General features: G+C 63.6%; 63 protein-coding genes and 1 tRNA gene (2 of these 64 running past the window's edge). 41 read left to right on the forward strand and 23 right to left on the reverse strand.

All coding sequences use genetic code 11. The annotated features are described in order from the left end of the window. Positions 1 to 1,356, reverse strand: the 5' portion of a protein-coding gene (locus tag DSM104635_RS06930) for a M1 family metallopeptidase (RefSeq protein ID WP_158765507.1). Its footprint begins 1,263 nt before the window's first position; only the first 1,356 of its 2,619 coding nucleotides appear in the window; the start codon lies at positions 1,354 to 1,356; its stop codon lies off the left edge, out of view. Positions 1,357 to 1,470: 114 nt separating this feature from the next. On the opposite strand from DSM104635_RS06930, the gene DSM104635_RS06935 reads away from it, so the two are divergent. The 10 genes from DSM104635_RS06935 (at position 1,471) to DSM104635_RS20075 (ending at position 7,884) form a co-directional block, all read left to right on the forward strand. Beyond that, on the forward strand, positions 1,471 to 1,707 hold the full coding sequence (locus tag DSM104635_RS06935; protein ID WP_158765508.1) for a hypothetical protein: 237 nt from the start codon (positions 1,471 to 1,473) through the stop codon (positions 1,705 to 1,707). Positions 1,708 to 1,913: 206 nt separating this feature from the next. Further along, a complete protein-coding gene (locus DSM104635_RS06940) occupies positions 1,914 to 2,084 on the forward strand; it encodes a hypothetical protein (RefSeq protein ID WP_158765509.1) in 171 nt (56 codons plus the stop codon). 545 nt (positions 2,085 to 2,629) lie between these two features. Beyond that, positions 2,630 to 3,013, forward strand: coding sequence for a response regulator (locus DSM104635_RS06945; protein ID WP_228445919.1), 384 nt, complete (start codon positions 2,630 to 2,632; stop codon positions 3,011 to 3,013). A gap of 253 nt (positions 3,014 to 3,266) precedes the next feature. After that, the gene (locus DSM104635_RS06950; RefSeq protein ID WP_158765511.1) at positions 3,267 to 3,731 is read left to right on the forward strand and encodes a hypothetical protein; all 465 of its coding nucleotides are present in this window, start codon (positions 3,267 to 3,269) and stop codon (positions 3,729 to 3,731) included. A gap of 41 nt (positions 3,732 to 3,772) precedes the next feature. Then, a complete protein-coding gene (locus tag DSM104635_RS06955) occupies positions 3,773 to 4,693 on the forward strand; it encodes a histone deacetylase family protein (RefSeq protein WP_158765512.1) in 921 nt (306 codons plus the stop codon). Between the two features lie 44 nt (positions 4,694 to 4,737). Beyond that, positions 4,738 to 5,355 carry a histidine phosphatase family protein gene (locus DSM104635_RS06960; RefSeq protein ID WP_228445921.1) on the forward strand — a complete coding sequence of 206 codons (618 nt, stop codon included), beginning with the start codon at positions 4,738 to 4,740 and terminating at the stop codon, positions 5,353 to 5,355. A 106-nt stretch (positions 5,356 to 5,461) separates the two neighbouring features. Beyond that, the gene (locus DSM104635_RS06965; RefSeq protein ID WP_158765513.1) at positions 5,462 to 5,710 is read left to right on the forward strand and encodes an exodeoxyribonuclease VII small subunit; all 249 of its coding nucleotides are present in this window, start codon (positions 5,462 to 5,464) and stop codon (positions 5,708 to 5,710) included. 15 nt (positions 5,711 to 5,725) lie between these two features. Further along, complete coding sequence (locus tag DSM104635_RS06970; protein WP_158765514.1) at positions 5,726 to 6,094, forward strand: tRNA-binding protein; 369 nt, start codon at positions 5,726 to 5,728, stop codon at positions 6,092 to 6,094. Between the two features lie 238 nt (positions 6,095 to 6,332). Next, a complete protein-coding gene (locus DSM104635_RS06975; RefSeq protein WP_158765515.1) occupies positions 6,333 to 7,457 on the forward strand; it encodes a lysozyme in 1,125 nt (374 codons plus the stop codon). 106 nt (positions 7,458 to 7,563) lie between these two features. Then, positions 7,564 to 7,884, forward strand: a complete 321-nt coding sequence (locus tag DSM104635_RS20075) for a DUF3008 family protein (RefSeq protein WP_158765516.1) — start codon at positions 7,564 to 7,566, stop codon at positions 7,882 to 7,884. A 299-nt stretch (positions 7,885 to 8,183) separates the two neighbouring features. Here DSM104635_RS20075 and DSM104635_RS06985 read toward each other — a convergent pair whose 3' ends face one another. From DSM104635_RS06985 to DSM104635_RS07000, 4 genes are read right to left on the reverse strand one after another with little or no spacing between them, the layout of a single operon-like run. Continuing rightward, positions 8,184 to 8,771: a hypothetical protein gene (locus tag DSM104635_RS06985; RefSeq protein WP_158765517.1), complete on the reverse strand. Its 588-nt coding sequence runs from the start codon at positions 8,769 to 8,771 to the stop codon at positions 8,184 to 8,186. Further along, positions 8,768 to 9,286, reverse strand: coding sequence for a hypothetical protein (locus tag DSM104635_RS06990; protein ID WP_158765518.1), 519 nt, complete (start codon positions 9,284 to 9,286; stop codon positions 8,768 to 8,770). Before DSM104635_RS06990 ends, DSM104635_RS06985 begins: the two co-directional genes overlap by 4 nt. Continuing rightward, positions 9,283 to 9,846 (reverse strand): hypothetical protein, encoded by a 564-nt coding sequence (locus DSM104635_RS06995; RefSeq protein WP_158765519.1) that lies wholly within the window; start codon positions 9,844 to 9,846, stop codon positions 9,283 to 9,285. The genes DSM104635_RS06990 and DSM104635_RS06995 overlap by 4 nt, the downstream gene beginning before the upstream one ends. Before the next feature lie 54 nt (positions 9,847 to 9,900). Then, on the reverse strand, positions 9,901 to 11,697 hold the full coding sequence (locus tag DSM104635_RS07000) for a patatin-like phospholipase family protein (RefSeq protein WP_158765520.1): 1,797 nt from the start codon (positions 11,695 to 11,697) through the stop codon (positions 9,901 to 9,903). Between the two features lie 106 nt (positions 11,698 to 11,803). On the opposite strand from DSM104635_RS07000, the gene DSM104635_RS07005 reads away from it, so the two are divergent. From DSM104635_RS07005 to DSM104635_RS07055, 10 genes are all read left to right on the forward strand, one after another. Next, on the forward strand, positions 11,804 to 13,036 hold the full coding sequence (locus tag DSM104635_RS07005) for a toll/interleukin-1 receptor domain-containing protein (RefSeq protein ID WP_158765521.1): 1,233 nt from the start codon (positions 11,804 to 11,806) through the stop codon (positions 13,034 to 13,036). Continuing rightward, positions 13,033 to 13,830, forward strand: coding sequence for an enoyl-CoA hydratase-related protein (locus DSM104635_RS07010; RefSeq protein WP_158765522.1), 798 nt, complete (start codon positions 13,033 to 13,035; stop codon positions 13,828 to 13,830). The genes DSM104635_RS07005 and DSM104635_RS07010 overlap by 4 nt, the downstream gene beginning before the upstream one ends. 14 nt (positions 13,831 to 13,844) lie before the next feature. Continuing rightward, positions 13,845 to 14,204: a hypothetical protein gene (locus DSM104635_RS07015; RefSeq protein WP_158765523.1), complete on the forward strand. Its 360-nt coding sequence runs from the start codon at positions 13,845 to 13,847 to the stop codon at positions 14,202 to 14,204. Positions 14,205 to 14,235: 31 nt separating this feature from the next. Beyond that, positions 14,236 to 15,522, forward strand: a complete 1,287-nt coding sequence (locus DSM104635_RS07020) for a DUF3667 domain-containing protein (protein ID WP_158765524.1) — start codon at positions 14,236 to 14,238, stop codon at positions 15,520 to 15,522. Beyond that, a complete protein-coding gene (locus tag DSM104635_RS07025) occupies positions 15,519 to 15,914 on the forward strand; it encodes a hypothetical protein (RefSeq protein ID WP_158765525.1) in 396 nt (131 codons plus the stop codon). The genes DSM104635_RS07020 and DSM104635_RS07025 overlap by 4 nt, the downstream gene beginning before the upstream one ends. After that, positions 15,911 to 16,858, forward strand: coding sequence for a sterol desaturase family protein (locus DSM104635_RS07030; protein ID WP_228445923.1), 948 nt, complete (start codon positions 15,911 to 15,913; stop codon positions 16,856 to 16,858). The genes DSM104635_RS07025 and DSM104635_RS07030 overlap by 4 nt, the downstream gene beginning before the upstream one ends. Next, positions 16,859 to 17,506: an FMN-binding negative transcriptional regulator gene (locus tag DSM104635_RS07035; RefSeq protein WP_158765527.1), complete on the forward strand. Its 648-nt coding sequence runs from the start codon at positions 16,859 to 16,861 to the stop codon at positions 17,504 to 17,506. 504 nt (positions 17,507 to 18,010) lie between these two features. Continuing rightward, on the forward strand, positions 18,011 to 18,463 hold the full coding sequence (locus DSM104635_RS07045) for a DUF1489 family protein (RefSeq protein ID WP_158765529.1): 453 nt from the start codon (positions 18,011 to 18,013) through the stop codon (positions 18,461 to 18,463). 40 nt (positions 18,464 to 18,503) lie between these two features. Next, complete coding sequence (locus tag DSM104635_RS07050; RefSeq protein ID WP_158765530.1) at positions 18,504 to 18,752, forward strand: type II toxin-antitoxin system ParD family antitoxin; 249 nt, start codon at positions 18,504 to 18,506, stop codon at positions 18,750 to 18,752. After that, positions 18,752 to 19,051 carry a type II toxin-antitoxin system RelE/ParE family toxin gene (locus DSM104635_RS07055; protein ID WP_158765531.1) on the forward strand — a complete coding sequence of 100 codons (300 nt, stop codon included), beginning with the start codon at positions 18,752 to 18,754 and terminating at the stop codon, positions 19,049 to 19,051. Before DSM104635_RS07050 ends, DSM104635_RS07055 begins: the two co-directional genes overlap by 1 nt. Here the strand turns inward: DSM104635_RS07055 and DSM104635_RS07060 are convergent. Both DSM104635_RS07060 and DSM104635_RS07065 read right to left on the reverse strand, forming a co-directional pair. Further along, entirely contained in the window at positions 19,037 to 20,215 is a 1,179-nt protein-coding gene (locus DSM104635_RS07060; RefSeq protein WP_228445925.1) for a class V aminotransferase, read from the reverse strand. The two genes, DSM104635_RS07055 and DSM104635_RS07060, sit on opposite strands and share 15 nt — an antisense overlap. Further along, positions 20,212 to 21,000 carry a tryptophan 2,3-dioxygenase gene (locus DSM104635_RS07065; RefSeq protein WP_158765532.1) on the reverse strand — a complete coding sequence of 263 codons (789 nt, stop codon included), beginning with the start codon at positions 20,998 to 21,000 and terminating at the stop codon, positions 20,212 to 20,214. Before DSM104635_RS07065 ends, DSM104635_RS07060 begins: the two co-directional genes overlap by 4 nt. 173 nt (positions 21,001 to 21,173) lie before the next feature. Between DSM104635_RS07065 and DSM104635_RS19780 the strand changes: the two genes are divergently transcribed. Both DSM104635_RS19780 and DSM104635_RS07075 read left to right on the forward strand, forming a co-directional pair. Then, a complete protein-coding gene (locus DSM104635_RS19780) occupies positions 21,174 to 22,253 on the forward strand; it encodes a GyrI-like domain-containing protein (protein ID WP_228445927.1) in 1,080 nt (359 codons plus the stop codon). A gap of 102 nt (positions 22,254 to 22,355) precedes the next feature. Further along, positions 22,356 to 23,033, forward strand: a complete 678-nt coding sequence (locus DSM104635_RS07075) for a nitroreductase (RefSeq protein WP_158765533.1) — start codon at positions 22,356 to 22,358, stop codon at positions 23,031 to 23,033. 43 nt (positions 23,034 to 23,076) lie between these two features. Here DSM104635_RS07075 and DSM104635_RS07080 read toward each other — a convergent pair whose 3' ends face one another. The 3 genes from DSM104635_RS07080 to panC form a co-directional block, all read right to left on the reverse strand. Further along, complete coding sequence (locus DSM104635_RS07080; protein WP_158765534.1) at positions 23,077 to 23,355, reverse strand: hypothetical protein; 279 nt, start codon at positions 23,353 to 23,355, stop codon at positions 23,077 to 23,079. Between the two features lie 179 nt (positions 23,356 to 23,534). Continuing rightward, positions 23,535 to 25,082, reverse strand: a complete 1,548-nt coding sequence (locus DSM104635_RS07085) for an acyl-CoA carboxylase subunit beta (protein WP_158765535.1) — start codon at positions 25,080 to 25,082, stop codon at positions 23,535 to 23,537. Between the two features lie 42 nt (positions 25,083 to 25,124). Next, on the reverse strand, positions 25,125 to 25,973 hold the full coding sequence (panC, locus tag DSM104635_RS07090; RefSeq protein ID WP_158765536.1) for a pantoate--beta-alanine ligase: 849 nt from the start codon (positions 25,971 to 25,973) through the stop codon (positions 25,125 to 25,127). Positions 25,974 to 26,115: 142 nt separating this feature from the next. Here panC and DSM104635_RS07095 point away from each other — a divergent pair, with 142 nt between their 5' ends. Next, complete coding sequence (locus DSM104635_RS07095) at positions 26,116 to 26,985, forward strand: division plane positioning ATPase MipZ (protein WP_158765537.1); 870 nt, start codon at positions 26,116 to 26,118, stop codon at positions 26,983 to 26,985. Positions 26,986 to 27,033: 48 nt separating this feature from the next. After that, the gene (locus DSM104635_RS07100; protein ID WP_158765538.1) at positions 27,034 to 27,462 is read left to right on the forward strand and encodes a DnaJ domain-containing protein; all 429 of its coding nucleotides are present in this window, start codon (positions 27,034 to 27,036) and stop codon (positions 27,460 to 27,462) included. Between the two features lie 4 nt (positions 27,463 to 27,466). Here DSM104635_RS07100 and DSM104635_RS07105 read toward each other — a convergent pair whose 3' ends face one another. Further along, positions 27,467 to 28,525 carry a D-alanyl-D-alanine carboxypeptidase family protein gene (locus tag DSM104635_RS07105; protein ID WP_158765539.1) on the reverse strand — a complete coding sequence of 353 codons (1,059 nt, stop codon included), beginning with the start codon at positions 28,523 to 28,525 and terminating at the stop codon, positions 27,467 to 27,469. A 346-nt stretch (positions 28,526 to 28,871) separates the two neighbouring features. Between DSM104635_RS07105 and DSM104635_RS07110 the strand changes: the two genes are divergently transcribed. The 4 genes from DSM104635_RS07110 to DSM104635_RS07125 all read left to right on the forward strand — a co-directional run bounded on the left by DSM104635_RS07110 (position 28,872) and on the right by DSM104635_RS07125 (position 32,798). After that, complete coding sequence (locus DSM104635_RS07110) at positions 28,872 to 29,330, forward strand: phasin family protein (RefSeq protein WP_158765540.1); 459 nt, start codon at positions 28,872 to 28,874, stop codon at positions 29,328 to 29,330. A gap of 244 nt (positions 29,331 to 29,574) precedes the next feature. Beyond that, entirely contained in the window at positions 29,575 to 29,913 is a 339-nt protein-coding gene (gene clpS / locus DSM104635_RS07115; RefSeq protein ID WP_158765541.1) for an ATP-dependent Clp protease adapter ClpS, read from the forward strand. 1 nt (position 29,914) lies between these two features. Further along, positions 29,915 to 32,236: an ATP-dependent Clp protease ATP-binding subunit ClpA gene (gene clpA, locus DSM104635_RS07120; protein WP_158765542.1), complete on the forward strand. Its 2,322-nt coding sequence runs from the start codon at positions 29,915 to 29,917 to the stop codon at positions 32,234 to 32,236. Between the two features lie 127 nt (positions 32,237 to 32,363). Further along, entirely contained in the window at positions 32,364 to 32,798 is a 435-nt protein-coding gene (locus DSM104635_RS07125) for a cupin domain-containing protein (RefSeq protein ID WP_158765543.1), read from the forward strand. Between the two features lie 98 nt (positions 32,799 to 32,896). Here the strand turns inward: DSM104635_RS07125 and DSM104635_RS07130 are convergent, their stop codons facing one another. Continuing rightward, positions 32,897 to 33,331, reverse strand: coding sequence for an HIT family protein (locus DSM104635_RS07130; RefSeq protein WP_158765544.1), 435 nt, complete (start codon positions 33,329 to 33,331; stop codon positions 32,897 to 32,899). Between the two features lie 107 nt (positions 33,332 to 33,438). Continuing rightward, positions 33,439 to 34,584 (reverse strand): hypothetical protein, encoded by a 1,146-nt coding sequence (locus DSM104635_RS07135; RefSeq protein ID WP_158765545.1) that lies wholly within the window; start codon positions 34,582 to 34,584, stop codon positions 33,439 to 33,441. 155 nt (positions 34,585 to 34,739) lie between these two features. Between DSM104635_RS07135 and DSM104635_RS07140 the strand changes: the two genes are divergently transcribed. Then, entirely contained in the window at positions 34,740 to 35,474 is a 735-nt protein-coding gene (locus DSM104635_RS07140) for a FecR family protein (protein WP_158765546.1), read from the forward strand. A gap of 19 nt (positions 35,475 to 35,493) precedes the next feature. On the opposite strand, the gene DSM104635_RS07145 is transcribed toward DSM104635_RS07140, so the two are convergent. Beyond that, the gene (locus DSM104635_RS07145) at positions 35,494 to 37,701 is read right to left on the reverse strand and encodes a CHASE2 domain-containing protein (RefSeq protein WP_158765547.1); all 2,208 of its coding nucleotides are present in this window, start codon (positions 37,699 to 37,701) and stop codon (positions 35,494 to 35,496) included. Positions 37,702 to 37,912: 211 nt separating this feature from the next. Here DSM104635_RS07145 and DSM104635_RS07150 point away from each other — a divergent pair, with 211 nt between their 5' ends. After that, positions 37,913 to 38,407, forward strand: a complete 495-nt coding sequence (locus DSM104635_RS07150; RefSeq protein WP_158765548.1) for a hypothetical protein — start codon at positions 37,913 to 37,915, stop codon at positions 38,405 to 38,407. Between the two features lie 65 nt (positions 38,408 to 38,472). Here DSM104635_RS07150 and DSM104635_RS07155 read toward each other — a convergent pair whose 3' ends face one another. Then, the gene (locus tag DSM104635_RS07155; protein ID WP_158765549.1) at positions 38,473 to 39,276 is read right to left on the reverse strand and encodes an SDR family NAD(P)-dependent oxidoreductase; all 804 of its coding nucleotides are present in this window, start codon (positions 39,274 to 39,276) and stop codon (positions 38,473 to 38,475) included. 85 nt (positions 39,277 to 39,361) lie between these two features. Here DSM104635_RS07155 and DSM104635_RS07160 point away from each other — a divergent pair, with 85 nt between their 5' ends. Next, entirely contained in the window at positions 39,362 to 40,033 is a 672-nt protein-coding gene (locus tag DSM104635_RS07160; protein ID WP_158765550.1) for an NUDIX hydrolase, read from the forward strand. 64 nt (positions 40,034 to 40,097) lie between these two features. Then, on the forward strand, positions 40,098 to 40,265 hold the full coding sequence (gene rpmG / locus DSM104635_RS07165) for a 50S ribosomal protein L33 (protein WP_158765551.1): 168 nt from the start codon (positions 40,098 to 40,100) through the stop codon (positions 40,263 to 40,265). A 24-nt stretch (positions 40,266 to 40,289) separates the two neighbouring features. Here rpmG and DSM104635_RS07170 read toward each other — a convergent pair whose 3' ends face one another. Next, positions 40,290 to 40,706: a PaaI family thioesterase gene (locus tag DSM104635_RS07170; RefSeq protein WP_158765552.1), complete on the reverse strand. Its 417-nt coding sequence runs from the start codon at positions 40,704 to 40,706 to the stop codon at positions 40,290 to 40,292. 33 nt (positions 40,707 to 40,739) lie between these two features. On the opposite strand from DSM104635_RS07170, the gene DSM104635_RS07175 reads away from it, so the two are divergent. Continuing rightward, on the forward strand, positions 40,740 to 41,507 hold the full coding sequence (locus tag DSM104635_RS07175; RefSeq protein ID WP_158765553.1) for a competence/damage-inducible protein A: 768 nt from the start codon (positions 40,740 to 40,742) through the stop codon (positions 41,505 to 41,507). Here the strand turns inward: DSM104635_RS07175 and DSM104635_RS07180 are convergent. The 4 genes from DSM104635_RS07180 to DSM104635_RS07195 form a co-directional block, all read right to left on the reverse strand. Next, the gene (locus DSM104635_RS07180) at positions 41,504 to 42,166 is read right to left on the reverse strand and encodes a DUF1345 domain-containing protein (RefSeq protein ID WP_158765554.1); all 663 of its coding nucleotides are present in this window, start codon (positions 42,164 to 42,166) and stop codon (positions 41,504 to 41,506) included. The genes DSM104635_RS07175 and DSM104635_RS07180 overlap by 4 nt on opposite strands. Beyond that, on the reverse strand, positions 42,159 to 42,839 hold the full coding sequence (locus DSM104635_RS07185) for a GNAT family N-acetyltransferase (protein WP_158765555.1): 681 nt from the start codon (positions 42,837 to 42,839) through the stop codon (positions 42,159 to 42,161). The genes DSM104635_RS07180 and DSM104635_RS07185 overlap by 8 nt, the downstream gene beginning before the upstream one ends. Positions 42,840 to 42,852: 13 nt before the next feature. Continuing rightward, positions 42,853 to 42,940 (reverse strand) — tRNA-Leu (locus tag DSM104635_RS07190). A gap of 40 nt (positions 42,941 to 42,980) precedes the next feature. Continuing rightward, positions 42,981 to 44,021, reverse strand: a complete 1,041-nt coding sequence (locus DSM104635_RS07195) for an alcohol dehydrogenase (RefSeq protein WP_158765556.1) — start codon at positions 44,019 to 44,021, stop codon at positions 42,981 to 42,983. A gap of 80 nt (positions 44,022 to 44,101) precedes the next feature. Here DSM104635_RS07195 and DSM104635_RS07200 point away from each other — a divergent pair, with 80 nt between their 5' ends. From DSM104635_RS07200 to DSM104635_RS07210, 3 genes are read left to right on the forward strand one after another with little or no spacing between them, the layout of a single operon-like run. Next, positions 44,102 to 44,731: a trimeric intracellular cation channel family protein gene (locus tag DSM104635_RS07200; RefSeq protein WP_158765557.1), complete on the forward strand. Its 630-nt coding sequence runs from the start codon at positions 44,102 to 44,104 to the stop codon at positions 44,729 to 44,731. Then, positions 44,724 to 45,638, forward strand: a complete 915-nt coding sequence (locus DSM104635_RS07205; protein WP_228445929.1) for a hydroxymethylglutaryl-CoA lyase — start codon at positions 44,724 to 44,726, stop codon at positions 45,636 to 45,638. The genes DSM104635_RS07200 and DSM104635_RS07205 overlap by 8 nt, the downstream gene beginning before the upstream one ends. 15 nt (positions 45,639 to 45,653) lie before the next feature. Further along, positions 45,654 to 46,304, forward strand: a complete 651-nt coding sequence (locus tag DSM104635_RS07210; protein ID WP_158765559.1) for a DUF998 domain-containing protein — start codon at positions 45,654 to 45,656, stop codon at positions 46,302 to 46,304. Between the two features lie 88 nt (positions 46,305 to 46,392). On the opposite strand, the gene queF is transcribed toward DSM104635_RS07210, so the two are convergent. Further along, positions 46,393 to 46,854, reverse strand: a complete 462-nt coding sequence (gene queF, locus DSM104635_RS07215; protein ID WP_158765560.1) for a preQ(1) synthase — start codon at positions 46,852 to 46,854, stop codon at positions 46,393 to 46,395. Between the two features lie 62 nt (positions 46,855 to 46,916). On the opposite strand from queF, the gene DSM104635_RS07220 reads away from it, so the two are divergent. From DSM104635_RS07220 to DSM104635_RS07230, 3 genes are all read left to right on the forward strand, one after another. Next, entirely contained in the window at positions 46,917 to 47,711 is a 795-nt protein-coding gene (locus DSM104635_RS07220; protein ID WP_158765561.1) for an SDR family NAD(P)-dependent oxidoreductase, read from the forward strand. A gap of 175 nt (positions 47,712 to 47,886) precedes the next feature. Continuing rightward, a complete protein-coding gene (locus DSM104635_RS07225; protein WP_158765562.1) occupies positions 47,887 to 48,606 on the forward strand; it encodes a TorF family putative porin in 720 nt (239 codons plus the stop codon). Positions 48,607 to 48,813: 207 nt separating this feature from the next. Next, on the forward strand, positions 48,814 to 49,533 hold the full coding sequence (locus tag DSM104635_RS07230) for a TorF family putative porin (protein ID WP_158765563.1): 720 nt from the start codon (positions 48,814 to 48,816) through the stop codon (positions 49,531 to 49,533). 57 nt (positions 49,534 to 49,590) lie between these two features. Here the strand turns inward: DSM104635_RS07230 and DSM104635_RS07235 are convergent, their stop codons facing one another. Next, on the reverse strand, positions 49,591 to 50,220 hold the full coding sequence (locus DSM104635_RS07235) for a nitroreductase family protein (RefSeq protein ID WP_158765564.1): 630 nt from the start codon (positions 50,218 to 50,220) through the stop codon (positions 49,591 to 49,593). A 45-nt stretch (positions 50,221 to 50,265) separates the two neighbouring features. Here DSM104635_RS07235 and DSM104635_RS07240 point away from each other — a divergent pair, with 45 nt between their 5' ends. Both DSM104635_RS07240 and cysE read left to right on the forward strand, forming a co-directional pair. Beyond that, positions 50,266 to 50,865, forward strand: coding sequence for an NUDIX domain-containing protein (locus DSM104635_RS07240; protein ID WP_158765565.1), 600 nt, complete (start codon positions 50,266 to 50,268; stop codon positions 50,863 to 50,865). Positions 50,866 to 50,867: 2 nt separating this feature from the next. After that, on the forward strand, positions 50,868 to 51,695 hold the full coding sequence (gene cysE, locus DSM104635_RS07245; RefSeq protein WP_158765566.1) for a serine O-acetyltransferase: 828 nt from the start codon (positions 50,868 to 50,870) through the stop codon (positions 51,693 to 51,695). On the opposite strand, the gene hfaD is transcribed toward cysE, so the two are convergent. Continuing rightward, positions 51,692 to 52,760, reverse strand: partial view of a holdfast anchor protein HfaD gene (gene hfaD, locus DSM104635_RS07250; protein WP_158765567.1) — the 3' portion only. Its footprint extends 125 nt past the window's final position; the window shows 1,069 of its 1,194 coding nt (coding positions 126–1,194); its start codon lies off the right edge, out of view; it ends in the stop codon at positions 51,692 to 51,694. The two genes, cysE and hfaD, sit on opposite strands and share 4 nt — an antisense overlap.

Raw genomic sequence — 52,760 nt, forward strand, 5'->3', positions numbered from 1 at the left:
CGCTTGCACGGCGGTCCAGAGATCTTGCGTCCGTGCGTTGCCGTAGAGGTGCGCATTCAGATAATCGCGCACGCCCTGGCGGAAGCCTTCCTCGCCCACATACGCTTCGAGCATGCGGAGCACCGCGAGGCCTTTGTCGTAGGTGATGTCGTCGAATGCCAGGTTCGCGTCGTCGATAGTGTTTACCGTCTGCACGATCGGGTGCGTGCCTTCGCGCGCATCGAGCGCCGCCGCGTCGGCCGAGCCGTCCGCGAGTTGCGAGAGCCAGGGCTGCCAATCCGGATGTCGCGCCGCGACGGCTTTCGCCGCCATCCACGACGCGAACCCTTCATTCAGCCACAGATCGTCCCACCAATTCATGGTGACGAGGTTGCCGAACCATTGGTGCGCGATTTCGTGCGCCACGATGCTGAAGACGCGTTGACGGTCGGTTTCATTGGAGCGCGCTTCGTCGAGCAGGAGGAACTGGTCGAAATAGAGAATCGCGCCCCAGTTCTCCATCGCGCCGAAACCGCCGGCGCCTGGCACGCCGATCATATCGAGCTTCGGCAACGGATAACGAATGCCGAAATACTCGTGATAGTAATTGATCGACTGCTCGGCCGCCTGCAGCGCGTATTGCGCGCGCGCCGTTTGACCGCGCCGCACCACGACGCCAACTTCCACGCCATCGACATCGCGCGTGATGCGCTCGAAGTCTCCAACCGCCAAGAACAATAGATAGCTCGGCATCGCCGGCGTATCCTGGAACGTCGTGCGCGAGAGCCCGCCCGAGAGCCGCTGCGTGCGCGCCACGGGCATGTTGCCCACCGCCATCTGATCGGTCGCGTGCGTCACCGTCAGCGCAAACACCGCGCGCCGGTTCGGCTGGTCCCACAGCGGCAGCATGCGCCGCGCGTCGGCGGGCTCAAATTGCGTCGCGATCATGCGGCGCGTCTGGCCGTTGTCGTCCTGGTACTGGACGCGAAAGAGGCCGTAGGGGTCGTCCAGGATGCGCGCATTATACTGAATGCGGAGCGTGTGACGGCCCCCGCGCAGCGCCCGGCGCGGCGTCAGCGTCAAGGTTTGCGCTTCGGCGTCGACCGAGGTCGCCACTTGTGAATTGTCGATCGTCGCCCGCGTCACGTTGAGGTCGATCGCGTTCATCGTCACCGCCGCCAACTCGGCGTCGCTGTTGATGGTGATGCGCACGTCGCCCGTGAAGGTCCCGGCCTCGACGTTTGGCACGAGCGCCAGCTCATACTTCAGCGGCGTCGGACCTCCCTCGAACCAGGAGCGCTGGCTTTGTTGCGCCGAGGAGGGCGCCACAAAGCTCACAAGCAGCATCGCGGCAAAGGCGAGGGAACGAGGTTTCATCTGTCGGTCCTTGGAAAATCGGTCAGCCGACTAACCGCCGCGCACGCGCCCCGGCAACGACTTTTCGCTGAAACAGCCCTCCCAAGCTGCGAAACGCCGTCCGATCGGTCAGCCATGTTCCTGCAGCGGAACAGCAAGCCGCCGCTTGCGCGGCCTAAGAGGTTCCGCAAGGTAATCGTCATGACGCGGGCAAAGCGGGAAACCACGGTCGAGGGACTGTGCGAACGGGCCGACCCGGCGAGTCCGGTCGAGCACCTGATCGTCTGCCCCGACTGCGGCCAGATTTTCGACTGCCGCGACGAGGGCCAGGTCCGCCACCACGCGCGGCAAGGTCACGATCCAAAGCTTTAAGTTGTGCGGTGCGGTATCGGACGAACGCCATGGACCGACTCGCACACTGGGCGTACGTTAGCGCACCGCGCTCGTTTGACTGCATCGGTGCGGCTGAGAGCCGTTGCCATTGTGCTCCCGCACATCCGCCGGGATTTGTGTCCGCTTTAGCAGCGCGTGTTTGCACAATGTTCGAGGAAGCCCCACCGAGAACGCTCCGTTGCTCAATGCACGAACTGAAGGCGCACGCGGTCGCGTTGGCCGAGACCGGCAAGTTCGATTCTTGGGACGCGGTGGCCGGCGCCGTCGAACGTGACAATTGTCCCGACGCGATCGTGCGCATCACCGGCAACATGGCGCTGCGCCGGCTGCTGACGGAAATCTGCGAAGCGCAGTAAGCGGTTTCGCGTGACGCTCGTCACGGCGGCACGCTCAGCGCCCGCCTACCTTCACCTCATCGCAGCGACACCGTTACGATTTGAGGATCAACCAGTGACCCGCACCGCACGCCTTTCCAGCCTCGTTCTCTCGACTCTGTTGTTTGCGCCGGCTGCCTTCGTCACAGCCATGCAAGCCGCGCAGATTATCGCGTAATGGTGCAAGGCGAAGTTCAGAAGAAATCCAATGACCAAGATTTACCTCCTCATCGCCGCGTGCGCGGTGTTCGCGCCGATGGCGCTGGCCGTCCTCAGCCGAGCCGCCCCAATCGTCCCTTAGCTCCCAAGCTGACGATTTCGGTGCGGTAACAGGAAGGGCGTCGCGGGTTGCTCCTCCGCGACGCCCTTCGCTTTTCCTTGGAAAATCCTTTGGTTACCGTGCGTTGAGCACCTTTCTCGGGATCAAATGTAAGAAACCGTACGTTTCCCGATCAGAGAGGAGGATTGCCATGGGCGCCTCGCTTGAATGGACGGCTCGCACGCGACGCCAAGAAGACCGGTTCCCCATGCGTGGCGCCGCCTTCGTTGTTGAGCCTGACGATGTCGCGCGCGCCGAAATGGCCGACGCGCTCCGAAACATGGGCTTCACCACCCACGAAACCGGCAGCGGCAGGGTGGCGGCATTCATCGCCGAGCAGATCCACGTCCAACTCGCACTGGTGAACTTGGCCTTGCCCGACGCCAAGGCCCTGAAGCTCATCCGCCGCTTACGCACGGTCTGGCCCGACGCCGCCATTATCGCCCTCGCGCCCGGCGCTGGTGTCGGCGCAGTCCTCGCCCATGTCGCCGGCGCCGACACGACGCTGACAACGCCGCACACTAACGCAGCGCTCGGCGCTGCCGTTAGCGAGGCCAGCGGCCACGATCGCACAGCGCCGCAACCGGCGTAATCCTCGCTTCGGAAAAACCGCGTCTGAACGGTTTCTGATTTTCACGTTCTCGGGTGTTCAGCGCCGCGAGCGCAGCCTCCTTTCGCATTGTCCTCGGGAGGGATTTTCGATGCGCACTCTGTCTCACTTCTTTGCTTGGTTGCTGAAGCCTTTCGGTCCCGGCCGGTCCTTTATGTTGTGAACCCGCGCGCAGAGACGATTGTCTCCTGCGCGTTTTTTGTGTCAGCTTGCCACCCGCTGTGTAGGAGCCCCCATGCTCAAGTACATATTCGCCGCCGCCGCTTTCACCGCCATGTGCGCAACACCAGCTGACGCCCAAACCGAGGCCGCGCCGTTGCTGCCGGTTGAGAGCATGACCTGCGATCAAATGAACGCCGAGATGATGACCGCCGGCATGCAGATGAACAGCCAGCTCGATACCGAAGGTCTCCTCGCCGAAAACCAAGCGATGCAGGAAGAGGCGGAACGCCGCCGGCGCGAGCAGGTGTCTGTGGGCTTCGGCGTGGGCCTAACGTGTGCGATCCCCGGTCTCGGCGCCGCTTGCACCGCGGCCTCGATGGCGCAAGCGTCACGCGCCGCTGAGGGCGTTGATGAACAGCACGCCCGTATGGATCGTCAGATCGGCCGCGTGAACGACTCGATGGCCGGACTCGACCAGAATCGTTTGATGGCGATGAGTGAGCGCCACCAACAGATGCAGTGCCCAACGCCCCAATAGTGCGCCTTGGCGTGGATGGGTCATCGCGCTAAATCACGCGCATGCTGTTTTTCACGCACCCGTCCATGCTCGGGCACGAAACGCCGCCCGGCCACGCCGAACACGCCGGCCGCCTGCAAGCCGTTCTGGATGCCTTTGAAGGCGCGGCGCTCGATCGCCGCGAAGCGCCGTTCGCGTCACGTGACGCCATCGCGCGTGTGCATCCTGGGCGCTACATTGATGCACTCGAACCCGCCTTCGCCGAAACGCAAGACGCGCGGGTGCGCTTGGATCCAGACACCTACATCTCCGCCGGTTCGCGCGAAGCGATCTACCGCGCCGCCGGCGCATGCGTTGCTGCGGTCGACGCCGTGATGCAAGGCGAAGGCGATCTCGCGTTCTGCGCCGTGCGCCCACCCGGCCACCACGCCGAGCCGATCACGCCGATGGGATTTTGCATCTTCAACAACGTCGCCATCGCCGCCATGCACGCGCTCGACGCGCACGGGCTAAGCAAAGTCGCTGTCGTCGATTTCGATGTGCACCACGGCAACGGCACACAAACCATCGCTGAAAAAGAACCGCGCCTGTTCTTCGCGTCCACGCACCAATCGCCGCTCTATCCCGGCACCGGCGCCGCCAACGAAACCGGCATCGCCCACAACGTCGTCAACGCACCGCTCCCTGCCGGCGCCGGTAGCCGGCAATGGCGCGCTGCAATGCAGCAGCACGTGCTCCCGGCGCTCGATTCATTCGCCCCCGAACTGATCCTCGTCTCCGCCGGTTTCGATGCGCACAAGGCCGATCCACTCGCGCAGATGGAACTGGAAACTGAGGATTTCGCCTGGGCGGGGCAAGAACTGCGGGCGCTGGCGTTACGACACTGCAAGGGTCGTCTTGTCTCGACTCTGGAGGGCGGATACGACTTGGCCGCGCTCGCCCACTCGGCCAAAGCCTATGTGGACGCGTTGCAGCGCGGATAGACCCGCTCAAGGGGAGGGGGCGTCCGGCCGCGCGAAAGGTCAGAATGACGACGACCATGGCGCCCGACGAGACGCTAGATCGCCGTTCAGCCGCGAAGATCGGTCAGATCGTAATCGCGCGCCACGGCCAGCCGCATGCCGACCGCAAAGTCCGCATCGACCGCGAAGGCTATCGCGCGTGGTGGAAAAATTACGACCTCGCGCGTCTGCATCCCGATGAGCGCCCGCCCGAAAAACTTGCAGAACACGCGCGCGCCAGCGACATCATTTTCGCGTCAACATTACCGCGCGCGATCCACACCGCCGAGATGGTCGCGGGCGGCCGCGAAATCATTACCGATCCGGTGTTCGTCGAAGCGCCGCTGCCGCCGCCAGCACTGATCGGCAAGCGCAGCCCGCGCGCCTGGGGCATCTGGTCCCGCGCCTCGTGGATGCTCGGCGGCCACGGCGAGGTCGAAAGCCACGCCGAAGCCAAGGTCCGCGCCGAGGCCGCTGTAGCCACCCTTACCGCACAGGCGCTGCGCGGCCAGAACGTGCTGCTCTGCGCCCACGGCTGGTTTAACCGCATGATGCGCCCGATCCTGAAACGCCAAGGCTGGCGGGAGGTTGAGGATGGGCGGGACAATTACTGGTCCTACCGCCGCTACGAAAAAGTGAAGTGACGGCAGTCGGCAATAGGCAGGCGGCAGTCGGGAATTCCCGGTTTTCTGCGTTCTGATTGCCGAGTGCCGATTGCCGACTGCCGTTCAACCCCATACTTTGTACGCTATGAGTCAAACCGTCGCCGCCGATCCCGCCACGCTCTCGTTCGAGGAGTCGCTGGCCGAACTGGAAAAAATCGTCGCGCACTTGGAGCGCGGCGATGTGCCGTTGGCGGACTCTATCCGTATCTACAAACGCGGCGCCGCCTTGAAAGCCCGTTGCGAGGGGCAGTTGAAAGACGCCCAACTCGAAGTCGATCAAATCGTGATGGGGCCGGACGGGCCTCGCACCGAGCCCGCAAAGATCGGGCAATAGGAGAGAGAAACGTCCATGGCCGACGATCCGCAAGCCAATGCGCGCCTGCCCATCATTTCCTTCGAGGATTTCCTCAAGGTCGACATCCGCCTCGGCACCATTGTCGACGTGAAGGTGTTCGAGGAAGCCAAGAAGGCGGCGTACCAGCTCTGGATTGATTTCGGCGATCCGCTGGGCGTCAAGAAGAGCTCCGCGCAAGTCGTGCAGAATTACGACCTCGGCGAACTGATCGGCCGCCGCGTCGCTGCCGTCGTGAACTTCGAACCGAAGCAGATCGGCAAGTTCATGTCGGAAGTGCTCTGCCTCGGCTTCCCCGACCGCAACGGCAACGTCGTACTCTTGAACATCGACCGCCCCGCACTCGAAGGCGGCCGCCTGTACTAGCGCTGGTTAACGCCTCGCTGCTTGATCTCAGCTTCTAAGCGTCCTGCGCTCTCGATTGATCGAGAGCAACGCTGACCCGGACACGCATCGCGTTGTCCGGCCGGGGGCGTGCCCTTCATCACTAACGCCAGTTCACTCTCAGCGCGCGTGCGTGGCGCCCGACTTGCCTGAAAGGGGAAGTCCGCCGCCCAACCAGCATCAAACCGGGACGGCGAACGTGATTAACGAAGGCACGCCCATGACGAACGCCATTTCAGCTCACGGTCTCGCGCTGATCCAAGCCCACGAGGGCTTCCGCGCCGAGCCTGCCCAAATGCCGGACGGAAATTGGGTGGTCGGCTACAACCACGTGCGCGTCGGCGAGCCGAGCGCGCCGCTTAACCAAGACGAAGCCGCCGATCTGCTCGCGATCGACGTCGCGCCAATCGAAAAACTGGTAAACGCGCGCGTCAACCAGCCGCTCAACCAATCTCAGTTCGACGCGCTCGCGTCGTTCGCGTTCTCGATCGGCGCCGAAGCGTTCGAGCAAAGCCAAGTGCTGCGCCGCGTTAACGCTGGCGATTACGTGGCCGCCGCCTGCGCCATGGACGCCTGGCGCAAGTCCGACGTCGCCGGCGAACTCGAAATCGTCGATGCCCTGGTGCGCCGCCGCGCCGCCGAGAAGGCGATGTTCCTGCAAGACATGCCACTCGAAGCATCGCCATCAGTGTTCATGCGTCCCCAACTCGATCACGCCGCCTCCATCCTCGGCGCGCCGATCAAATACGCTGCGGCGCCCGCCGTCGGCTCGATCCCGGTCGCCCAGCCCAAGTCTGACTCGGCGGCCGTCATCACCGAGATCCTGAAGTCTGAACCAGCCACCGAAACGCTGCTGCTGACCCAAGTCGTACCGGACGATGTGATGGAAGAGGAGGGCGAGATCGTCACCGCCCACGCCAAGCCGGTTGCTCGCACATTGCAGGAAGCCCGCGAAGCTGCGCGCCGCAGTCACGCCGAAACCATGGCGAACGAGCCGAAGCCGGGCTTCCAACTGTTCAAGCCGAAGAACGTCATCGCCGCCAACACCGCGCCCGCGCAAATCGATCGCCGCCTGCGTAAGATGCGCCAGCGCGCCGACCGCCATTGGCTGCCGCGCATCGACTTCTCCGGTCCGATGCAAAACCTCGGTCTCATCGCGCTCCTGGCGTTCGGCGTCCTGCTGCTCGCCGCCTCTGGTTCGCTCGCGCTCAACGCCAACGGCCAGATGATTGAATTTGCCGCCTCCGCCGCTGTCGGCGCGCCCGGCATCGCCGCGGTGCTGATGTCGGTGTTCGGCTTCCGCCGCGACGCGCAAGACGACGACGCCCAACACGCCAACGCCTGATCATTTCCCTTTGCTGGTGAACCTTAAGGGGCGGGAGCAATCCCGCCCCTTTTCTTTTTCGGAACGCGTCGACCGGACCCGCATTGTTCAATCCGGAGGATTGATCATGCCCGCCAAATCGAAAGCCCAACAGAAAGCCGCCGGCGCAGCACTCTCCGCCAAGCGCGGCGAAACCAAACGCTCCGAACTCATCGGCGCCTCGCGCCAGATGTACGATTCCATGAGTGAAAAGCAGCTCGACGAATTCGCCTCGACCAAGCGCAAAGGCAAACCCGACTACACCCCCGATAGCCCGATCCCGGCCAAGAAAGCCAAGCGCAAACGCGCCGCCAAGAAAGCCGCCGCCACCCGCGCCAAGAATGCCAAGAAGAAAAAGGCCGCGCCGAAGAAGGCTGCCAAAAAGAAAGCCGCCAAAAAGCGGCGCTAGAAACAACCGAGGGGCCGCAGCTTTCGCCGCGGCCCCTCCATTGTCAGTCCCCTATGGGCGACAGCTTAAGCGAGGATCAAACCCGTATTCGAGGTGATCCGCGCCGTTCGTGTTGCCCCTGAGTGACAATGAGACATGGATCACCTCCTTTTCTGACTGGCCGGCGACGTTCACCGGCTTCATGCTTGCGAAGATAGGGTGCGTCGCCGCCGATGAAAAGCGCCATGGCTAACGCGTGCTGCGTCTGGCGTATTGTTGCGACGAGTAGGGCACGCGAGGCGAAAATGTGGCGCCGCGAGTTACGGCCGCTCCGGCGTCAGCGAGCCGAGCAGCGTCGCCCGATCGCCGGCCATCGCGACGCACGCGTTGCTCTCGCCGCCGTCGGGATAGCAGAACAACGGACCCTGTGCGCCGCGCGCGCCTTCGTAGGTGTTGCGCGTCACGCCGCTCGCCGGCTGGAAGCCCGGCGGCTTCGCAGCGCCAGCGGGCCATGCCGGCAGCGTGTCAGCGGTCGCCGGATCGGCGGTGTTGGAGATCCACTCTTCGAGTTCGTTGCGCAGCCCGGTCTGATCGCCGTTCGGATTGAACGCGAGCGGCACTTGCGCGGTGGGATAGGATTGCGTGAACAGGACCGCGCCTTGTTGCGACGAAATGCGGATCGTCGCCGTCGCTTCGCGGCATGTCGCGCCGCGCGCTTCGCCTTCGACGACATAATACTGGCTGCCGACAGCAGACCAATCGCGTGACGATTCCGCAAAGCAGCCCGCGGATTCCGCGCCGCTCGGCGTCGTCGATGCGACGTCTTCGACCTTTGCTTCATTGGCCGCGGGCGGAGAACACGCCGCCGCGAGAACGAGCAGCGAGAGAGCCAGAGTCGTACGCTTCATAAATTCGTCTCCTCGACAGCACGGTCAATAAAATGCCCTGCGCCGCCTGCCGCTGGCTCCCAGAACACGCACGTCTGCCGTGCTGTTCCGGAAAAATGGCATAACATCGGCAGATCGCGGGCGCGGACGTCCTCATATGTGAGTTGATCGAGCATGGTCTGGCCAGGGACCAAATCGTCCCAAGCCGGCGCGGCCTGCGTCGTTTCCAGCACCGGCAGCACCCAGCGATCCAGGAATTGTTGCGTGTGTTCCGTGTCTTCGGGCGCAAACACGTCGCCAAACGCATGCCGCAGCGGTGCGCTCCACGACCAGATCGCGAAGCCCTCGGCGTCGCGCACGACATAAAGCCCGATCGCCTTGTCGCACGAGGACCCGATCGCCTGCGCCGTGATCGTATCCACAGCGTCCGAGCTGCCGAACGAAAACGCGTGCGTCGCTTCGAGATTGCACCCGGCCGGCGCCTGCGGCGAGCACGCCGCCAATGCGACGAACAATGCCGCGATCAGAACCCTCATGGTCCGTAAGCCACGATCATCGCCGGCGCGTTCGAGGCCGGATCGATGACGAGGCACTGTGTCGCTTCCACCGCCGCCGCGTAGCAGAACATCGGCAGATTACGCGCCCGCAGCATCTCGTAGGTCTCGCGGTCGAATGGCGTGTCGTACGCAAACGTCGTCGCGCTTTCAGTCAACGTCGCCACGCCTTCGAGCCATTCCGGCAGCGTGTTCGACGTCGTAGCCGAGACATTGGCCCAGCCCGCGAGGAACTCATCCATTTGCGCTTCGGTCACCGCGGGCGCGCCTTCAGGCGGGATCCCGCCGGCCGTCATGTCAAAATAGGTCGATGCAAACGCCCACAGCGGATCGCCGTCAGCATTGCGCGCCACGAACATCACCGCCGCTTGCGCGCAGCTTGGGCCTTCGGAGCGTGTCGTGATCGTGTCCGGCGCGTCGGCGTTGCTCCACGTCACCTCATGCATGGCGACGCGCTCGCATCCCGCGACGTTGGAACTTGTCTGACGTTCGCCGCACGCGCCGAGCGCAAGCAAAGCGAACGCAAATGCGAAATGCCGCATCGCGCCCTCCGAAAGTGGCGCGACCATAGCGGCGCGAAACGCGGACGCCAGCCTCTATTCGGCGATTTCGAGTGCGCCGCTCGCGGCCAGATCGCCGATGGCGTCGGTCGAAGGCGCATTGAACAGGCCGTGCGGACGTTGCAGCGCAGCGACGGCGGCTTCGTATCCCGCCGTCACGCACTCATCGAAGCGCTTCCAATCGCGCATATCGACGTCGGCCATCTCAGGCGCGATCAGCAGATCGGCGCCGGAGCGGCCTTCCCACGGATCAACGGCCAAAGTCGCTGCGCGCATCAGCAACGACGCGATCGGTGGTGCGCCTTGGAACCCGTGCGCGGCGACCCAACTGAAGAAGCCGGGCGGATTGCGGAAGTCTTCAATGTCGATGCCATCGCGCCGCGCTACATCGACTCCGATGATCGGGCCGCGATGCATGTCGCGAAGCACATCGACCGGAAAATTCAGCAACACCGCGCCATCGACCAGCAATTCGTGATCGCCCACCACCACGGGCGGAAGAATGCCAGGCAGCGATATTGACGCGCGCAGTGCTTTGCGCAGCGATCCAGCCCGATGCACGCGAATGGCGCCGGCGATGAGATTGGTGGATACCGCGAAGAACGGCGTGGTCAAATCCTCGATCAGCGTCTCGCCGAAATGCTCTTGCAGGCGGTCATCGACGCGGCGCCCGCGCACCATGCCGACGACGGGAATGACGTAATCGCCGAGCGGATTGGTTTCGACGAACGCTTTGCGGATGCGGTACTCGATCTCGTTGTCGTCCCACCCCATCGCGGCGCACGCGGCAATCACGCCGCCCATCGACGTGCCGCCAAGAATATCGAACGGAAGTCCCGCTTCGCGCAGCGCGCGGATGACGCCGATATGTGCGTAGGCGCGCGCGCCGCCACCGGAGAGCACAAGCCCAACCGATTTGCGCGCGATGATGCGCGCCAGCCGCGCCGCGTCTTCGTCTTCCAGTCCGCGCCAGTGAAACAGCCGCGCGGCTTCGGCCGCAACGCGCCACTCGTCGGTGGTCGCGGCCTTACGATCCATGCCGTGATGCAAGAGAATGACGTCGACCAAGCGGAATTGCCGCGCGGGTGAGGGATCCTCCGGCGGCAGCAGCGGCGTCGATGGCCGCGCATCGGCGCGCGCGAAATACCAGATGCGATCCGCCTGGCGGATGCAGGTGCGAAACCACCGCGTGTCGGCGATCGGCGAGATCAGGAACACGGCGTCGTTCTTCGCTTCGAGCGCATCGAACCATGCGCTGCTCGCGCCGTCGGCGCTGATAGAGCGCTCGTCCTCTTCGGTAATGATCGCCGCACGCGCGCCCAACCGCTTCAGCGCCGCTTGCAGCGTGCGCGCGCGCAGCATGATGTCGATCGTCGGCGAGGTGGAGATGAAGGCATAGACCTTCGGATCGGCGCGCGGGCTGACCTTGGTGTTGGCGCGGGCGCGCGTCAACATCAGCCGCGCCATGTGTTCCATCATCGCCGGATGGGCGTGCACGAGAAAGTCGAACGCATTCGGCGGCAGCCGCAGCACTTCGCTGTCGCGCATCGCAAACACAGACGACGAGTGCGGCTCGCGCGCGATCATCGCCATTTCGCCGACCGGCTCGCCAGGCCGGATGTAGCCCAACAATTGATGGCCGCCCCGGTCGACGGGCTTGAAGGCGGCCAGCGAACCCGAAACCAGGAAGTAAACGCCTTCCGGCGGCTCGCCCGCATTCATTAGCGACCAGCCGGCCGGGACCGAGAACCACTCCGTCATCGCGTCCATAGCCAGCAGGACGTCGTTCGGCGCGGCGTTTAGGAATTTGAACTCGGCGAGGCTCGGTTTCATGGATGTCCCGTAACCGAGGATAGGGCGCGTTTATTAAGGCGCAATGAGAGGAGGTGCGGCGGCGCGGCGGTTTTCAGGCCCCGGAGGCGTGCTAAGAGGGCCGCCCATGACTGTTTTCATCGCGCACGCCCCCGCCGACCAGGACGCCGCCGAAGCCCTCGAAAAATTCATAGAACGCCGCGGCCAGTTCGCCGAGCTCGACGACGGCCAGACCGCGATGCGCCCCGTGCAACCCAACGACGTGGTTGTACTGCTGATTTCACAGAAATTGGTGTTCGCACCGACGCGGCTTCGGCTTGAGCAGCGCGCGCTGGATGCCTGGGCTGAAGGCCGACTCGTCGCGGTAAAGCTGGATCATGGCATCGCGCCGGTCGGCTTGCGTGATCTCCCATTTATCGACGCCAGCTTCGAAGCGCAGCGCGAGTTCAAGTGGCAGGAAGTCGCGAACACGATCCGCGATCGCCTGAAAGCGCCGCCCGCCTCACGCACCCCGCCACCGAGCGGTGGACCCGCGCCGCCCTGGCGCGATCATTTGAAGAAGATCGACGCCGCACGCGAAACCGCTGAAGGGCGGAGTGACGCCGAAGTGGTGCGCAAGAAGGCTGCCGGTTCGTCACGCGTCGCGTTGCTGGTGTGCCTGATACTGATGTTGCCCGGCCTCGGCGCGTTGATTGCGAGCGGCGCGATCTGGCTAGTGAACCGCATCGGCCCGACGCCGGGCACGTTCGCCGATTTGCTTGCGGGCATCGATGCCCTCGGCGTCGCGTGGGGTCTGCCGTCCGGGATTACTGTGCCGATCTTCGGCGCGGCGATCGTGTTGATGGTTCTCGCGCCGATTGGCTACGTGCTCTCGCGCGGCGCAGCGCGGCGCAAGATGGATGAGTACGCCAAGGAACATCCCGAGATTTATGAGGACTACGAAGCGCCGGTGGCGCCGCCGACGACGGACGCTGTGTTCGTCTCCTACGCCCGCGCCAACGCCACGAGCGTGCTGCCGGTGATCGAGGGCGCAAAGGAGCAGGGGCGCACATTCTGGCTCGATCAGCAGAACATTGCCGGCGGTGAAGGCTGGGCCGGCGAAATCGTGCGCGCCATCAAAGCCGCCAAGGGCGTTTTAGTGATGTGCTCGAAGGCCGCGTTCGAGAGCGACCACGTCAAGCGCGAGATTTATCTGGCCGACCGCTATCGCAAAAAACTGGTGCCAGTGTTCATTGAGCAAGCCGAGCCGCCGGAAGATTTCGAATACTTCTTTGCCGGCGTGCAAATGACAAATTTGTTCGAGACGCCCGAGGCCGAGCGTCCAGAAGCCCTCGTCCGCGCCCTGGGAGCCGCGTCATGACCCTCGCACCTGATCCTGTTCTGCTCGATGTTTCGCCGGAAGGCGTCGCAATATTGACGCTCAATCAGCCCGAGAAACGCAACGCGTTCGATGAGCTGATGATCGCCAACCTCTCGGAGCAGTTCGAAACCCTGAAGGGCGCCGATCACGTCCGCGTCGTCTTCATCCGCGGCGCCGGGCCAACACTCTGCGCCGGCGCCGACATCGACTGGATGCGCCGCGGCGGTGAACGCACCGTTGCCGACAACGAGGCCGATGCGCTCGCGCTTGCGCGCATGCTTCGCCATCTCCACGAATTACCGCAACTCACCGTCGCCGTCGCGCACGGTGCGGCCATGGGCGGCGGCGCTGGCTTGCTCGCGGCCTGCGACATCGCCATCGCGGTGAAGGACACCAAGATCCGCTTCTCGGAAGTGTGCCTCGGCCTCACCCCCGCAACGATCGCGCCTTACGTGGTCGAAGCGGTCGGTCCGCGTTGGGCAAAAGCGCTGTTCGCAAGTGCGGAAAGTTTCGATGCCGAATGGGCGGAGAAGATCGGCCTCGTCCAATACACGGTAGAGGACGAAGCGGCCTTGAAGGGCATGATGGAACATGTGTCCGATTTAGCGCTGGCTGCCGCGCCTGGCGCCGTTGCTGATGCAAAAGCGCTGGTGCGTTTCGTGACAGGGCATAAGATCGACGACGCTTTGTCGAAGGAGACCGCCCGTCGCATCGCCGTTCGGCGCGCGTCCGCGGAAGGCAAAGAGGGCCTCGCCGCGTTTCTCGAGAAGCGCAAGCCGGAGTGGAACTCGTGAAGTTGAAGCGCGGCTTGAGCGGGTTTTGGGCCTTTCTCTACCAATCCAAGTTGGCCAAGGCGCACATGCCATTCTGGCGTGTTGTCGTAGAAGCCAAGCTCGACCGCCGCGCCCGGCAATGGCCGCGCCGTTACGATTCCGCGATCACAGCTGTCTTCGTCTGGGCCCGCACCATCGAGGAAGCCGAAGGCCTGGCTGCGCTCGCCATCGAAGAAGCGGGCATGGCCGCGCTCACGGCCGACGCCACCAAATGCCCGCCGGCCACAGCACCCCGAAAAACGCCGATGGCCGTGGCGCGCTCCGACTATGGCTATCTCTCGCGCGACGAGAGCGAACGCACCGGCGGCTCCTCCCGGCGCGACGCCCGGGCTTGATCGGGAACCCGCCGCGCGGGATAGCTGACTCATGAGTGGGGAATTGGAAGCTGCCGGCGCCATGGCGACGGCTGGTCTGGTCGCGGGCGCGATTGAGGGCCGCGAAGGGCAAAGCCCAGGCGAAGGCGCTTGCCTAAATTGCGGCGCGCAGCTCACCGGCGCCTATTGCAGCGCCTGCGGACAAGCCGCCCACGCGCACCGCAGCCTCATCCATGTGCTCGAGGAATTTCTCCACGGCATTTTCCACTTCGACACCAAAGTCTGGCGCACGCTGCCGATGGCGATCTTCCGCCCCGGCACGCTCACCCGGAATTACGTCTACGGCAAACGCGCGCGCTATCTCTCGCCGCTGGCGTTTTTCCTGCTGACAGTCTTCTTCATGTTCGCGGTGTTCGCCTTCGCCGGCGGCCCGCCGATGAACGTGACCGAATCCGGCACTGTTGCTGAAGCGCAGGCGGAACTGGCCGAAGCGCGCGAAGACTTGGCGACCGCCGAGCGCGAATTGCAGGAGGTGCTCGCGAACCCCGATCCGGATCAACCCGCCGGTCTGGAAGAGAGCCTGGCGCGCCAGGCAATCGGTTTGGCGCAAGCGGAAGTCGCGCGCGAGGCGCAGTCTTTGCGCCGCGCGCAGGCGCGTGAAGCGGCCGCGGCGCAAGGGGAGGATCAAGTTGTCGCGCCTGTCGCTGTGGGCGCGCCAGAGCCGGCGGCAAGCGCCGTTGCACCTCCAGCGCCAGCCGCGCCGGCCGAAGACGCCGCAACGCCGCCGCCCCTGCCTGGGTCGGTGCAAGTCGAGGTCGATTCCGTCGATAGCGATGGTGGCCCGCTCAATTGGCAGGACGCCGTGCGAGAAATGGCTGAGGCCGACGATTTCGTCGTGATCCAGGGCTGGGATTCGTTCAACCAGCGGATCCGCGACCAGCTGCGCAATCCAGACCTGGCCGCGTACAAAATCCAGGAAGCCGCCGCGAAGTTTTCCTTCCTGCTGGTGCCGATCTCGTTGCCGTTCTTGGCGCTGCTGTTTTTATGGAAACGCGGCGTGACGCTCTACGACCACGTTGTCTTCTCGCTCTACGAACTTTCGTTCGTGTCGCTGCTGTTTGTGCTGATGGTCAGCGTGGCGCGCGTCGATGCGTTGATGTGGCTTGTGCCGATGCTGGTGTTGTTCGGCGTGCCCGTGCACACCTTCTTTCACTTGAAGGGCGCCTACGCGTTGGGCTGGTTCTCGGCAATCTGGCGCACCTTCTTCATGATGATCTTTGCGACCATCGCGCTTTGCATCTTCCTCATCGCCATCGTCATCCTCGGACTAGCCGGATGATCTCGAAGCTGCCCATCCTCGCCGGCTCGGCGGCCGTCATCATATTGATGGTGAGTGTCGCGGCGGCGCTGGGGTTTCGGCCGAAGGCGCTCCTGGACGACGCGACGCTGGCGCGACTCGCGGCCAACGAAGGCGCCAGCATCGAAGCCTCCGTCATCGCGCCGGACGCCAAATCCGCGCTCGCCCGACTCAGCGGCGGCAAAATCATGGTCGCCCGCGCCATGGGCGGCGACGTCAGCGCCCGCATTGCCCCAGCGTCTGCCGTACATGCGCGGATCAACGGCGAGAAACTCAGCGTCCGGTTTGCGGATGTAGGCTATCCGCCGCTACATATGCGCGTGCAAACGCCGCCGGCATGGCTGGCGGACCTCGTATCAGGAGAGGGGCGGTGACAGCTCCGGAAGCGCCAAGCGGCATCCTCGCCGCGCTCGAAAGCTTCGACAAAGAACTCATCATCACGTTCGCCGTGCCCGGCTTCGTGTTGCTGATCCTGATCGAGATGGCCGTCGTGCGCATGACCCGCCACGGCCGCTACGACGTGAAGGATAGCGCCACCAGCCTGATGATGGGCTTCGGCAACCAGATCGTCGGCATCCTGTTTGGCTTCGCCGCGGTGTTGAGCCTGTTCTGGTTCTACCAGTTCCGCCTGTTCGATCTCGGCTGGACTTGGCCGGTGCTGGTCGCGTGCTTCTTCGCGGAAGACTTGGCGTACTACGCCTTCCACCGCATCGCGCACGAGCGCCGCTTCTTCTGGGCCAGCCACATCGTCCATCACTCGTCGCAGCACTACAATCTGACCACGGCGCTGCGCCAAACCTGGACTGGCGTGCTCGGCCTCAGCTTCATTTTCTGGCTGCCGCTGGTGCTGATCGGTTTTCCGCCCGGCATGGTGCTGATGTTCCAGGGCTTCAGCCTGGTCTATCAATTCTGGATTCACACCGAGACCATCGGCCGGATGGGCCCGCTCGAATGGGTGATGAACACGCCGTCGCATCACCGCGTCCATCACGCCATCAACGCAAAGTATCTCGATGCGAATTACGCCGGCGTGCTGATCATCTGGGACCGCCTGCTCGGCACCTTCGTGCCGGAAGATGCCGAGCAGCCGCGCTACGGCATCGTCAGCCAGCTCGGCACCTTCAATCCGTTCCGCGTCGCTTTCCATGAATGGGCCGGCATCTTCCGCGACGTGGCCGGCGCGAAGTCGCCGCGCGAAGTCCTGGGCTACATGTTCGGCCCGCCGGGCTGGAGCGCGGACGGTTCGCGCAAAACCAGCGCATCAATCAAGGCGGAATGGGCGGCGCGGCAGCAAGCGGCAGCTGTTCCGGCAGAATAGATGTACGTCCCGCACCATTTTGCGACGGATGAAGCTGACGCGCTAATCGCCCGTCTCGCGCGGCGCTGGGCCGGTGTTCTGATCACGGTGGATGCGGACGGCACGCCAACCGGCACGCACATGCCGATCCTGTGGGACGCCGAGCGCAAGATCGCCACCGGCCACATCGCGCGCCCCAATCCGCAATGGAAGCTTGGCGACGGGCGCGGATTGCTCGTGCTCAGCGGCGCCGAAGCGTACGTGACGCCGAGCTGGTATCCGTCAAAGCGCGAGAACGGCAAGACAGTGCCGACGTGGAACTACGAAGCCGTGCACCTGAGCGGCCGCGTCGAGTGGTTCGAAGATGCAATGCGGCTCGAAGCCGTTGTCCGCGATCTCTCGGCATTCCACGAACACGACCGCGCCGAGCCCTGGTCGATCGGCGAAGCGCCACGCGCTTATATCGACGCGCTGCTACGCGGCATCGTCGGCGTAACGCTGCATGTGGATCGCGTCGAAGCGAAGCGGAAGCTTTCGCAGAACAAGAGCGAGCCGGATTTCAACGGTGTCGAGCGCGGCTTGGCGGCGAGCGGCGATGCACTGGAAGGCGAAGTCGCCGCGCTGATGCGCGAGACGCGCGCCGTGAGCGACGATCCCGATGGGAATTGAGCCGCCGATTGTCGAGCGAGAACAGGGGTTGCGATACGGCATAACCCGCGCGCTTTGTGTCATCGCGTCGCTCTCTTGGTTCGCGCTGATCGCCGCTGTCTCGGTGTTGCTGTATGCGGTGTTCATTCGTAGCAACGGTGACATTGCGGACCAGGTGAACCGGCTCTTCACGCCGATTGTCTGGTTCGGCGCTGTCATGTGGGGGTCGCAAGGACTGCTTTGGTTGTGGCGGCGTTGCGACCGATGTCGGCGGCGGCTGTTTGAAGAAGGACGGCCCAACTGGGCGCGTTGGGCGCCAGGCCTGAGCGCGTTTGATCGGAACTGGCTCAAGCGAAACGCAAGCTGGATGAACGGAGCGCCGGAGCGCGATCATAGGGCAAAGACGCTGCTGGGATCGCATCGCATGAGGGCCATTGCCGACATGGCGTTCGGCGGGCGCCTGCGCTGCCAATGGTGCGGTCACGAGGATGGCGCGACTCCCGACTACGTTGTAACCGGCTCGGAATGACCATCCACATCGTAAAGCTCTGCGTCGGCGCGGAAAGCGTCGAAGATCTGGCCGAGTGGCAAATCGGCCAGCTGAAGCGTGCGCAGAAGGCCAAAGCCAAAAGCATTCATCCGAACCAGAAGAAGCACCCCGTGTGCGGCACGCGCATGTGGCCGAAGCGTCTAGAGGACGTGCTCGCGGGCGGCTCGCTTTATTGGGTGATCAAGGGCGTCGTCAGCGTTCGTCAAACCATCGTCGCCATCGATGACGTGATCGACAATCACGGCCAACGCTGCGGCCTCTATCTCGACGCCTACCTGCAACGCACCGTCCCGCAACCGCGCCGCGCGTTCCAAGGCTGGCGCTATCTCGATCCCAAGGACGCGCCGGCGGATCTAAGCGCCGCACAAGGCGGCGCGGATTTGCCAGAGCATCTGCGGCGGCAATTGGTGGAGTTGGGGGCTTGGTGAGTCACTAGGTGGGCGCCAGCAGAAGTGCTATGTTGTCAGCATGACGAAGCAAACCACCATCGAGTTGCCCGAACACCAGGCCTCGTTCGCCGAGGAGCGTGTGGCCGAGGGCGCTTATGGCTCTGTGAGCGAGGTGGTGCAGGCCGGTCTGCGCCTCTTGGAGGAACAGGAAGCAAAGCTGGCACAGCTTCGCGCGGCGCTCCTAGAGGGCGAGCAAAGCACAATAGTCGAAGGGTTTGACGCCGAGGCGCTGCTGTCGAAATTGCACGTCGGTCGCGCTTCGCGCTAATGGCGCGCTATACGATCCGCGAACGCGCGCAAGCGGATCTTATCGACATCTGGCGCTTCACGTCTCGGCGATGGGACCTGAATCAGGCCGATAGCTACTACCGCGAGATCATCTCGGCGCTGGAAGCCGTCGCGCAAGAGCCATCGCTCGGTCGGCCATGTGACGAAATTCGCCACGGCTATCGCCGACACAATGTGGGATCGCATGTGGTGTTTTATCGCCTTGAGAGCGGCATCCCTGACGTCATCCGCATTTTGCATGGACGCCGGGATTTTCGTCGCCACCTACCCAAAAGCTGACAGCGCGCGCTTCGCCCCCGCGCAGAACGCCGCGACATCGTCCTCGTCCTGATACAACCCAAACCCAACCCGCAGCACGTCATCGCGCGCATCGGTGATGAGATCAGCAGCCATGAGCGTGGCCTTCCACTCAGTCGCCTTGGGGTGACGGAGCGCGATGAAGCGGGCGTTGGGGCCGTGGGCGTTGGGTTCGAGCAGCTCGGCTTCGGCGAGCACGCCCGCATCGCCGGCGCGGATCGCCTCGATCATGGCTTGACGCAACGTGGCGCACCGCGCCGCGATCGCATCCGTCGTCAAGCCTTCGCGCGCCAGCATCGCGCGCACTGCGTTGAAGCGATAAAGCCCCGTCGGATCATACGTTGCGCCGAGAAATCGTCCACCATCCGGCGCGTAGCCCACTTCGCCTTGCTTAGCTTCGATCGCGCCAAAGTCCGCAAACCAACCCGTGTTCTGAGGGCGCAAACCAAACCCCGGCGGCGCGTGGATGAACGCCGCGCCTTCGCCGGCCATCGCGTACTTGTAGCCGCCGCCGAGCAGGAACACGCGATCCGCCACCGCGCCGAAATCCGACGGCAGCGCCATGAACGAGTGGTAGAGATCCACCATCGCCCACATGCCGTCCGGCGTCGCGCGATCAGCCAACTCCGACACGCCATCAAACCGCAAGCCGCTGCGAAACATCACCGCAGAAAGGAACGCCACGTCCGGCGTCTTCTCGCGCAGCGCCGCCAGATAGCGCTCCGTGAACGTCGCAAACGGTTCGCACGCTACGACGCGCCGCTTGATGCGGCCATCTTCCTCCCAGCGCGCGCTTTGACGGCGGAAAGAATGGAATTCGCCGTCGGTTGTCAGCACATCCAACGGCGCGCGTCCGCCTTTGGCTGAAAAGAGCCGCACCAAGAGTTCATGCGTGTTCGGCGCAAAGCCAATTGTACGCGGGTCGGGCAGGTTAAGTTCGCGCGCAATGTTCTCCTGCGCGCGCGGCATCACTTCGCCGAACACCTTGTCCCATTTCTTGTCGGCCAGTACCGCCGCGTCGGTCCACGCTTCCATGTGCCCGTCGAACGAAGCATCGGGCCAAAGATGGTGCGAGTGCGCGGCGAAATGGATGCGGCCCGGTGCGGCGTCGAGCGCGCGTTTGAACAGGTGCTTGTAACTTTTCACAGCTTGGTCCGGAGCGACCAGATCTCAGGGAAGGCGCGTCGCGTCAGCGTTTGCTGCAGGTAGCCTACGCCCTCGGTACCGCCCGAGCCGCGCTTGCGACCGATGATGCGCTCCACCGTCAGCACGTGCTTGTGCCGCCAAGTGAGAAACGCATCGTCGAGATCGATCAGCTTTTCCGCCAACTGATAGAGCGACCAGTGCTTTGCCGTGTCGCGATACACTTCCAACCACGCAGCCTCCACCGCCTCACTCGGCTCGTAAGGCGTATGCTTCGGCCGGTTGAGCACGCTCGCCGGAATCTCGAAGCTCTTCGACAGCTGCACCAGCGCATCATCATAAAGGCTCGGCGCATTCAACGCGTCCTCAAGCATCTTGCGATCAGCGCCGCCTTCATCGTGAAACTTCAGGAACGCATCGTCCTTGATGCCAAGCTTGTATTCCAGCACGCGAAACTGCGCCGATTGAAAGCCGGAGCTCGTTCCCAACAACGCGCGGAAGTTTAGATAATCCGCCGGCGTCATCGTTGCCAGGATGTCCCAGGTATGCGTCATCACGGCTTGGATGCGCGAGACGCGCGCCAAGTGTTTATATGCGGGTTCGAGATTGCTGCTGCGCACTTCGCTCTGCGCCGCGCCCAATTCGTGGATCGCCTGCTTCATCCAGAGCTCCATGGTCTGGTGCAGGATCACGAACAGCAGTTCGTCGTGCTGGTCGGTTTGCGGGCGTTGCGCCGCCAAAATCTCGTTCAGGCGCAGGTATTGGCCGTATGTGACGCTCTCGCTCATAGCTGGTCACGTTCCTCCGTTGAATCACGACCTTAGAGCAAGCCGCGACGCAGGGGAAAGCCGGGCTAAGCCATTGTGCGCGCTAGGTTCCCGCTTTTAGGGGTATGGACTGGGGCTAGGGTTTGCTAGGGAAGCCGCTGCCTGGGGGCAGAAGCCGAAGGAGGGAAATGGCGATGGGTGGTGCCGTACGGATCATTCTAATCGTTCTTGTGTTGGTCTTGGTCGCCGCGGGGGCCGGATATTTCCTGGTGCCGCCGGTGGCGAGCCGTTCTCAAACACTCACAGTTGAAGCGCCGCCGGCCACCGTGCTGGCGCGTTTGTCGTCGACGCCGGTTGGCTCGACTGTTGTTGAAGGCGTGACCGTTGCCGAAGCCGCTAGTGTCGAAGGCGACACGGTGACGGCGCCGGTGACGTATGCCGGTGGCCAAACTGGCCAAGTCGTTTATCGCGTGACGCCGGAAGGCGAAGGGTCGCGCGTTGAAGTGAAGCTCGAGCAAAATCTCGGCGCCAACCCGCTGGATCGCGTCGATGCGCTCACCGGCGGCGATGTCGCGCCGCTGATCGAAGCCGCGGCTGCTGGCGTCAGCACCGATCTCGGCGCGCTGCCGAGCGCAAGCTTCGAAGGCCTGCAGTACAACGTCGTGCAAATCGAAGCGCGGCCGTTCTTCTACATCCAGAACTGCGCGCCGACCGATGCGGAAGCGGTGACGGACGTGGTCGCGCAAAGCTTGCTCGCGCTCCGCCCGATCATGCAGCGTCAAAACCTGACGGCCACTGGTGACCCGATCGCGGTTGAGCCGCGCGTCGAGAACAACCAATATTGCTATCAGATCGGCTACCCGTACTCGGGCCGTCCGCCGCGCGTGCTTGCGGTTGGCACGGCGGGTCAAACGCCGGCCGGCCAAGCGCTCCGCGTCGTCTACAGCGGCACGGAAGATGACGTGCTGGCGCAAGTCTACAATCCGATGGACGCGCTGCTCGCAGCCGCCCACTTGGATGACCCGTCGACCACTGACGACGATTGGACCACCTACGAGGTCTATCACGACGATCCGACCCAAGCCGGCGGTTCGCGTAGTCGTGAAGTCTTCTATGTGGCGCAGGGCGACATCTCCGCGCTGACGCGCATCGCGCCGCCGACGGAAGTCGCTGTGCCTGCCAACGTTCCGGCTGCGGCGCCAGCCGCTGATCCGGCTGTGCCCGCACCAGCCGGCACGCCTGCACCGGCAACGCCCGCACCGGCCACGCCGTAACGCGAAGCGTCAGACCTGAAACGAAGGGCCGCCGGCGAAAGCCAGCGGCCCTTTTGTTATGGGTGGGACCGAGTTCATATCGGCATCGTGAGGGGACGACGCGTGCAGTTTGACGACGTGATCCTGGGGCGCCGGAGCATCCGCGGCTACAAGCCCGATCCCGTGCCCAAAGCGTTGATCGAAGAAATCATCGCCCTCGCGATGCGCGCGCCTTCGTCCATGAACACGCAGCCGTGGAATTTTTACGTCATCAGCGGTGAGCCGCTGAACCGCATCCGCACCGGCAACACCGAGCGCATGGTGACAGGCGTCCCGCAATCGCGCGAATTCCGCATCGGTCCTCCGTTCGCCAATCAGCACCGCGAGCGCCAGATTGGCGTTGCCAAACAATTGTTCGCCGCGATGGGCATCGCGCGCGATGATACCGAGAAGCGCCAGGATTGGGTGCTGCGCGGCTTTCGACAGTTCGATGCGCCGGTGTGCGTGATCGTGACATACGACCGCGTGCTCGACGGCAGCGACGATACGCCATTCGATTGCGGCGCCGTGACCAACGCGCTGGTGAACGCAGCCTGGTCACGCGGCCTCGGCGCCGTGATCAACAGCCAGGGCATCATGCAGTCGCCGGTCGTGCGCGAGCACGCAGGCATCGCCGACGATCAGGTCATCATGAAAAGCATCGCGCTGGGATGGCCCGATGAGAGCTTTCCGGCAAACTCGGTCGTGTCCGAACGCAAGCGCGTAGATGAGGCGACCGTGTTTGTCGGGTTCGAGAGCTAGTGTTCAACGGCGATCTGCCCATGGCTAACCAGGGAAAAGCACATCAAGTCGCCCAGCACGCGCCATTCTGCCGAGCTTGATGCTGACGACCCAGATCGTCGGTCAACGTGACCACACATTCGAATGCATCGCCGGTCTTGTCGGTATGTTTCTGGCCGCTGAAGATCACCTGGATTTCAGCACCCTTCAGCCAAGCGCTCGGCAACAATCGCGCGGTCAGCTGTGTTGCGAGCATCTGCCGGTAGTGCTCAATCATTTCGCTGAACTTTGAACTGGCGGGCGTGATCGTTGAGTTTTTCAAATCCACGCGGAGTTCAGACACGCCCGACTTGCGCGCATGCGAGTATAGTTTGCCTAAAGCCCAATAGCTTCCAATGTCGTTGTTGCGACTGACAAACGAGCCGACCAATCCAAAGGCCGCTCCGCGAAGGTCTCTCCGTCTGGGCATTATCGATCGGCATCGTAGCGCCGCGCTCGACCCGCTGCCATCGGTGAAATCCGCTATGGCCGCATCCCAAACGCACTCGGCCCAGTCTCCGCACCACGCTGCGCCAAGTTCGCCCACTCACACAGCAACGGCCGCGTGTCGCGCGGGTCGATAATCTCCTCCGCGTAAAAACTCTCCGCCGTGCGAAACGGCGAACGCAACGCCTCAGCCCAAGCGCGGATTTCCTTCAGCCGCTTCTCCGGCTCCGGATGCGCCTCAATCTCGCGCTTGTAAGCCGCCTCAATGCCGCCCTCCATCGGCAGCGAACCCCAATCGCCGCTCGGCCAGCAATAGCGATACTTAAGCCGCGTCGGATTCATCATCGCCGACCCCGCCAAGCCAAACGCCTGTCGCACCACGATCGAGCACCACGTCACGCGCGCCTGATACACAGCCGCCATCGCCTGCACGCCAAGCTTCACAACCGCGCTGCGCTCATGCTTCACGCCGACAGCAAAGCCCGGGCAGTCAACGAAGTGCACCACCGGCAAATGAAACGTCTGCGCCAGATCGACGTGCTTGATCAGCTTGCGGCAAACATCCGCCGTCCACGCACCACCAAGAAACATCGGATCGCCGGCGATCACCGCGACGCTCCAGCCATCGATGCGCGCAAAGCCTGTAATGAGCCCACGCCCCCATTGCCGCCCGGTTTCAAAGAATGAACCCGCATCGACGCAAGCATCCACGATGCGCCGCATCTTGTACGGCACCCGTCGATCGCGCGGCACCACATCGATCAACGTCGCATCGCGCCGATCAACCGGATCGTTCACCTGCACCCGCGGCGCTGCTTCATGCACTGAAGCCGGCAGGTAGGAGAGAAACTTGCGCGCCGCCGCAAACGCTTCCGCTTCGCTGCCGACAATGTCATCCACCACGCCGTTCTTGCCGTTGATCTCCGCGCCGCCCAAGCCTTCCTTGTCGACGTCCTCGCCAATCGCCTTCGCCACCGGCGGCCCCGCGACGAACACCTGGCTCAAGCCCTGAACCATCACGCTATAATGGCTCGCCGCCACACGCCCCGCGCCAAGCCCAGCGCACGGTCCAAGCGCCAACGACACCACCGGCACGCTCGCCATGTTCGCGACAACCCATTCCCATCCCGGCGTCTGCGGGATGTAAGTGCGCGGATCCTTCTCCAGCATCTTCACCGAACCGCCGCCGCCGGTGCCGTCGATCAAGCGCACCAGTGGCATGCGATATTCGTTGGCCATCTGCTCGGCGAACACGAGCTTCTGCCAAATCCCCGCATCCGCCGCGCCGCCGCGCACGGAGAAATCATCCGACTGAATCGCGACAGGCCGCCCATCGATCAGCCCACGGCCGACAACGAACGGCGTCGGCAAAAACTCCGTCATCTCATTGTCAGCGCCGTACGCCGCGCGGCCCGCAATTTTACCCGTCTCGTGGAAACTGCCGGCATCGAGCAGAACATCCACCCGGTCACGCGCGGTGAGCTTGCCGATCGCCTTCTGCCGCGCAACGCGCTCCTCGCCGCCCATCTGTTCGGCCAGCGCCTCGCGCTGCTTCAGTTCCTCGATGTCCTTCTTCCAGCTCATCCAGCGTCTCCCGCAGCCACGTTAGGCGGACGGAACGCGGACTTAAACCGCCATGTTGTCGATCAGCCGCGTCTTGCCGAGCCAGGCGGCGGCAAGGATGCGCGCGCTCGACGCATCGCTCACCGGCGCCAATGTCTCGGCGTGGCGGATGGCGACATAGTCGACGACAGTGAAGCCTGCTGCGGTGAGGTGGCGTGATGCTTCCGCTTCCGCGTCCGCGATCGGCGCGCCGTGGCGCACGGCCTTGATGGCGTCGTGCAGGATGAGATTGAGCCGGCCAGCGATGCGGCGTTCATCTTCGCTCAAGTACGCATTGCGCGATGACATGGCGAGGCCGTCGTGCTCGCGCACGGTGGGGCAGCCGAGGATCTCAACGGGAATGTCGAGATCGCGCGCGAGTTTCTTGATGACGAGCAGCTGCTGGTAGTCCTTCTCGCCGAACAGCGCGACGTCGGGCAGGCATTGCAGCAGCAGCTTCGTCACCACCGTGGCGACGCCGCCGAAGAAGTGCGGACGGAAATCGCCTTCGAGCGGCACCGAAACATCGGCGACGATAACGCTGGTGGCGAAGCCCTCCGGGTACATCACGCCGCGCTCGGGCGCGAACAGTAGATCGCAGCCCGCGCCCGCGAGCATCTGGGAGTCGCCGCCTTCGTCGCGGGGATAGCGCTCAAAATCTTCATGCGGCGCGAACTGGCGCGGGTTCACGAACAGGCTGGCGACGACGCGATCGCAGCGTTCCTTGGCGGCGCGCACGAGAGAGAGGTGTCCTTCGTGCAGCGCGCCCATGGTCGGAACGAGGCCAACGCGGAGCCCGGCTTTCCGCCAAGCGCGTACAGCGTCGCGTAGCGCGGTAACATCGCGAACAGCGGGAAGGATGGACTGGGCCATGACTCGCCATCCCTTGATGGCAGTTCCGCGTCAAGCCGCTTAAGCGCCCCTTAACCTCGATCAACGACGGTTCACATATGCGTCTTGGCGTTGCATCCCTGTTAAGGATTGCGACGCCCGCCAACCTGGGCGGGCGGAAGGCATGAGCCTCGCCTACGCCCCCGAACACACACCCGCGCCGCGCCAGGCGCATGTGATCGTCGTCGGCAACCAAAAGGGCGGGGCCGGCAAGTCGACTGTCGCGATGCATATTATCGTCGCGCTGATGCGCATGGGCCGGCGCACCGGCGTGCTGGACCTCGACGTCCGCCAGCGCTCGTTGACGCGCTACATCGAAAACCGCGGCCGCTGGATCGCCTCGCGCGGCGCGCAGCTGGCGTCGCCACAGATTTTGGAATTGCACGAAAGTCGCGATCGTTCGCTCGATGCGGCCGAAGCCTCCGACGAAAGCGGCTTTCACGCAGCTTTGCGGCGCTTGAGCGAAACCTGCGATTTCGTCGTGATCGACTCTCCCGGCGGCGACTCTTACTTGGCGCGCGTCGCGCATTCCTGGGCCGATACGCTGGTGACACCCCTCAACGACAGCTTCGTCGATTTCGATCTGCTCGGCGACATCGATCCAGACTGCGCCGACATCGTGCGCCCTTCGATCTATAGCGAATTGGTCTGGGAGAGCCGCAAGAAGAAGGCGCTCGCCGTGCGCACGCCGATCGACTGGGTCGTGCTGCGCAACCGGACCTCCGCGTCGAAGATCGAAGCCAAGAACAAGCAAAAGGTCGGTCAGGCGTTGAACACGCTGTCCAACCGGATCGGCTTCCGCATGGCCCCCGGTCTGAGCGAACGTGTGATCTACCGCGAACTCTTCCCGCAGGGCCTGACCCTGCTGGATCTCGACGCTGATGGCGGCGAGGGGGCGATGAAAATGGCTCACTTGGCTGCCCGCCAGGAACTCCGCGACCTCTTCATCACCCTAAAGTTGCCTGGCCTAGACGGCGAACCGCTGAAGTTCTGAGCCCGCCGTGCTAGGCGGGCGCGGGCGCTGAGCCCCTGGAGGCTTGGGTTGCTCCCGATTCTGCTGATCGTGGCGGCGGTGTTCGCTCTGCTGTTCTTTGTCCGCGTCGGCGGTTCCCAGCGCGTGGAACTCATGCGCCGGTGGCCGGCGGTGGCGTTCGCAGGTGCAGCAATCGTGGCGGCATCCCGTGGCGCCATCTGGCCGGCGATCGCGTTCGCCGCTCTTGCTGCTCTGGCCTGGACGTGGTGGCCGCGCATCGCACCGCGACTAAGACCGGAGGTGCCGAAAACAACAGCGCCGAACCCTGCAGATGCCGAAGCGCGCGTCATTCTGGGGGTTGGTCCAACTGCAACAAGTTCTGAAATTCGTGCAGCGTATCGCACCAAGATGGCCCGCGCGCATCCCGATACGGGTGGCTCAAATGCAGAAGCCGCGCGGCTGACGGCCGCGCGGGATCGACTGCTTCGCAAGCGCTAGGCGCTTACTCGGACTCTTCGGTGCTGTCTTCGCCTTCGTCGCCTTGGCCGATCGGCTCAAGCGGCGTACGCACCGGCGAGAGCGTTTCGACGACCATGCCCTGATAGGTCGCATAGGGCGAACCAGGCGATGAAGGAGCGCTGGCGGTGACCGCGCTGGGCGCGAGCTGGACGTCGAGCCGGCGGCTCGGCAGGCTGGCGAACGTAGCCGCGTTCGGATCTGCGCGGCGGGCGAATTCTTGGTAGGCGCCTTCGATCAGGTAAGCGACCTGCGCGTCACGGGCCGCGGCGGATTCACCGCCAAGCACGACCACGATCACGCGGCGGCCGTCGCGCTCGGCCATGGTGGCAAGGTTGAAGCCTGAGGCGCGGGTGTAGCCGGTCTTGATGCCGTCAACGCCTTCGATCTGGCCGAGGAGGCGGTTGTGATTGCGGCCCGAAGTCCGACGCCAAGCAAAGCTCGGCGTTTGGAATACATGGTAATGCTCAGGAAAATCACGCCAGAGCGCTTGCGACAGCGTAGCCATATCTCGCGCCGTGGTGCGGTGACGGGTGTCCGGCAGACCGCTGGCGTTCGCAAATCGGGTTTCGGTCAGGCCGAGTTCGCGGGCGCGCGCCGTCATGTTGGCGGCGAAGCGCGCCTCGGAGCCGCCGAGGCGCTCAGCCGTCAGCGTAGCGACATCGTTCGCGGACTGCACGACCAGCGCACGGATGGCCTGTTCGACGGTGATGGAGTCACAACCACGCCGGCGGCTGCAGGCGAGGCCAAGCCGAGAGGGCGGTTGACGGGAGGCGTTGCGCGATGCCGTCCAGCGGGTATCCATTGTGATGTCGCCGCGCTCGAGCGCTTCGAAGATCATGTAGAGCGTCATCATCTTGGTCAGGGACGCTGGATAGCGGCCCGCGTCGGCCTGGTCCTCGAGCAGCACCTCGTTGGTGCGCGCATCCATGACGATCGCCGAATAGCGATCCTGCGCCATGGCAGGCACAGCGGCCCCCAGGGCTACGGCGGCGGCCAGAGCACCGACCACAATCCGCACCTTAAACAAACCCGCTGACTTCATCGTCGTCCCGTCCCGCACAATCACGGACAATTTCAGGCAAATCGCGTGCCGCGCAGCTTACAGATTCATTAGACCCGGTTAAGCGACCGTAGCAGTGGTGAGGTAAACGCCCGCCTGATCGTCGTTACCGAGTCACTCGCTGCTATTACAGGCTGTGGACAACGTGGTTAACACCAGATGAATGGCGGACCATTTCACTGCGACAACCTGTCAATCGCTGCATGGTGCAGTGCAGCATAAATCTGATTGACTTCGCAGCTGCAGCATAACATATAGGGCATCAGATTCGCCGTCCGTGGCGGTCCAATACCAGTTTATGGGCCTCGCGGCCCTTAGGAGACCTAAAATGGCCACCGCCAAAACCGCCACGAAGGCCGCCAAGTCGGCCACCGAAGCTTTCGAGACCTTCACCTCGACGTCGAGCGAAACGGTCCGTGAAAACATGGAACGCGCCCAAGCCGCTCTGTCGGAAGCCTCGTCTTTCGGCAAGCAGAACGTCGAAGCTTGGGTTGCTTCGGCCGCCGTCGCCCAAAAGGGCTTCGAAACCATCTCCGCCCGCACCGTCGCTTTCCAAAAGGAAGCACTCGAGAAGAACGTCGCCGCCGCCAAGGCGCTGATGACCTCGAAGTCGGTGCAAGAGTTCGTCGAGAAGCAAAACGACTTCGCGAAGTCCTCGTTCGAGGCTTATGTCGCGGAACTCACGTCGGTTTCTGAACTCTTCCAAGGCGTCGCCAAGGAAGCCTTCGCGCCGATCAACGATCGCGTGAACGCTGTTGGCCAGCTGATCCAAACGGCTCAGCGCTAAGACTTTTCCACTTCGGGGCACGTCCCCGAGGGGCTGAAATAGGGACGGGCCTGGCTCAAACGAGCCGGGCCCGTTTCTTTTGCGCCAGGCGCCATTTCGGAGGGCGCGCCGCCATGGGCTGTGTTCGCCGTGCGCGCAAGCCCTTCCATCGGCGCTTCCGATCCATAAATTGTTCAACATCTGAGCGAAGGCTCATGGGTGGGCGAGTCGTCGCTCTTTGGTTTTTCGGGGTCAGCAAGCGTCGATGAGCGACGAAAACTGGAACGACGAGGGCGAGGGCGACGGTGGGGCCGATGGCCGTACCGGAACCAAGACGCTTACGCGGACCAAGAAGCCGTCCCTATATCGGGTGCTGATACTGAACGACGACTACACGCCCATGGAATTCGTGGTCTACGTTCTCGAGCGCTTCTTCAACAAGACCCGCGAAGAAGCCACGACGATCATGCTGCACGTCCACCAGAACGGCGTCGGCGTGTGTGGAATTTTCACGTACGAGGTCGCTGAGACGAAGGTCGCTCAGGTTCTCGATCTCGCGCGGCGGTCCGAGCACCCGCTGCAATGCACGATGGAAAAGGAATAAGATGGCGACTTTCTCCCGCACGCTCGAACACACGCTTCGCCGTGCGCTCTCGCTCGCGAACGAACATCAGCACGAGTTCGTCACGCTTGAGCATTTGCTGCTGTCGCTGATCGATGACGACGATGCGGCGGGCGTGATGCACGCCTGCAAGGTCGATCTCGACAAGCTGCGCACCAACCTCGACTCCTATCTCGAGACCGAGCTCGACAGCCTCGTGGTCCCAAACCGCGACCACGAAGAGCCGCGCCCGACCGCCGGCTTCCAACGCGTGCTGCAGCGCGCGATGCTGCACGTCGATTCAAGCGGCGGTCGCGAAGTGACCGGCGCCAACGTGCTCGTCGCCCTGTTCAGCGAACGCGAGAGCCACGCCGCCTACTTCCTGCAAGAGCAGGACATGACCCGCTACGACGCGGTGAACTTCATCGCCCACGGCCTGCCGAAGCGCGCGGGCGCCGCACAGCCGCGACCCGTGCGCGGCGCGCAAGAAGGCGAAGACGGCGAGCGCGTGGTGAAGCAGGGCTCTGAGGCGCTGGCCGCTTACTGCGTCAACCTCAACAAGAAGGCCAAGGAAGGCAAAATCGACCCACTCATTGGTCGCGAGCCGGAAGTGCTGCGCGCGATCCAGATTCTGTGCCGCCGCCAGAAGAACAACCCGTTGCTGGTCGGCGATCCGGGCGTGGGCAAGACGGCGATCGCCGAGGGCCTCGCGCGTAAGATCAACGAGAAGCAAGTGCCGGAAGTTCTGGCCGACGCCACCATCTTCTCGCTCGACATGGGGTCGCTGCTCGCCGGCACGCGCTATCGCGGCGACTTCGAAGAGCGCCTGAAGAGCGTGATGAAGGAGCTGGAGAACCACGCCAACGCGATCCTGTTCATCGACGAAATCCACACCGTGATTGGCGCAGGCGCGACCAGCGGCGGCGCGATGGATGCGTCGAACTTGCTGAAGCCGGCGCTGCAAAGCGGCCAGCTCCGCTGCATGGGCTCGACCACCTACAAGGAGTATCGCCAGCACTTCGAGAAGGATCGCGCTTTAGCGCGGCGTTTCCAGAAGATCGACGTCAACGAGCCGTCGATCCCGGATACGATCAAGATACTCCACGGTCTGAAGCCCTACTTCGAAGAATATCACAAGGTGAAGTACACCGACGAAGCCATCAAAGCCGCGGTGGAACTCTCCGCGCGCCACATGGGCGACCGCAAGCTGCCGGATAAAGCGATCGACGTGATCGACGAAACCGGCGCGTCGATGATGCTGATGCCCGCAAACCTGCGGAAGCAGATGATCGACGTCACCGAAATTGAAGAAGTCGTCTCGCGCATGGCGCGGATACCGGCGAAGTCGGTGTCGAAAGACGACAGCGAAATGCTCGCCTCACTCCCGGGCGATCTGAAGCGCGTGGTGTTCGGCCAGGACAGCGCCATCGAGCAGCTCACCGCCGCCATCAAGATGGCGCGCGCGGGTCTGCGGGAACCGCAAAAGCCGATCGGCTGCTACCTGTTCGCAGGCCCCACCGGCGTCGGTAAAACCGAAGTCGCACGCGCGCTCGCGAACATAATGGGCATCGAGCTGCTGCGCTTCGACATGTCCGAATACATGGAGCGCCACACGGTCAGCCGTCTCATCGGCGCGCCTCCGGGCTATGTCGGCTACGATCAGGGTGGCCTGCTGACCGACGGCGTCGATCAGCATCCGCACTCGGTGCTGTTGCTCGACGAAATCGAGAAGGCGCACCCGGACCTGTTCAACATCCTGCTCCAAGTGATGGACCACGGCTCGCTCACCGACGCGAACGGTAAGAAGGTCGATTTCAGGAACGTCATCCTGATCATGACCACCAACGCCGGCGCGGCGGATGCGGCCAAGCAAGGCATTGGTTTCGGCCGCGGCAAAAACGAACAAGAGAACGAAGAGGCGATCAAGCGTCTGTTCTCGCCGGAATTCCGCAATCGCCTCGATGCGTCGATCCACTTCAACGGCTTGCCGCCGGAAGTCGTCCGCAACGTCGTGCAGAAGTTCATCATCCAGCTCGAAGCGCAGTTGTCGGAACGCAACGTGCAGATCGAAATCACCGATCGCGCGGCCGATTGGATCGCGACGCGTGGTTACGACGAAAGCTTCGGCGCACGGCCCCTGGCGCGCCTGATTCAAGAGCACGTCAAGAAGCCGATGGCCGACGAACTCTTGTTCGGGAAGCTGAAGAACGGCGGCATCGTCAAGATCGACGTCGACCCTGCCGACAAGGACAAGCTCAAGTTCGCTTACAGCCAGGAGTCGCGCGGACTCCTGAGCAATTTCGGACGCAAACCGGAAAAGGCGTAGGCACTAGCGCGGCGACAAGCAGAAGCGGCGGCTCGCAAGGGCCGCCGTTTCTTTATGGAGCGCCGGCGTCCTCGCCGGCCAACACCAGCGCTGGCCGGCGAGACGCCGGCGCTCCATAGTGGCGTTCATGCTCCTGCGGCCTCAGATATTCGCCTCGATCTTCGCGCTCGCCGCCTGCGCCACCGCGTCAGCGCAAATCGCGCCGCTGCCCATGGCGCTCTGCGCTGGTTGGGAAGGCGAGCGCGTCTGCGAGCAATTGCACGAGGACGCACAGATCCGCGTTCTACGTTGCACGTTCCCGCCCGGCGTCGGCCACGACATGCACTACCACCCGCCGCACTTCGGCTACGTCGTCTCCGGCGAAAGCGTGATGCGGATCACGACGGCGGCTGGCGTGCGAGAAACGCCCGTGCGTACGGGCGGCTCGTTCTCCAACGACGCAGAAATCCAGCACGCCGCGCTAAATATCGGCGCGGAGACCACGACGTATCTGATCGTTGAGAAGAAATACGCCGACGTGCGCGCGCCGGAAGCCGTCGCGCCAGGATTATGCGCACACTAATATGGAGCGCCGGCGTCCTCGCCGGCATCGGCGTTTCGGATTGATGGATGCGTGAAGGTGGAAGCACCTTTGCCGGCGAGGACGCCGGCGCTCCATAGCTACAGCGCCGCGGCAATTTCCTTCGCGATCTTCTCCAACTCCGGAATATCCGCTCGGTTCGAGTGCCCGTGCCCCGCCAGCCGCACGCCCGCGTAGCGCGGGATGATGTGGAAGTGCAGGTGGAAGATGGTCTGGCCGGCGTCTTCGCCGTTGAACTGCGTGACCGTGACGCCGTCGGGCTTCAGCGTCTTCACCACGGCCTTGGTGATGCGCTGCACGTGCCACATTAATTGCCCGACTTTGCTTTCCGGCAACTCCAACAAGTTGCGCGCTCTGACGCCCTTCGGCACGACGAGCACGTGGCCGCGCGCTTGCGGGAAGATGTCCATGAACGCCATCACGGTGTCATCCTCATAGACCTTCACCGCCGGCACCTCACCGCGCAGAATCTTCGCGAACAGGTTGTTGTCGTCGTAAGTTCCGCTAAGGCTCATGGGGCAGGGCTCCTTCGGGCGAGATGTAGCGGCGCCAAAGCAAGCTGCAAAGAAGCTGCTGCGGTCTATGGGCTTCGTTTAGCCGAAGCAAAGCACGAGGGCCGGCGCTAAAATCGCGCCGCGAGTGACAATGTGACCTGCTCGGCATCGTAGCTGGAGACGAAGTCGGTCGAGTCGTTGTCGCGCGTGCGGTACTGCAGCCGAACATCGCAATCGCATGGCAGTACGCGCTGCAGCACGATGCTCGCTTGCGGTGAGACATAGCTGTCGGTGCGGTCAAAGCTGTCGAATTCGCGCTCGCGCACCAGGGCGCCTGCAGACAGTTGGACGTGATCGGTGAGCTGATAGTTGTAGTTCGCGTCCACGCCGTACTCAGTGAAGCTTCCCGGAGCAAAACCAAACACATCGCCGTCGACTGAGTTCCAACGGACGAACGGTTGGACGGTCAACTTATCGCGCTCAAGCAGCAATTGCGGCTTGGTCAAGCCCGCTTGCAACTCGACGAAAGAACCGTTGTCGTTCGCCGTGCCGAATACAAATGGGTCAACCTCTTCGTATTCGCGATAGCCTGCGCGCGCACGCGCCCAATAGGAAACGCCGGCGGCGCGGCCCTCTATCGTGAGCGCTGCATAGATCTCACTGAAGTAGAGCTCATCGCCCAACATTGCGGCGCCGATGCCGATGGAAGGCAGCGCCGCGATATGAGGCGCGACGTAGTAGATCGGACCAGTCTGGGCGCCGAGATAGCCGTAATTGAGCGCGTCGAGCTCGTCGTTGTCCTCAAGCGTTAGATTGAGGATGGAGCGCCAGCGCCGATCGCCGAGTGCGCGCTCGTCAGCGACCGTGAGCTTGGCGAAATAGGTGGTCGAGTCCGGAACAGGGAAGAAGAAGTCTTCATTGGAGTTGGCCGCATTGGTATCGTACCGGGCGCCGACCTCGACGCGCGTGACGGTGTAGCCAGGCTCGATGATGCGACGGAGGCGTTCGTAGCCGCGACGCGCAACTTCGTTCGACGGATCGTTGATGAGGATGCGTTCGTACGCAGCGAGAGCCAGACGCGGTTTGCCAGCCGCTTCAGCGGCGGCCGCGTAACTCAAATTGAGATCGACGTCTTGAGGATTGTCGAGAATGCGCTGGCCAAGCGTCTCGAGGTCGCCCGCCTGTTGGGCATGCGCGAAACCAACCGAGAGGGCAGTGACGCTCGCGGCAAGCATAAGCACCCGCAGGAGGCCCTGAGCTTTTCCCCGTACCATGCGCAAGTTCCCCGTCCGCCGTCCTGACGGCTCATGGCGCAGTTGAGCGGGTTCGGCCCCGGAGTTCAAGCTGACACGCCGAATGGCGTGTTCACAGTTGCCAGGCGCGACATGGGAGCGATACGGTCGGGTGATATCGCCAAGAGGATTCCACCATGCGGCATTCAGGTATGCTTTTCAGCGCGTTAAGCGCTGGCGCGCTGCTCTTTGGCGGGCCTGCGGCGGCGCAAACCGCGACCGGCGACATTGGCGCAGCCGTTGGGGTGCGTAACCAAGTTACCGGATTTCGCACTGGGCAGGAGCGGCCGCTCGCTGTTGGCAACCGCGTCTTCCAGAACGAGCGCATCAGCACGGGCGCGACTGGCGTCGCGCAACTCATGTTCACAGATCAGACAACCTTAAGTATCGGGCCGCGGTCGCAAGTGACCCTTGACCGCTACGTTTACGATCCGGGCCAGGGCGCGGGCGATGTCGCCGTGACGTTTACACGCGGCGCCGTCCGGTTCGTTAGCGGCACGCAGCGATCGCAAAGCTACCAGGTGCGCACGCCGGTGGCGACGATCGGCGTGCGCGGCACCATCGTCGATCTGCTGTTCGTCAACGGCCGCATGTTTGGCATCCTCGACGAAGGCGCACTCACGTTCACGCTGCCAAACGGACAGACGATCGATCTCGATCGTCCAGGCATGGCAGTCGAGTTTTTCTCAAACGGCACAGCGTCGCGTCCGTTCACCTGGCGCGGCAGCTACGAGAGCTCGCTCGGCGCGGCGACGTACCCGTTGTTCGGCAATCCGTTCTCCGAGTATCCGGGCTTTGAAGGCGCATACGACGCCGACGATCAAACCAATCGCACCGACGACATCTACTCGGCCTACCGCTATAACGACTGAGCGATGGACGAGAGCAGCGCTATTTGCGTTCGGGATCGTAAACGCCGGCCCAATCCGAGGGCGCCATATCTCCGGCGCGCTCCAGCCTGTGCTTGTAGTTGGCATAGAGCCCGGCGAAGCCAGCATGGGATGTCGTCTGCAGCTGCGTGAGTAGCGCGCGCGCTTCATCGAAGCGGCCTTGCCGGAAAGCGTCCAGAAAAGCTGTGTGCGCGGGGTCCGCCGCGCCTTGCTCCAGCGTCGCTGTGTACACGCGCGTGGCGCCTTCGCGCCCATGAAGGCGCACCAAATCTGCTTCGATGAGCCCAGCGTTGGCTGCGCCATTGCGCGTTTGCTCGCTGATCAAGAGCGTCAGGCCATACGCCTTGGTCAGGCTTTCCAATCGCGATGCGATATTCACGTTGTCGCCAATGGCCGAATAGTCGAAGCGCCGCTCGGAGCCCAGATTGCCAACGCAGCATTCGCCCGTATTGACGCCGATGCCGATGCGAACCTGTTCGAAGGGGCGGCCCGCCGCCTCCGCCTCGCTCTGCCAGACAGTGTTCAGGCCCTCCAGGCGTGACATGATTTGCATTGCAGCGCGGCACGCGCGCGCCGCGTGATCGGCTTGATCGAGCGGAGCGTTCCAGAAAGCCAGAATTGCATCGCCCATATACTTGTCGATTGTGCCGCCGTTTTCGATGACGATGTCGCTTAGCGGCGTGAGGAAGCTATTGATAAACGCCGTCAGCTGCTCGGCGCTCATGCGTTCAGCGATTTTTGAGAACCCACGGATATCGCAAACCAAGATGCTGAGTTCGCGAACTTCACCGCCAAGCTTTAGGCGCTCGGGGTGGGCAGTGAGCTGACGGATGACGCTCGGCGCCACGTACTGGCCGAACGCGCGTCGGATGTCGGCACGTTGGTGTTCGGTGCGCTGATAGAAATAGGTGGTCGCGCCCGCAGCGAAGACGAGCGCCGCCAGCGTTGGAAAGATGGGATCGAACAAGTAGTTCGATTGCACGAATAGAACGATGCCTAGCAACCAAATCGCCGCGACAAGTGCAAATCCAATGGCGGCGTTGATGGATGGCCCAAATCTCGGCGCTGCGATCGCAAGTACGACGATCGCCAGCATTGCGATCAACAGCTCGATGCCAGGCGCGAAATCAGGCCGTTGCAGGAAGTTGCCGGCCAAGATCTGTTCTAAGAGTTGGCGGTGCAATTGGACGCCGGGAATGCTTGCGTCGAGCGGCGTCGCGCGCAAATCCATGAGCCCCGGCGCGCTCGCGCCGACGAGGACGATAGCGCCTTCGAACTGACCTGGCTCGAATGACGAGTCCAAAACTTGCCATGCCGGCACGGCTTCGCGCTCGTCATAGGCGCGAAACCGCAGCCAAACTTGTCCCTCGGCGTCGGTCGGAATCGTAAGCGGTCCGACCTTGATGGCGTTGATGCCAGTGTGGGCGCCGAAAGCGGATGTGCCGCTCGCGTTGGCGGAGCGCACCACGTAGGTCGATGCGCCGAACGCAACACGCAAAGCTTCGAGCGCGAGCGACGGCGCAATCTCGTCGTTATGTCGGAGCAGGAGCGGAACCCGGCGCACGACTTGATCGCCGTCGGGCAGCCAGTTGATGAACCCCACGCCATCGGCCGCGTCGGAGAGCGCCGGCAAGCTCGTGGCGACGCCTGGCAGGTTGCGCAGATACGGACTGGGATCGTCACCGGCGACTGCAAATCCTGCGCGGAGTGGAAAAAGGACGCCATTGGCTTGATCATGGAGGCTCGCGGCCAGAACCGTGGGGAATTGATCAAGCGACGCAGCAAAGCGCGCGTCGTGACTTTCCGCATCGCCCAGTGCCCGTGCCAACGCAGCGCGGCGCGCCGCCGGCGCCGCAGCGAGCAATTGTTCGGGTGAAGTCCGGTCAGGTTCGGCGAACAGCACGTCGAACGCGATCGCCGCGGCGCCGGCGTCGCCTAGCCTCTGCGTGAGCTCAGCGATCGTTGCGCGTGACCAGGGCCATTGGCCAAGCCGGACAAGAGAACTCTCATCGATATGCACCACACGAATGGGCGCGTCGGGAAGCGCAGGCGCAGGTGCGATGCGTTGGTAAGCGTCAAACGCAAGGTTGCGCAGCGAACTCAGGATCGGCGGGCGCAAATAAAAGACGCCAGCGGCAATCACCGCGAAGATCAACACCACCGGCCAATAGAATTTGGGAAGGCGTTTTTCGGCTGTGGCTTTTGCCAAAGTCTAGACCCGGTGTGGCTTATTCTGCCGCACAGACCATTGCGCAGCGCGCAAGTCCAGTCTTTTGGGTGATGCGAGAGGGCCCAACGGGGATCAAAATAAGAGGATAGCCCGCACCTCTATCCAACACTTTCCCGCGCCAACCCCTTGTCGCCACTACGCTTCGCCAAAATCAATCCGACCGGCTTGCGTCGCGCTTAGCTTAGCGCCCATGCGTCTCAACGCCCCGCCCATCACCGAGCATCGCCTCCAGCGCTATCAGCGCTGGGTGCTGCTGTGGCTGAAATGGTTCGCGGCGTTCCTCCGCGAAGCCCGCGCCTTCGCGCCGTTCTCTGATCAAGCGGCGGCGATCGCGCACCAATGGCTCGACCGCATCGAGCGCATCCTCACCAGCATCGTCATGCTCCGCGCCGCGCCGCACGTGCGCGGCAACACCGCACCCAAACATTCAGCGCGCCGCCGCATAGAAACGCATATGCGGCGCGCCATCATCGGCTCAGCCATGCGCCGCGCGCTGCGATCGAAGGATCTAAACCAGCGCATCGCCGCGCTTTCAAAAGATGTCGATGCTCTAGTCGCGCGCTTGTTGAAGCGCCTGCCACGCGGCCTCACGCGACGGCGGCCGCACCGCGCCCGCCCGGAGCCACGGCAAATTGCACGCGCGATCGCCAGTGCCGAAGCCGCGCCGTCCGCCGACACGTCGTGAACGGCGTCGCTTCCATCGATCATCCACCATGGCGCGCCGCGAAAGCGGCGGCGCCGGCGCACGCACTAAGTCGCCGGCGACTGGATGTTGCGGACCATTTTCAGCAGCGTCGCGCGGGGGATGTATTTCACCATCCCGGCTTGGAACGCATTGCGGCCGCCTGTGACTTTGACGCGCTGATTCCGTTTCCACGCTTCATAACCCATGCGCGCGACAGGCATGGAGCCCATCACCTTGCTCACGTGCGCCAGGCGCGTTTTGCCGGTGCCCGCGCGTTCGCGGAATTTCGACACCGTCGGTCCAGGGCAAAGGCAGCTCACGTGCACGCCAGTGCCGCGCGCTTCTTCCCACATCGCTTCGGAGAAGGAGAGCACATAGGCCTTCGACGCATAATAGTTCGCCATCAGCGGCCCAGGCTGAAACGCCGCCGTGGAAGCGACATTGAGAATGCCGCCTTTGCCGTTCGCGATCATGCGATCCCAATAAATGTACGTGAGCTCAACCAGCGCCCGCACGTTGAGATCGATCATGCCAAGTTGCGTCGGCAAATCGGAGGAGGTGAGCGCGCCCGCATGGCCGTAGCCCGCATTGTTCACCACCACATCGACGTTGAGCCCACGCGCCGCGATCGATTGCGCCAGCGCCGAGCCGCCGCCGTACGCGCCGAGATCTTGCGCGATGACATGCGTTTTCACACCGTATTGGCCGGCAAGACGGTTGGCGACTTCCGCCAACGCGCCTTCGCTGCGCGCGGTGAGGATGAGGTCGTAGCCATCCTTGGCGAAGCATTCGGCCAGATCGACGCCGATGCCGGCGGATGCGCCGGTCACCAATGCGGTTTGGCCTTCGCCAGGTTTACGTCGCGCCATCTTGCCACTCCCTCTTTGCGCGCGACGATAGGCGGGTGCGGTTCCGGTTCCAAGCCAACGTGAAGGCCGTGCTAGGAGGGGGCGCATGAGCGCCAACGAGTTCAAACTCAACGCCGACGAAAAACCGTTCGACGCACCGGATGGGGCCAAGCCCAAGGCGTCCCGTCCGCGCGACGCCGCGACCCTGATCCTGGTCCGCGGCCGGCGCGAAGTGATGATGGGCCAGCGCGCCAAGGGTCACGTCTTCATGCCGGACAAATGGGTCTTCCCCGGCGGACGGGTCGATCCCGGCGACGCCCGCGCCAAAGCCGCGGTGGAACTCACCGCCGAGACCGAGACGCTGCTAAAGGCCGGGGGGCCAGTCCGCCGCCCGCCCCGCGCCTACGCCCTGGCGGCGGTTCGGGAGACGCGGGAGGAGGCCGGCCTGGTGCTAGGCGATGAGAAGGGCCCGGACCTTTCCAAGCTCCAATTCGTGGCCCGCGCCATCACGCCGCCCTACCGCCCCCGCCGGTTCGACGCCCGGTTTTTCATGGCCGACGCCGAGGCGGTCCTGGCCCACGATGAGCCCGCGGCTGGTGACGAAGAATTGCTGCACACCAAATGGTTTAGCCTGGACGAGGCCGAGGCCCTGGACCTGCCCTCGATCACCCGGTTCGTGCTTAAGGAGGTGCGCGCCAGGCTGGCCGGGGACACGGTCGAACCGCCGTTTTTGAGGTGGAGCCGGGGGGCGCACACGTTAGAGCGGCTAAAAAGTTGACTTTAGGTCCGGGGGTCCGTATTTCCCCCGCTCTTCAAACATCTGAGAAATCCGGTCCCGCGTCATGGCAAAGAAGACAACCATCAAGCTCCGTCTCAACTCGACGGCCGACACTGGTTTCTTCTACGTCACCAAGAAGAACCCGCGGACGAAGACTGAGAAGCTCAAGTTCCGCAAGTACGACCCGATTGCGAAAAAGCACGTCGAGTTCGTCGAAGGCAAAATCAAGTAAGCAGGCGCCTCGCGCCGCTTCTGCCTATTTCGGATACAAGATCATCTGCGTGCAGCGGAAAAGCGCGATCGTTTTTCCCGTCGCCTCCGCCGTGACCACCGCATCCCAAACCTGCGTCGTTCGCCCACCGTGCACAAGGCTGGCTTCAACGCTAACCCCGCCCTCGCGCGTGGTGCCGAGAAAATTCGACTTCAGCTCAATCGTCGTGAAGTTCAACGCCCCATCAGGCCGCGAAATGATGCAGCCATAGCCGCAAGCGCTATCGGCCAACGCGATGACGCTCGCGGCATGCAGAAACGTGTTCGGTGCAAGGTGATGCGTCTTCACCTCGAAGCGGCCTTTGACATAGCCGGGCCGCGCCTCGAGCCACTCCAAGCCAAGGTGATCCGGCAGGAAGCCTTTTTGCCGATCGGTCAGCTGGCCAACGTAGTCTTCACTCATCCGACACCTCGTGTTTCGTGCTAGTATGCGCGCATGACGCAACGCCAAGTCAAAGCCGCTGTTTTGCTAATCGGGGACGAACTGCTCTCCGGCCGCACGCAGGACGTGAACCTGCAAACCATCGCGAAATTCCTGGCGCCATTAGGCGTGCAAGTCGCCGAAGCGCGCGTGACCGCGGACATACCGGACGAGATCATCGCCAATGTGAACGAACTCCGCGCCAAATATGATTACGTCTTCACCACAGGCGGCATCGGCCCAACCCATGACGATAAGACCGCCGACGCCATGGCCGCCGCGTTCGGCGTCAGCATCGACGTGCGCGACGATGCGCGCGCGATTCTGGAGGCGCACTACAAGGGCATGAGCAATCTCAACGAAGCGCGCCTGCGCATGGCGCGGATCCCCGACGGCGCAACGCTGATCGCAAACCCCGTGTCGAAAGCGCCAGGATTTCAGATCGGCAACGTGTTCGTCATGGCGGGCGTACCGTCGATTACTCGTGGGATGCTGGAGGACGTGGGACATCGCCTCGAAGGCGGCATCGTGGTGCGCTCGCGGACGATCCGCGGCAAAGGCGTGCGCGAAGGCGCGATTGCGCAGGGCTTGGCGGAGCTGGAGGCGGCGACAAACGGTGTCGTCTCGTTCGGCTCGTATCCGTGGTTTGCGCCGCCGGACAGTTTCGGCGTCCATCTCGTGGCGCGTTCAGGCGACATTGCGGCGCTCGACAAGGCGGCAGCCGACCTGATGGCCATGATCCGCTCGTGCGGCGCCGATCCTGAAGAGGTCGTGGAGAGCTAACCGAACAGATCGCCGACTAGGCTCAACGTCAGCGCGAGAACCACCGTATTGAACACGAACGCAAGCACGCCATGCAACGTCACAACGCGACGGATCGGTTTGGCGGCGATCTGGATGTCGGCGGTTTGAGCGGCGACGCCGATGACCAGGGCGAAGTGGAAGAAATCGCCGAAGTCCGGCGCTTCGTCACCTGGAAAGATCAGGCCTTTGCGAATGCCGCCTTCGTCAGCAGGGCCAAAATATTCATGGGCGTAGTGCTTGGCGAAACTGGTGTGCACGAACAACCAGGAGATCGCGACGGTGAGGAAAACGAATCCGACATGCAGTCCGCGATCGTCGCCCGCGGCAGCGGATTGCAGTTCGACGACAATCGCCGTGAGGCTCGCAATGACGCCGGCCAGGGAAACGAAAAGAACAAAATAGCGTCCGTCATCCACGTCGGCTGCGTGGTCGATGATGGTCTGTGCGTTGATGCCGTGGGTCTGCACCAGCACGGTCAGGAGATAAACGAAGGCTGCCGCATCCCACGCAATCAGCGCCTGGTTGAGCGGCGACACGTCGGTATCGGCCAAGGCAAGGATGACGCCGGTGACGATGCCAACCACGAGGCCGAGCATCAGCGGCGTGTGACGGATCACGGCGCGTAATGTGTCACCCATTCGCTTTGCTCCACATGGCGTGCGTGACCTCGGTACGGAGTTCAAAGCCCAGATGTTTGTAGAGCGCGATGGCGGCCGTGTTGCTGGCGTAAGCGTGCAAGAAAGGCGTATCGCCCTCGCTCAGGATGCGATCACCAACGGCGCGCATCAAAGCCGCGCCATAGCCGCGCCCGCGATAATCCGGATGCGTACACACCGCGCTGATCTCAACGAACCCCGGCATCTGCATCCGCTCGCCAGCCATGGCGACGAGGCGGCCATTGTCGCGAATGCCAACAAAACGTCCGAGGGCGTGCGTTGCGGCGCGAAACGGCCCAGGCTTGGTGAGCGTGGCAAGCGCGATCATCTCGGGCGCGTCGGCGTCAGAGAGCGGTTCGATGGAGAAACGGCCGCCAGCGGTGAAGCCCTTCGTGGTCATCTGCACGCCGAGCGCGCTGAGCTTGAGTTGAATGCCCGGCGGCGGTGCGGGCGGCGCCACCTCGAGCAACGACATATCGTCGTCCGCGTAAGCCAAAGCCGCGAGTGCGGCTACAGCTTCCGGCGATGTGTCGCGCGTGCCAGCGAACGGGCCGATGTCCTCACGAAAGCGTCGCGCGTGTTCGCCACCAAGGCACAGCGCGGCTTGACGGCTCGTCAACGCGCTCCAGGCTGGGCAGTCGAGGGGATGCGCCATGTCTACCTAGATGTGGTGCGAGCGGCGGGAGTTGAACCCGCACCGCCTTTTGGGCGAACGGATTTTAAGTCCGCTGCGTCTACCAGTTTCGCCACGCTCGCGCCGGGCTTGCCTTACGGCGCGTCGCCGGACGGGGCAAGCTCAGGGCGTGAGTAATACGCGGCCCAGCACCTTGCCGGCGCGCAGATCGTTGATGGCGCTGTTGGCCTGGTCGAGCGGGCGTTCCTGCATCGGCGGGGCGGGCACAGCGCCTTGACGCAGCAGCCTGATCAACGCGCGCGCTTCGTCCAAACGGCCGACATAAGAGCCGATGATGGAAATCGGCCGAAGCGGCAGCGATGCGAGCGGCAACGTCGTGGCGCCGCCGAACAGCCCAACGATGACGTACTTGCCCCCGCGCCGAAGCGCCGCTGTGCCGAAGCCGAATGTCGCTGGCGCGCCAACGAAATCGATCGCCGCGCCAGTGCTGCCGTGCTTCGCCGCGACGGCTTTCCAAGCCGCCGGCGTCGGTTCGATCGCTTCGACCGCGCCATAGCCCAGCGCGGCTTCGCGTTTGGCCGGCTCAATGTCTGCGGCGATGATCTTGTTCGGCAGCACATTCTTCGAGAGCGCCATCGCCTGAAGCCCAACGCCGCCCATACCTATGAGCAACACAGGCTGATCCGGCGGCGTCGCTGCGATCTTTTTCAGCGCGGAATAAGCGGTGAGGCCGGAACACATCGCCAGCGCGCCGAGGCCGGGCGCCAGGTCGCCGATCGGGATCAGGGCGTCGGCAAACGGCACGTGGACGTACTCCGCCATGCCGCCCCATTGCGCGACGCCGAGCGCACGGCGCGGCAGTGCGATGCAAAGTTGTTGATCGCCAGTCTTGCAGGTGTCGCATTGATTGCAACCGAGCCATGGATAAACGGCGACGCGCGTGCCAATGACCGGTGCGCTCACGCCTTCACCGAGTTCGGCGACTTCGCCTTCGATTTCGTGACCAAGCACGGCGGGCATATCGACGACCACTGGCTGCTTCACCTCGCCGAAATCGAAATAGCCGTCGTGGATATGCAAATCGGAGTGGCACAGCCCCGCGCGCGTCACGCGCACGAGCGCTTCGCCGGGTCCGGGTTTCTTCGCGTCGAGATCCATCGGCGTCAGCGGCGCGCCGAAGGCGGTCATGGCTTGAGCTTTCATGCGCGGCACTATCAACCGCGTGCGCTGGATTTCAAGGCGGCGCACTGGATGTGACGTAGCGAAAGCGGCAAGGTGCGCCCGTGATCGCACCTGAGTCGCTTCCCACGTTGCCGCCCGTGCTCGACTATGCGGGCGTGACCGTGTTCGCGCTGACCGGCGCGCTGGCGGCGGCGCGGGATCGGCACGACATCATCACGTTCTGGTTCTTCGCGGTGGTGACCGGCGTCGGCGGCGGCACGCTGCGCGATCTGCTGATCGGCGCGCCCGTGTTCTGGGTGAATGACGCAACGTACCTGGGCATCGGCTTGGCGGCGGCGCTCGCGGTGTGGTTCCTGTCGCGCTATCTGGAGCGGGCGAAGACGCTGATCTGGCTCGATGCCGTGGGTTTGGCCGCGTACGCCGTGATCGGCGCGGCGAAAGCGCTGGCATTTGGCGTTGGGCCGTTGGTATCCGTGGCGATGGGCGTGCTGACCGCATGTTTTGGCGGCGTCATCCGCGACGTGCTGGCGGTGCAACCTTCGGCGCTGTTGAAGCGCGAAATCACGATATCGGCGGCGCTGCTGGCGGCGGGCGGGTTCGTCGCGCTGAACGCTATTGGGGTTCCCGCGCTGTGGGCAGGCGTATTGGGCGCGGTGGCGGGTTTTGGATTGCGCGCGGGCGCCATACATTATGGTTGGGCGCTGCCGGCGTTTGGAGCAAAGCGTGGCTGAGAAATTGGAGCTTGTCGAAGTCAGTCCGCGCGATGGGCTGCAGAACGAGCCGGGTATTGTCGATACTGCGAACAAGCTCGCCATCATCGCGCATATCGAGGCGGCTGGGTTCAAGCGGCTGGAGGCGGCGAGCTTCGTCAATCCGAAGAAAGTGCCGCAGATGGCCGACGGCGACGCCGTGTTCGAGCGCATCCGAGGCACGGACACCTACAACGACCGCAGCATCACCCACATCGCGCTGGCGCTGAATCTGCGGGGCGTGGAGCGTGCGTTGGCGGCGGGAGCGAAGGAGATCAACTACGTCTTCTGCGCCTCGGACGGCTTCTCCATCCGCAACAATGGCGGGACCGTCGAAGAGACGTTCAAGGTCTGGCCGGAAGTGGCGGCAACAGCAAAGGCCGGCGGCGCGCGCTTGAGCGCGACGATCTCGACGGCGTTCGGCTGTCCGTTCGATGGCGAAGTGCCGGTGCGGCGCGTCGTTGAAGTCGCGGAGCGCTGCGTGGCGCAGGAGATTTTCGAACTGGCCATCGCTGACACCATCGGCGTCGGCGCGCCGAGCGACGTGCATGAGCGCGTGCGCGCTGTGAAGGGTGCCGTCCCGGCGTCAATCCAATTGCGCGCGCATTTTCACAACACGCGCAACACGGCGCTGGCGAACGCGGTGGCGGCGGTGGAAGGTGGCGTGCGGGTGCTGGATGGCTCACTCGCCGGCATCGGCGGCTGCCCGTTCGCACCGGGTGCGGCTGGCAACGTGCCGACCGAAGATCTGCTCTACATGTTCAACCGCATGGGTTTCGACACCGGCGTCGATCTCGATCTGGCGATCGAGGCAGCGCAGTTCATTGGCGGCGTGCTCGGGCGCAAGACCCCGGGCATGGTAAGCCGCGCGCCAAAATGGCCGAGCTGAAACGGGGGGGACGCTTTGAGCGGAAAACTTGCAATGGCGTGCGGCGTGCTTGGCGCGCTGTGGCTGCTCGGGATGGTGATCATCGGCGGCGCGACCTATCCGGGATACGACCACGCTTCGCAATTCATCAGTGAGCTCGGCGCCAATGGCGCGCCGCAGGGCTGGCTGGTGAGCTACGCGGGCTTCCTGCCAGTCGGCGTGCTGACCTGCGCCTTCGCGGTGTTCGCGTGGATGGCGGCGCCGCGCTCGCTGCTGGCGACGCTCGGCTTTATCGGCGTGTTCCTGTTCGCGATTGGCTATGTCGGGGCGACGTTCTTTCGCTGTGATTTCGAATGCAGACCGGAAGAGCCAAGCCTCTCACAGATGCTGCACAACACGTTCGGGTTGATCGGTTATCTCTTCGCGCCGCTCACGCTGCTGCTGTTGGGGCTAGCGGCGCGCAAATGGCCGAACGGGGCGGGGCTCGCGATCTTCGCCTTCGTTGCGGCGACGGTGTTGCTGTGCGCTTGGCTCACGCTATCGCCGGACTCGCCCTATGTCGGCATCTCCCAGCGCGTTCTCGAAGCGAGCATGCTGAGCTGGGTCGTCGCGTGCGGCGTCTATCTCGGGCGTCACTCGCCACGAGAGTCGGATCTCTCCGACGCATTCGGCAACAGGCACACATAGGTGTCGATGGCGTAAGCCGGTTGCACCGAACCGGCGCCGCGCAGCGGTGATAACGAAAAGGCCGGCAGAACGAGATGCGCCAAGCGCATCAGCCGCGCGAGCGATAGGGCGCAATGCCTTGATCGGGCAGCCATAGACCTTCAAGCGCCGGCCCCGTCTGCCAGAATACGTCGATCGGCATGCCGCCCCGCGCATTCCAGTAACCCCCGATCCTGAGCCACGTCGGCGCAATCGCATCGACGATGCGCTTGGCGACGCCGACCGTGCAGTCCTCGTGGAACGCGCCGTGATTGCGGAAGCTCTGCAGAAAGAGCTTCAGACTCTTGGACTCCACGATCCAATCCTTCGGCGCGTAGTCGATCACCAGCACGCCGAAATCGGGCTGGCCGGTGACCGGGCAGATCGAGGTGAACTCTGGTGCGGTGAAGCGCGCGAGATAGAGCGTGCCCGTGTGCGGATTGGGAACACGCTCAAGCGTTGCTTCGTCGGGGTTCGCCGGAATGGCGGCGGGCTTGCCGAGCTGGGTCAGGCCCTTCGGATCAGTGCTCATGGGCTGACACTTGAAGAGCGGCGCCGCCGCTGGCAAGTCGCTAATCAGCAGAGGAGAGCGTCATGCGCGATTTCGACGGCAAGATTGTACTCGTCACCGGCGCATCGACGGGCCTGGGCGCGGCGATCGCGGTTGGCGCCGCCACCCGCGGCGCGAAAGCGGTGATCATCAACTACGCCAAGAGCGCCGCTGAAGCGGAGGCAACAGCCGAAGCCGTGCGCGCCGCAGGCGCCGAAGCCGTTCTGGCGCAAGGCGACGTCGGCGATGACGCTGCGTGCCGCGCCATCGTTGAAGCAGCCGCGCTGTTCGGGCGCATAGATGCGCTCGCCAACAATGCCGGCGTCACCAAGTTCGCACCGAACCACGGCGACCTCGACGCGCTCTCGCGCGCCGACTTCGAGCACATCTTCGCGGTCAACCTGATCGGCCCGTTCCAGATGATCCGCGCCGCGCGGACGCTGTTGGAGGCGTCTGACCGCGCCAGCGTGCTGATGACGTCGTCGATCGCGGGTGTGACCGGGATCGGTTCGTCCGTCGCCTACGCCGCGTCGAAGGGCGCGCTGAACACCATGACGCTTTCGCTGGCGCGCGCGCTGGCGCCGAAAATCCGGGTCAATGCGCTCTGCCCTGGCTTCATCGACACAACGTGGTTCTCGAAGAGCTTGCCAGCCGCAATTGTCGATCGGGTGCGTCAGGGGACGATAGAGACGACCCCACTCCAGGCCGCATCGACGGCGGAAGACGTTGCAGATGCAGGCCTTTTCTTGCTTTCAGACGCCGCCCGGCACGTGACCGGCGAGACCCTTTTGGTCGATGCCGGCTTGCATCTGGGCTACGCGCCGCTCGTCGCACGGTAGAAAACGCCCAGATTCACGGCGCCGACCGAGGCGCCCCGCTGTCATTTTGTGCGCTGCACAATTCCTCACACCGCTGAGCGCCGCCTCGCATTGAGCCAGGTCCAGCAACCCGCAAGCCTTGCTGCATTCGAAGACGCGAGCGCGCCACCGGCGTGCGCCAATGCGGGGGTTTGGAATGAAGAAGCAATTGTTGTTGGGATTGGCTGCGGCCGCTAGCGCGATGTTTGGCGGCGTGGGTGCGGCGCATGCGGAAGGCGCGTTCACGGGCAATGTGGCGCTCGCTACGGACTATGTTTTCCGTGGCATTTCGCAAACCGAAGGCGGTCCCGCCGTATCTGGCGGCATCGACTACACGAACGGCATTTTCTACGCCGGCACGTGGGGATCGAATGTCTCCTCGGCGACGATTTCGTCGGGCGGCGTTGAGCTGGATGTCTATGCCGGCGTGACGCCGACGCTCGGCCCGGTGTCGTTCAATTTCGGCGTCATCGGTTATTTCTATCCGGGCGCCGACGATCAGGCGGGACCAGAGACCGATTTCTACGAGGGCCGCGCCAGCGCGAGCTACAGCCCGATTGAGCCGCTGACGCTCACCGGCTCGCTCTACTATTCGCCGGATTTTGCGCTCGAGACCGGCGCCGGTCTCTATTACGAATTGGCGGCTGCCTACGCCGTCTCCGACGTGTTCGGCGTGAAGGCCGCGTTCGGCGAGCAGGATGTCGATGACTACGCCGATTCCTATACGACGTGGCTGCTCGGCGCGACGTACGCCTATTCAGGCTTCACGTTCGGCCTGACTTACACCGACACCGAAGACGCCTTCGACCTCGGCTATGCGCTCGACGAATCCGACGCGGACGAGGCCATCACGTTCTCGGTTTCGCGCGCACTCTGACCGAGCTCCCGCGCGAGACTACTGCGGCGCCGCGATCATCCGCGCGGCGCCGCTCGTGCGCGTTTTCGTGGCTTTTGCACCACAGGTGTGACTGCACATGAACATGAGGTAACGGGCGAGGCTGCGTCGTTAACTCTACGTTTACCTCGTGAAACGAGCCTCGCCACCGCGCGGCGAGAAGCTCCGCGGGGAATGAGGATGCGCAACATGAAAAAGTTAATTGGCGTCGCCCTTGCGGCTGGCGCGACTGTGATGAGCGCTGGCGCCGCCAACGCTGAAGTCTCGGGCAGCGTCGCACTTGTCAGCGATTATGTTTTCCGTGGCATCTCGCAAACCGATGGGGGCGCCGCGATCCAAGGCAGCCTCGATTGGTCGAACGACATGTTCTACGCCGGCGTCTGGGGCTCGAACGTCAATTACGGCGCAACGGGCACGACCGAGTTGGCTTCGATGGAGCTTGATGCATATGTCGGCGTCACGCCCACCACCGGTCCAGTGAGCTGGGATATCGCTCTGGTTGGCTACTTCTATCCGAACGCCGACGACGAACTGGCAGGCGGTGAACTCGACTATTACGAAGGCATCGTCGGCGCCTCGATGGATTTGACCGAACAATTCAGCGTCGGCGGTCAAGTCGCCTACACGCCGGAATATTTCGGCGAGACCGGCGAAGGCATCTATTACGAAATCAACGCTGGCTACGCGGTGAGCGATGCGGTCTCGTTCTCCGCCGCTTACGGCGTTCAAGACAACGACTTCGCGACAGACAGCTACAGCACTTGGAACGTTGGCGGCGCCTACGCCATCCACGGCTTTACGCTGGGCGCGACTTACAGCGATACCGAAGACGCGTTCGAGAATGGCTACTCGCTGGACGAGACCAATTCGGATGGCCGCTTCGTGTTCTCGATCGGCCGCGAACTCTAAGCTCAAACACGACGAAACGAATTGGGCCGCCGCTTCATTGCGGCGGCCTTTTTCGTTTTAGAAGCGCGAGATACGCGTGCTCACGTCTGGCCGGACGCGCTCGATCGCGCCTTCGCGCGGCGTGCCGAGATAAACGATGCCGGCGATACGTTCGTGTTCGGCCAAACCCAAAGCGGTGCGCGCGCGCGCGTCGTATGCAGGCCATTCGGTGAGCCAGCAGCCGCCGTAGCCCATCGCGTGCGCGGCTAGCAGGAGCGAAAAGCACGCGGCGCCGGAGGAGAGCTGCTGCTCCCATTCTGGAATCTTCGGATGCGGCGCGGCGCTCGAGACCACCATCACGCACGCCGGCGCGCGTTTCAGAAGGTTGCGCGTATGATCCAAACGCACGACGTCGATGCCAGAATCGTTTGCGATTGCTTTGGCCAAAGCCTCGCCAGCGCGCGCCCGTGCGTCGCCTTCAAACACAACGAACCGCCACGGCCCAAGCTTGCCGTGATCCGGCACGCGCGACGCGAGCGCGACCAGCGCATCGATCTCAGCGCTGGTCGGCGCCGGTTCAACGAGGTGCATGACTTTGCTGGATCGGCGTCGCGCCAGCAGCGCGAGCGTGTCCGCGCTTTCGTGGATGGCGTCGGCGGGTTGGCCTTCGACGGGTTGAGTGGGGATGACGGAGAGCGATAAAACCATGGGCGACACATGGCGCCGCGCTTCGCGCAAGGCTAGAGGGAAGCCATGAGCGATTGGCATAACGACGGCAATCCATGGACGGTGAAACGCGTGACGCGGCCGTTCGAGAACGACTGGTTCGCGATCGACGCGCATGACGTGGTGAGACCCGACGGCGCGGATGGGAATTACAGTGTGATCCGCGTGCGCCGCTTGGCCGTGGGCGTGCTGCCCATAGATGACGCGGGGCGCGTGCATCTGGTTGGGCAATGGCGGTTTCCGCTCGGGCGCTATTCCTGGGAGATGCCGGAAGGCGGCGCTGAGCCGGGCGAAGACGCTCTCGAATGCGCGCGCCGCGAGCTGGAGGAAGAAACCGGCCTCAGCGCGCAAACGTATCAGCAGATACTGGAGATGGATTTGTCCAACTCGCTCACCGACGAACGCGCCGTGCTTTTTCTCGCGACGGACTTGCGCGAAGGTCAATCAAACCCCGAGGCCGTGGAGGTCTTGCAACGCCGGACCGCGCCCTTCGCCGAGGTCCTTGCGCGCGTCGCCGACGGGCGCATTCGCGACAGTTTGACGGTTGCCGCTGTGCTGCGCGCCCACCACATGGCGGTGACGGGGCAATTGCCGCCGGCTTTGGCCGGCGCGATGTTGGGAGAATGAAGATGGCCGAGAGCCAAATGCGCCTGTTTGAAGCGTCCGGCGGCGTTTGGGCGCAGCTCCGCGTCGAGGCGATGCAGGCTGCGGCGGAGGAGCCGCTGCTGGCCTCGTATCTCCACGCGTCAATCCTGCATCACGACCGCATCGAAGACGCGCTCTCGTATCATTTGGCGCAGAAGCTCGGCCACGGTGATCTGCCGGCGCTGCAGTTGCGCGAAGTGATCCGCGAGGCGTACGCATCAGATCCCGCGATTGGCGCCATGGCCCTGCGCGACATGCGCGTCGTTCGTGAACGCGATCCGGCCTGTACGACGTATCTGCAGCCGTTCCTCTACTTCAAAGGCTATGGTGGCCTGCAATCATTCCGCATCGCGCATTGGTTGTGGACGCAGGACCGGCAGATCCTTGCATATCACCTGCAGAGCCGCGTCTCCGAACTCTTCTCGGTAGATATTCACCCGGCCGCGACGATTGGCGCGGGCGTGTTCATCGATCATGCGCACGGCATCGTCATCGGCGAAACCGCAGTAGTAGAGGACGATGTTTCCATGCTGCACTCCGTGACGCTTGGTGGCACCGGCAACGCTGGCGGCGACCGTCATCCGAAGATTCGCCGCGGCGTGCTGATCGGCGCGGGCGCGAAAGTGCTGGGCAACATCGAAGTTGGCGAAGACGCGCGCATCGCCGCGGGCTCAGTTGTGCTGGAAAATGTGGCGCCGCGCTGCACGGTTGCAGGGATTCCGGCGCGTCCTGTTGGCGGCGAATGCTGCGAGGATACGATCCCGGCGGTGGCGATGAACCAGCGCTTCGAGTCCGACAAGTCTCAGTCTTAGTTGGTCGGGCCGCTGACTTGATACGTCGCGGCGTTGCCGATCGCGGTCGATGTTGCGGCGACCGTGCGGGCGCGCGGCGACACTACCGATGAGCGCGCGTTGACGTCGCCGGTGTTCACTTGTTCGCTAGACGCCGTGAGGCTCGGCGTGCTGTCGTCGCAATAGGCGCAAAGCGAAGCGGACACGCTGTTGCCGTAAGCGGCCGATGATGCGAGAGCCGCGTCGCCGCCTTCGCCTGAAAGTGCTGCGTTGGCGTAGATGTCGCCGGCGTTGTCCTGGCTGACGTCCATAACTGTATCGGAGCCGACGTTCGAGACGATCGCCTGGTTGCCGACGCCGTAGGCGCCCGCTGAGGCGAAGCCGAGGAAATCGCCGCCAAGTGTGACGTAGGAGTCCGCCGTGACGGTGGCCGTCGCGCTTTGATCGATGCGCGCGTTCACGTAGCCCCATTGGTTGTCGATGGTGGCGGCGTTGGCGTTTGCGGTCGCGTTGCCGGAAACGTCCGTGGCGTAGCCCACGTAAATGTCACTGCGCGCCGAGACGCTATCGCCGTAAGCGGCTTGCGTGGTGTCGACGAGCACTGTCGCGGTTTCACCGCCGACGCTCAGATTGTTTGCGCTGGCGATGGCGGCGGACACAGCTTGGTCCGCGACGACGCCGTGATCGGCTTCGCTGATGGCGCTGACGCTGCCGGTGCTTTCCTGCAGCACGATCGCCCGCGCTTGGCCGTGGTCGGCCGAAACCGCGGCGACGTTGCCGCTCGCTGAGGCCGAAGTGCCGGCATTCAGCGAGTCCGCGCCAGTGAACGTCGTCGTGGCGTTGGCGTCGTTGTGGGACGCTTGGCCGGACCAGAGATCCAGATCGCCATTCTCAGTCGTCGCGGTTGTGCCGTTGCCGACCGCAGCCGAAGTGATCGCGACGTTGCCGTCAGCGTGCCAAACCGTGGCGTTCGCATTGGCGTTCGCGGCGCCATCCATGTGCTGGTTGTTGGTGAACTCGGCGTCGCCGTCTTCGTTCACAGCGGTTGAAGCGTTGCCACTGGCGACGGCCGTGGCGCCGGCATCT

Source organism: Terricaulis silvestris, assembly GCF_009792355.1.
GTDB classification, from domain to species: Bacteria; Pseudomonadota; Alphaproteobacteria; order Caulobacterales; family Aquidulcibacteraceae; genus Vitreimonas; species Vitreimonas silvestris.

What these genes read in the sequence shown, in the direction of transcription:
- DSM104635_RS06935 (WP_158765508.1), top strand. Translation starts at nt 1,471, where the DNA reads ATGTTCCTGCAGCGGAACAGCAAGCCGCCGCTTGCGCGGCCTAAGAGG.
- DSM104635_RS06940 (WP_158765509.1), top strand. Translation starts at nt 1,914, where the DNA reads ATGCACGAACTGAAGGCGCACGCGGTCGCGTTGGCCGAGACCGGCAAG.
- DSM104635_RS06945 (WP_228445919.1), top strand. Translation starts at nt 2,630, where the DNA reads ATGCGTGGCGCCGCCTTCGTTGTTGAGCCTGACGATGTCGCGCGCGCC.
- DSM104635_RS06950 (WP_158765511.1), top strand. Translation starts at nt 3,267, where the DNA reads ATGCTCAAGTACATATTCGCCGCCGCCGCTTTCACCGCCATGTGCGCA.
- DSM104635_RS06955 (WP_158765512.1), top strand. Translation starts at nt 3,773, where the DNA reads ATGCTGTTTTTCACGCACCCGTCCATGCTCGGGCACGAAACGCCGCCC.
- DSM104635_RS06960 (WP_228445921.1), top strand. Translation starts at nt 4,738, where the DNA reads ATGACGACGACCATGGCGCCCGACGAGACGCTAGATCGCCGTTCAGCC.
- DSM104635_RS06965 (WP_158765513.1), top strand. Translation starts at nt 5,462, where the DNA reads ATGAGTCAAACCGTCGCCGCCGATCCCGCCACGCTCTCGTTCGAGGAG.
- DSM104635_RS06970 (WP_158765514.1), top strand. Translation starts at nt 5,726, where the DNA reads ATGGCCGACGATCCGCAAGCCAATGCGCGCCTGCCCATCATTTCCTTC.
- DSM104635_RS06975 (WP_158765515.1), top strand. Translation starts at nt 6,333, where the DNA reads ATGACGAACGCCATTTCAGCTCACGGTCTCGCGCTGATCCAAGCCCAC.
- DSM104635_RS20075 (WP_158765516.1), top strand. Translation starts at nt 7,564, where the DNA reads ATGCCCGCCAAATCGAAAGCCCAACAGAAAGCCGCCGGCGCAGCACTC.
- DSM104635_RS06985 (WP_158765517.1), bottom strand. Translation starts at nt 8,771, where the DNA reads ATGAAGCGTACGACTCTGGCTCTCTCGCTGCTCGTTCTCGCGGCGGCG.
- DSM104635_RS06990 (WP_158765518.1), bottom strand. Translation starts at nt 9,286, where the DNA reads ATGAGGGTTCTGATCGCGGCATTGTTCGTCGCATTGGCGGCGTGCTCG.
- DSM104635_RS06995 (WP_158765519.1), bottom strand. Translation starts at nt 9,846, where the DNA reads ATGCGGCATTTCGCATTTGCGTTCGCTTTGCTTGCGCTCGGCGCGTGC.
- DSM104635_RS07000 (WP_158765520.1), bottom strand. Translation starts at nt 11,697, where the DNA reads ATGAAACCGAGCCTCGCCGAGTTCAAATTCCTAAACGCCGCGCCGAAC.
- DSM104635_RS07005 (WP_158765521.1), top strand. Translation starts at nt 11,804, where the DNA reads ATGACTGTTTTCATCGCGCACGCCCCCGCCGACCAGGACGCCGCCGAA.
- DSM104635_RS07010 (WP_158765522.1), top strand. Translation starts at nt 13,033, where the DNA reads ATGACCCTCGCACCTGATCCTGTTCTGCTCGATGTTTCGCCGGAAGGC.
- DSM104635_RS07020 (WP_158765524.1), top strand. Translation starts at nt 14,236, where the DNA reads ATGAGTGGGGAATTGGAAGCTGCCGGCGCCATGGCGACGGCTGGTCTG.
- DSM104635_RS07025 (WP_158765525.1), top strand. Translation starts at nt 15,519, where the DNA reads ATGATCTCGAAGCTGCCCATCCTCGCCGGCTCGGCGGCCGTCATCATA.
- DSM104635_RS07035 (WP_158765527.1), top strand. Translation starts at nt 16,859, where the DNA reads ATGTACGTCCCGCACCATTTTGCGACGGATGAAGCTGACGCGCTAATC.
- DSM104635_RS07045 (WP_158765529.1), top strand. Translation starts at nt 18,011, where the DNA reads ATGACCATCCACATCGTAAAGCTCTGCGTCGGCGCGGAAAGCGTCGAA.
- DSM104635_RS07050 (WP_158765530.1), top strand. Translation starts at nt 18,504, where the DNA reads ATGACGAAGCAAACCACCATCGAGTTGCCCGAACACCAGGCCTCGTTC.
- DSM104635_RS07055 (WP_158765531.1), top strand. Translation starts at nt 18,752, where the DNA reads ATGGCGCGCTATACGATCCGCGAACGCGCGCAAGCGGATCTTATCGAC.
- DSM104635_RS07065 (WP_158765532.1), bottom strand. Translation starts at nt 21,000, where the DNA reads ATGAGCGAGAGCGTCACATACGGCCAATACCTGCGCCTGAACGAGATT.
- DSM104635_RS19780 (WP_228445927.1), top strand. Translation starts at nt 21,174, where the DNA reads ATGGGTGGTGCCGTACGGATCATTCTAATCGTTCTTGTGTTGGTCTTG.
- DSM104635_RS07085 (WP_158765535.1), bottom strand. Translation starts at nt 25,082, where the DNA reads ATGAGCTGGAAGAAGGACATCGAGGAACTGAAGCAGCGCGAGGCGCTG.
- panC (WP_158765536.1), bottom strand. Translation starts at nt 25,973, where the DNA reads ATGGCCCAGTCCATCCTTCCCGCTGTTCGCGATGTTACCGCGCTACGC.
- DSM104635_RS07095 (WP_158765537.1), top strand. Translation starts at nt 26,116, where the DNA reads ATGAGCCTCGCCTACGCCCCCGAACACACACCCGCGCCGCGCCAGGCG.
- DSM104635_RS07105 (WP_158765539.1), bottom strand. Translation starts at nt 28,525, where the DNA reads ATGAAGTCAGCGGGTTTGTTTAAGGTGCGGATTGTGGTCGGTGCTCTG.
- DSM104635_RS07110 (WP_158765540.1), top strand. Translation starts at nt 28,872, where the DNA reads ATGGCCACCGCCAAAACCGCCACGAAGGCCGCCAAGTCGGCCACCGAA.
- clpS (WP_158765541.1), top strand. Translation starts at nt 29,575, where the DNA reads ATGAGCGACGAAAACTGGAACGACGAGGGCGAGGGCGACGGTGGGGCC.
- clpA (WP_158765542.1), top strand. Translation starts at nt 29,915, where the DNA reads ATGGCGACTTTCTCCCGCACGCTCGAACACACGCTTCGCCGTGCGCTC.
- DSM104635_RS07125 (WP_158765543.1), top strand. Translation starts at nt 32,364, where the DNA reads ATGCTCCTGCGGCCTCAGATATTCGCCTCGATCTTCGCGCTCGCCGCC.
- DSM104635_RS07130 (WP_158765544.1), bottom strand. Translation starts at nt 33,331, where the DNA reads ATGAGCCTTAGCGGAACTTACGACGACAACAACCTGTTCGCGAAGATT.
- DSM104635_RS07135 (WP_158765545.1), bottom strand. Translation starts at nt 34,584, where the DNA reads ATGGTACGGGGAAAAGCTCAGGGCCTCCTGCGGGTGCTTATGCTTGCC.
- DSM104635_RS07140 (WP_158765546.1), top strand. Translation starts at nt 34,740, where the DNA reads ATGCGGCATTCAGGTATGCTTTTCAGCGCGTTAAGCGCTGGCGCGCTG.
- DSM104635_RS07150 (WP_158765548.1), top strand. Translation starts at nt 37,913, where the DNA reads ATGCGTCTCAACGCCCCGCCCATCACCGAGCATCGCCTCCAGCGCTAT.
- DSM104635_RS07155 (WP_158765549.1), bottom strand. Translation starts at nt 39,276, where the DNA reads ATGGCGCGACGTAAACCTGGCGAAGGCCAAACCGCATTGGTGACCGGC.
- DSM104635_RS07160 (WP_158765550.1), top strand. Translation starts at nt 39,362, where the DNA reads ATGAGCGCCAACGAGTTCAAACTCAACGCCGACGAAAAACCGTTCGAC.
- rpmG (WP_158765551.1), top strand. Translation starts at nt 40,098, where the DNA reads ATGGCAAAGAAGACAACCATCAAGCTCCGTCTCAACTCGACGGCCGAC.
- DSM104635_RS07170 (WP_158765552.1), bottom strand. Translation starts at nt 40,706, where the DNA reads ATGAGTGAAGACTACGTTGGCCAGCTGACCGATCGGCAAAAAGGCTTC.
- DSM104635_RS07175 (WP_158765553.1), top strand. Translation starts at nt 40,740, where the DNA reads ATGACGCAACGCCAAGTCAAAGCCGCTGTTTTGCTAATCGGGGACGAA.
- DSM104635_RS07180 (WP_158765554.1), bottom strand. Translation starts at nt 42,166, where the DNA reads ATGGGTGACACATTACGCGCCGTGATCCGTCACACGCCGCTGATGCTC.
- DSM104635_RS07185 (WP_158765555.1), bottom strand. Translation starts at nt 42,839, where the DNA reads ATGGCGCATCCCCTCGACTGCCCAGCCTGGAGCGCGTTGACGAGCCGT.
- DSM104635_RS07195 (WP_158765556.1), bottom strand. Translation starts at nt 44,021, where the DNA reads ATGAAAGCTCAAGCCATGACCGCCTTCGGCGCGCCGCTGACGCCGATG.
- queF (WP_158765560.1), bottom strand. Translation starts at nt 46,854, where the DNA reads ATGAGCACTGATCCGAAGGGCCTGACCCAGCTCGGCAAGCCCGCCGCC.
- DSM104635_RS07220 (WP_158765561.1), top strand. Translation starts at nt 46,917, where the DNA reads ATGCGCGATTTCGACGGCAAGATTGTACTCGTCACCGGCGCATCGACG.
- DSM104635_RS07225 (WP_158765562.1), top strand. Translation starts at nt 47,887, where the DNA reads ATGAAGAAGCAATTGTTGTTGGGATTGGCTGCGGCCGCTAGCGCGATG.
- DSM104635_RS07230 (WP_158765563.1), top strand. Translation starts at nt 48,814, where the DNA reads ATGAAAAAGTTAATTGGCGTCGCCCTTGCGGCTGGCGCGACTGTGATG.
- DSM104635_RS07235 (WP_158765564.1), bottom strand. Translation starts at nt 50,220, where the DNA reads ATGGTTTTATCGCTCTCCGTCATCCCCACTCAACCCGTCGAAGGCCAA.
- DSM104635_RS07240 (WP_158765565.1), top strand. Translation starts at nt 50,266, where the DNA reads ATGAGCGATTGGCATAACGACGGCAATCCATGGACGGTGAAACGCGTG.
- cysE (WP_158765566.1), top strand. Translation starts at nt 50,868, where the DNA reads ATGGCCGAGAGCCAAATGCGCCTGTTTGAAGCGTCCGGCGGCGTTTGG.